Source organism: Streptomyces sp. NRRL S-118 (assembly GCF_000716335.1).
GTDB lineage: Bacteria > Actinomycetota > Actinomycetes > Streptomycetales > Streptomycetaceae > Streptomyces.
Window position 1 is genome coordinate 55,090 of the sequence record NZ_KL591008.1, and the last position, 53,283, is coordinate 108,372.

Below are 53,283 nucleotides of genomic sequence, written 5' to 3' on the forward strand. Positions count from 1 at the left end.
GACAACCGCCCGTACCGCTCCAGGAAGCTGAACGTCGACACCGGCTCGAAGATCGACGTCCAGACGGAGTTGTAGTTGACCGAGGACGCCATGACGGCCACCAGCGCCTCGCCCGGGCCGAGCTCCGGCAGGGGCACGTCGTCGAGGTGCAGGGACTTGCGCGGGTCCTTCTCGCGCGTGGTCAGACCGGAGAACATCTCGGTCTCGTCCTTGTGCACGGTCACCGCGCGGTACGACTCGGGGAGCTGCAGGGCGGCGAAGTCGGCGGACGTGGTGTCCGGGGACTGGATCGCGTCCAGGATTTCCTTCACGGTGTTGCCTCCGGCGAAGAAGCGTCTTGAGGGGAGACGCTGGGTTGAACGTCGGGGAAGTGCTGCTGTGGAGGTGTGCCGTCGGTTCGGCGGGGTGGTGCTGGCAGCGCTGGGTGGAGCGCGAAAGGGCCTGTGACGCAGGCGTCCGGGCGCGCGAGCCGGGACGGGCTTGCGGGGACAGCCGGCGTACGAGTGGTCTCTGCACGCCGGCCGCCCGGACAACATCAACGTATGACACCGCGTGCCAGGCCGCAAGACACTGAGTGCCAACAATTTCACTCACCTGCCATCTCCCCGTCACACATGAGCGATGATCGATCGAAGGGGGCTTCCGCGGGCAGGGAAAAGCCCGCCGAGCTCGACGAATGCCGTCAAGCCGGGCGGGCGTGCGTGCGGCGCGCGAGGCGCGTCAGCGGTGTTCCTTGAGGGTCTTCTCGATGCTGCGCATGATCTCCTCCAGCGGGGCGTCCGTGCGGGCCACCGTCACCAGCACGTCGCCGGTGGCGGACGCCGTCGCGGCCGGGGACGGGGTGGACGACCCGCCGGCGGCGCGGCCGGCGCCTATGCCCGTACCGAAGGTGTCCCGGACGATCGCGAAGGCGTGGTCCAGCTGCGCCTCCACGTCGCCCTGGCCGCCCGCCCGCAGCCAGCGGCGCAGCACGTGGTTGTGCGCCGTGACGACGGCCGACGCGGCCACCTCGGCCAGCAGCGGGTCGTCATTGCCGTCGTGGTGGTCCCGCTCGTCGAAGTGGCCCAGCAGGTAGCGGGTGAACAGCCGCTCGTAGCGGGCCACCGAGGCGATCTCGCGCTCCCGCAGGGTGGGCACCTCGCGAGTGAGGCGGTAGCGCTCGACCGAGACCGCCGGGGACGCCGCGTACATCTTCATGACTTCCTTGATGCCGCGGCAGACCGTGTCCAGCGGGTGCTCGTGCGGCGGGGCCGCGTTCAGCACCGCCTCCGCCCGCACCAGGGTGTCGTCGTGGTCCGGGAAGATCGCCTCTTCCTTGGAGCGGAAGTGGCGGAAGAAGGTCCGGCGGGCGACTCCCGCCGCGGCGGCGATCTCGTCGACCGTCGTCGCTTCGTACCCCTTGGTCGCGAACAGCTCCATGGCGGCGGCCGCGAGCTCACGGCGCATCTTGAGCCGCTGGGCGGCGGCTCGGCTGCCCGCGGCGCTCTCGGGGGCGTCGGGCGTCGCGGTGGAACGGGAGGGCCGGCGGGCGGAGTCAGCGGGCTGGGACATGACCTGAACGTACTGCATCGGTGCAGGAGACCGCGCCTGTGGGCCCGTGGAGGGGGCCGGGCCGCCCGCCCTGTCGAGCAGCCCGCCCCACTCCCCGTACGGCTCAGCGCCGGGCATGTTCGCGGAAGCCACGCCCCGTCTTCCGGCCGAGGCAGCCCGCCGCCACCAGGTGCTCCAGCAGCGGGGCGGGCGCGAGGCCCGGGTCGCGGAACTCGCGGTGCAGCACCTGCTCGATGGCGAGCGAGACGTCCAGGCCCACCACGTCGAGCAACTCGAACGGCCCCATCGGGTAGCCGCCGCCCAGCTTCATCGCGGCGTCGATGTCGTCGAGCGAGGCGTAGTGCTCCTGGACCATCTTGATCGCGTTGTTCAGGTACGGGAAGAGCAGCGCGTTCACGATGAAGCCGGCGCGGTCGCCGCAGTCCACCGGGTGCTTGCGGATCCGGGTGGTGACCTCGCGGACGGTGGCGTGGACGTCGTCGGCGGTCAGGACCGTCCGGACGATCTCCACCAGCTTCATCGCCGGGGCCGGGTTGAAGAAGTGCATCCCGATCACGTCCTGCGGGCGCGAGGTGGCGCGGGCGCAGGCGACGACGGGCAGGGACGAGGTCGTGGTGGCGAGCACCGCGCCCGGCTTGCAGACCTTGTCGAGCGTCCCGAAGAGCTGCCGCTTGACCTCCAGGTCCTCGGCGACCGCCTCCACCGCCAGGTCGACCTCGGCGAAGGCGTCGAGGGACCCGGCCGGGGTGATGCGCGCCAGCGTCTCGTCCCGGGCCTCCGGGGTCATGCGCCCCTTGTCGACGGAACGGGCCAGCGACTTCGCGATCCGGGCCTTGGCCGTCTCCGCCTTCTCCAGGGAGCGGGCGGCGAGGACCACCTCGTACCCGGCCTTCGCGAAGACCTCCGCGATGCCGCTCGCCATGGTGCCGGAACCCGCGACGCCGACCGAGCGGACCTCACGGGACTCGCCCGTCGCGGCCGCCTCCAGCGGGGTCAGGGCGTCCCGCACCACGACACCGCTGTCCGGCGCCTCGTACGTGTAGAACCCGCGGCCCGACTTGCGGCCCGTCAGCCCCGCCTCGGCCAGGTGCTTCAGGACGGGCGCGGGTGCGTGCAGCCGGTCGCCCGACTCGGCGTACATGGCCTCCAGGACGGTACGGGCGGTGTCGATCCCGATCAGGTCCAGCAGGGCGAGCGGCCCCATCGGCAGGCCGCAGCCCAGCCGCATCGCCGCGTCGATGTCCTCGCGGGAGGCGTACTTCGACTCGTACATCGCGGCGGCCTGGTTCAGGTAGCCGAAGAGCAGCCCGTCGGCGACGAAACCGGGCCGGTCGCCGACCGCGACGGGCTCCTTGCCCAGCGCGTGGGCGAGGTCGGTGACGGCGGCGACGGCCTGAGGGGACGTCAGCACCGAGGAGACCACCTCGACCAGCTTCATCGCCGGGGCCGGGTTGAAGAAGTGCAGGCCCAGCACCCGCTCGGGCCGCGCGGAGTCGGCCGCGAGCCGCGTCACGGACAGGGCGTTGGTTCCGGTGGCGAGGATCGCGTCCGGGCGGACGATGCCGTCCAGGGCCCGGAAGACCTGCTGCTTGACCTCGTACGACTCCGGCACGACCTCGATCACGAGATCGGCGTCGGCCGCGGCCTGGAGGTCGGAGAAGGTGCGGAAACGGGCGAGGATGCCGCGGCGCTGCTCCTCGGTGATCCGCTCGCGGGCCACCGAACGGGCGGTGGCCGCCTCCAGGGAGGCGACGGCGCGGCGCGCGGCGGCCTCGCTGATGTCGATGCCGATGACTTCGCGGCCGGCGCGGACCAGGACCTCGGCGATACCGGCGCCCATCGTGCCGAGGCCGACGACGGCAATGGTGGAGAGAGGGGTGTCCATCACGGGACTCCAGGGATGAGTGACGACTGATGAGGGGCGCGCGGGGATGCGTGCAGGGCATCGCATCCCGTCGCGGGTGCCGCGCGCGAAGTCGCGGTGGAGAACCGACGGACCCTGTCCCGGAGTCACGTCGTACGAAATGCCGAACCGACCGGCTCTCCGTGGCCTCGCGGCCGCGGAGGTCCACACAGGCGGCTGCGTCACCAGGCCGCCATGAGTGCGTGTGCGGGTGTGTCCCGCTCACCTGAGGTTAACCGGCGAGTAACGAGCGCGCCAGTCCTGCGAACTCCCCGCGCGGTGTGACGCTCGCTACGCTGGCGGGCATGACGGCCATGGACGAGGAGCTGCGGTCGCTCGCGGACCGGTTACGTGACGAGGCGGACGGATCCGGGGCCTGCGAGCGGCTGATCGCCGTCGAGGACCCGGAGGAGCTCGCCGCCGTCCTGACGCGGCCAGGGCAGCCGCTGTGGGCCCGCGAGATCGCCGCGTTCCGGCTCGGGCTGGCGGGGGACCGGCGCGCCTTCGAAGCGCTGGTGCTGCTGCTGAACCACCGCGACCCCGAGCGCTGCGTCTCCGCCGCGTACGCGCTGTCGCGGCTGGGCGACCCCCGCACCCCGCGGGCGGCGGCCGCGCTCGCCACCAACGAACTGCGCGTCGCCTACGCGCTCACCCCCGTGCGGCTGCTGACCGCCCTCCGCGCGCCGGAGACCGTCCCTGCGCTGGTCACCGTGTTGCAGCGCCGGCTCGCCGACCCGGCCGACCCGCACTGGCGCGTCGCCCTCGCCTGCGTGGAGGGCCTCGGCGTCCTGGCCGACCCCCGGGCCCGCCCGGTTCTGGAGGCGGCCCTCCGCCGCCACCGGCTGGCCGCCGCCGCCGCGGCCGCCCTGTCCCGGCTGCCCGCCGTCCCGGCCTGAGCGCGACTCAGAGCGAGAGGGGCCGTGTGTAACGGAGCTCGGGCAGCACCGCGCCGGCCACGTGCCATGGTTCCTCCGCCCCGTCGGGAGCGAAGCCGGCGGCTTCGTAGAAACGGCGGGCCCGGGTGTTGGCCTCCAGGACCCACAGGCGCATCGCGGCGCGCCCGGTGGTGGCGCAGCGGGCGAGCGCCTCGGTGACCAGCGCGCGGCCCACCCCCGTGGACAGGTGCGCGGGATCGGCGTACAGGGCGTACAGCTCGGCGTCGGCCGTCACCGCACCGCCGTCGCGGTACGGCCCGTGGCACGCCCAGCCGACGACGGCGCCGGAGCGCTCCGCCACCAGGTTCACCACGTCCGGTCCGGCCGCGGCGAGGTGCTCCCGGCGCAGGGCGGTCTCCGCCGCGACGTCCATCGCGTCCAGGTACGCCTGGGGAACCAGGCCGCGGTAGGTGGCCTGCCATCCCCGTACGCGGATACCGGCGACCGCGGCGCAGTCCGCCACCGTCATCTCCCGGACGATCATCGCGAGCCGCCCGGAACTCCTCGGTTCCGGTGAGGGGTTCCGGGCGGGACCGGCCCGCCGGGGGCGGGCGCATGCGTGAGGTGTGCGGTGCTCATGCGCCTCATCCTGGCGCAGGGTCCTCAGAAGCGGCGGGTGAATTTCCGCGGGGGTGCCTCCACCGCCCGGGCCGTCCTGGCCGGCAGCGGATCCGCCGCCGTCGCGCAGACCGCGTCCGGCGCGCCGGCGCCGGCGCCGCGCGGCACCTCTCCCGTCTCCAGGTACCGCACCAGGTGCCGGTCCAGACAGGCGTTGCCGGCGAGCGTGATCGCGTGGTTGCCGCCGCCCTGCTCGACGACCAGGCTGGAGCCGCGCAGCTTGTGGTGGACGGAGACGCCGCCGCCGTACGGAGTGGCCGCGTCCTCCGTCGCCTGGAACAGCAGCACCGGCGGCAGCGCGTCGTTCGACACGTCCGGCGGGGTCAGGGACTCGACCGGCCAGAAGGCGCACGGCGCGTTGTACCAGGCGTTGTTCCAGGTGGAGAACGGCGCCTTGGCGTACACGTCCCAGTTGTCGCGGTGCCACACGCCCCAGTCACCGGGCCAGGCGGCGTCCCGGCACTGCACGGCGGTGTAGACCGAGTACCCGTTGTCGTCCGACGGCTCGGACGCCGCCAGCGAGGTGTACGCCGCGACCAGCGGTTCGGTGTCCTTCTCGTTGGCGTACGCCGAGAACGCCTCCGCCAGCATGGGCCAGAAGCCGTTGAAGTAGCCGCCGGGCAGGAAGGTGTCCTCCAGCTCGGCCGCGCCGACCTTCTTCCCCGCCGGCGCCTTCTTCAGCGCCTCCCGCATCGCGTACCAGCGCGCCTCGACCTTCGCCGGGTCGGTGCCCAGCCGGTAGGTCCCGTCGTGCTCGGCCACCCACGCCAGGAACGCCTTGTGGCGGGCGTCGAAGGCGAGGTCCTGCGCGAGGTTCGCGTCGTACCAGACGCCCTGCGGGTCGACGACGGAGTCCAGGACCACCCGCCGCACGCGCTGCGGGAAGAGCTTGGCGTACACGGCACCGAGGTAGGTCCCGTACGAGTACCCGAAGTAGTTGATCCGCTCGGCGCCCAGGGCCCGCCGGATCACGTCCAGGTCCCTGGCCGAGCTGACCGTGCCCATGTGCCGCAGCAGACCGCCGTACTTGTCGCCGCACGCCCTCGCGAACGACGCGGCGCGCGTCAGGTTGGTCCGTTCGGCGTCGAGGGTGCGCGGTACGGAGTCGGGCCGCACGGGCGCGAAGTAGCCGGGCTTGCAGTCGAGTGCCGGAGTGCTCTTGCCCACGCCCCGGGGGTCGAAGCCGATGATGTCGTACTGCGCCGCCACCTTCGCCGGGAGCGAGGCCGCGACGAACCCGGCCATCGTGAGGCCGCTCGCGCCCGGGCCGCCCGGGTTGACGAGCAGTGGGCCCTGCGAGGTCTTCGCGGTGTGCGCGATCCGGGACAGCGCCAGCGTGATCCGCTCACCGCCCGGCGCGCCGTGGTCCAGCGGGACCTGGACCGTCGCGCACTGGAGCTTCGGGTACTCCTTGGTGGCGCATGCCTTCCACGTGAGGCCGGCGGCTCGCGGTTCGGCCGTGGAGGGGACGGCGGTGACGGCGCTCGCCATCAGCGCCCCGGCGGCGATCAGCACTCCTGCGCGTTTCTGCATGTGGCCTCCCGAGCTGGACGGAACGTCCCTCGGCGGATCGTCCCCGCATTCCGGCCCGGAAGGGTGGGTTCGGGTCAGACTTGACCCGATCAGAGGATGTGATCAGAGGACTCAGAGGAGCGTGAGCTGGGTGGGGCCCGTGGTGCCGGCCTCGGACGGCTCCACGGGGATGCGGCGCGCCGCTCCCCGGCGGGCGGGGCCTATCCCGAACTCGTCCGCCAGCTCGTGCACCTGACGGGTGATCCGGCGCTGGTACCACTTCGGGGCGTAGGCGCCCTCCGCGTACAGCCGCTCGTAGCGCCGTACCAGGTGCGGATGGTGCCGGGCCAGCCACGTCATGAACCACTCACGGGCGCCCGGGCGCAGGTGCAGCACGAGCGGGGTCACCGACGTGGCCCCGGAGGCGGCGATCGCGCGCACGGTGGCGCGCAGCTGGTCGGGGTGGTCGCCCAGGAACGGGACGACCGGCGCCATCAGCACCCCGCAGCCGATCCCGTGGCCGGTCAGCGTCCGGACGACGTCGAGGCGGCGCTCCGGGGCGGGGGTGCCGGGCTCGACGGTCCGCCACAGTTCGCGGTCGGTGAAGCCGACGGAGACGGAGATGCCGACCTCGGTGACCTCGGCCGCCTGGCGGAGCAGGTCGAGGTCGCGCAGGATCAGCGTTCCCTTGGTGAGGATCGAGAACGGGTTCGCGTGGTCGCGCAGCGCGGCGATGATGCCGGGCATCAGCCGGTAGCGGCCCTCGGCGCGCTGGTAGCAGTCGACGTTCGTACCCATCGCGATGTGCGCGCCCTGCCACCGGGGCGAGGCGAGCTGGCGGCGCAGCAGCTCCGGGGCGTTGGTCTTCACCACGATCTGGGAGTCGAAGCCGAGACCGGTGTCGAGGTCGAGGTAGCTGTGCGTCCTGCGGGCGAAGCAGTACACGCAGGCGTGCGAGCAGCCGCGGTACGGGTTGACGGTCCATTCGAACGGCATGCGCGACGCGCCGGGCACCCGGTTCAGGATCGAACGTGCCCGCACCTCGTGGAACGTCATGCCGCGGAACTCGGGCGTGTCGAAGGTGCGGGTGGTGACGGCGTCCGTGCCGAACAGCACGGGCTCCCCGCCCCGGGCGGGGTCGTCGCTCAGATGGTCCCAGCGCATGGACGCCTCCTCGGTCGGCACTGCCCCAGACAATAGAACAGATGTTCCCATGATCGCTTGCCCCCGGATTTGGGCGCGCCCCGCCCAGGTGGTTGGCTTGTGCTCCCCTTAGGAACGAGTGCTGGAGGACAGGCATGGCGCAGGTCGAGGCCACGACGGAACGGGTCATCGCGGCGGACGCGGAGACGGTGTTCGACGCGCTGGCCGACTACAAGGACACCCGCGCGAAGCTGCTGCCCGAGCACTTCAGCGAGTACCAGGTGCGGGAGGGCGGCGACGGCGAGGGCACTCTCGTCCACTGGAAGCTCCAGGCCACGAGCAAGCGCATCCGCGACTGCCTGCTCGAGGTCACGGAGCCGAGCGACGGGCGGCTGGTGGAGAAGGACCGCAACTCCTCCATGGTCACCACCTGGACCGTGACCCCGGCCGGCGAGGGCCGCTCCAAGGTCGTCGTCACGACCGTCTGGAACGGCGCCGGCGGCATCGGCGGCTTCTTCGAGAGGACCTTCGCCCCCAAGGGCCTCGGCCGCATCTACGACCAGGTGCTGGCCAGGCTCGCCGCCGAGGTCGAGAAGTAGCAGGCGGGAGCGGCGCTCACCGGTTCGGGTGATCTTCCCGCGGACTCCGGGGCGCACGCCGCACCCGGCGGTGCGGGAAACCGCCTGATGACGTGGTGCCGCCCGGCCCCGCCCGCCCACCCGGTACCCCGATCGACCGACTTGCTCCCCCTCGACGCGTAATGCGATGAATGGCGCCGCGCAGGCGTCATCGCGGCGGACGCGACGGAGGGGAGCAGGTTCGTGGGTGGGATCACGCTGACGGATGACGAGCAGGCGGCAGCTCCCGAGGACGCGCCGCCACCCGGGCCGTACCCCGCGGACGCCGTCGAGCGCCGCCCCCGCCGCGCCCGCGTCCTCCTCGCCGCGCTCCTCCTCGCGCTGCTTCTGGCCACGCTCCAGCAGACCGCTGTCGCCGCCGTCCTCCCCGCCGTCACCGCCGAGCTCGGCGGCCGCGACCGGACGGCCTGGGTGATCACCGCCCATCTCCTCGCCGTCGCCGCCGGACTGCCGGTGTTCGGCAAGCTGGGCGACCTGCGCGGCCACAAGGGCGTCTTCCAGTCCGCGCTCGTCGCCTTCCTCGCGGGCTCGGCACTCGCCGGCTGGACGCACACCGTGGACCAGCTCATCGCCTGCCGCGTCCTTCAGGGCATCGGCGCCGGGGGCCTCCTCGCCGGCGCGCACGCCCTCACCGCCGACATCGTCCCGGCGCGCGCCCGCGCCCGGTCCCTGGGCGCCCTCGGCGCCGCGCTCGGACTCGCCGCCGTCACCGGGCCGCTCCTCGGCGCCGTCCTGACCGAGCACACCTCCTGGCGCTGGGCGTTCTACGCCAACGTGCCGCCGGGTCTCCTCGTCCTCGTCGTCGTCGGGGCGGCGCTCCGGCTCCCCGAGCCGCCCGGCCGCGAGGCGCGCGGCCGGTTCGACCTCCTCGGCGCCCTGCTCCTCGCCGCCGCCTCCACCTGCCTGGTCCTGCTCGCCTCATGGGGCGGTACGCGGTACGCCTGGGACTCGCGCGTCGTCCTCGGGCTGCTCTGCGGCGCGGCCGGCACCCTCCTTCTGTTCTTCGCCGTCGAGAGCTGCGTGGCCGAACCCCTGGTCCCGCTGCGGCTCCTCACCGACCGCACACTCGTCGTCACCGCTGCCGTCGGCGCCCTGACGGGTGTCGCGCTCGCCGCCGTCGCGACCTGCCTGCCGGCCCACTTCCGTGCGGTCGAGGGCACCGGTCCGACCGCGACCGTCATGCTCATGCTTCCGCTGCCCGCCGGCCTCGTCGTCGCCTGCGCCGTGGCCGGACGGCTCATCGGCCGCACCGGGCACCACCGCGCCTTCCCCATCCTCGGCAGCGCGGTCGCGGCCGTCGGCCTGTGGCTGCTCTCCCGCCTGGAGAGCGGCACCCCGCGCCTGGACCACAGCATGTGGCAGGCGGTCCTCGGTGCCGGGATCGGCCTGGTGCTGCCGGTCCTGGTGCTCGCCGTCCAGCACGCGGCCCCGCCCGGCGACCTCGGCGCCGCCACCGGCACGCACCTGCACCTGCGGCTGACCCTCGGCTGGCTCGGCGCGGCCGCCCTCGCCGCCTTCGGTACCGACCGGCCCGCCGGCCCGTTCACGATCCCCTTCACCGGCCCGTTCACCGAGTGGCCGGCCGACGCCGGCACGATGCCGCGGACCTTCCTCCTCCTGGTGCCCGTGCTCGCCCTCGCGCTGTTCCTGGCCTGCTTCCTCAAGGAGAAACCGCCGGTGTCCCACCTCGCCCCCGCCGCCTCCACCGCCTCCGTCCCCCCGGCCCGCACCCCGGAGAGCGCCGCGGCGGCGGCCGGACCCGGCAGCGCGGCCGCGCCCTCCCCGTACGGCTCAGGAGTCCCCGTCCTCGGTGCCGTCCGGCACCACGACGGCTCAGGTGTGCCGCACGCCGTCCTCACCCTCGTGGACGGGCACGGGCGGCAGATCGGGCGCGGCGCGAGCGGCGACGACGGACGGTACGCGCTCAGCGCGCCAGGGGCCGGCGCGTACGTGCTCATCGCGTCGGCAGCGGGGCACCAGCCCCAGGCCGTCACCGTCACCGTCGGGGACCGGCCCGTCGAAGCGGACGTGATCCTCGGCGGCGCCGGACGGCTCGCCGGGAACGTCGTCACCGCCGACGGCACGCCCGTGCGCGACGCGGCCGTCACCCTCACCGACGTACGCGGCGAGGTCGTCGCCGTCAGCCGCACCGGGCGCGACGGCGGCTATGTGATGACCGAGCTGGTGGCGGGGGAGTACACCCTGGCCGCCAGCGCCCCCGCCTTCCGCCCCGCCGCCCTGCCGGTGAGCGTCCAGGCCTCCCGCGAGACCCGGCAGACCATCGAGCTGGCCGGCGGCGCGATGCTGCGCGGGACCGTACGGGCCACCGGCGGCGGGCCCGTGGAGGACGCGCGCGTGACCCTCCTCGACACCGCGGGCCACGTGGTCGACACCCTCACCACGGGCCCCGACGGCCTCTTCCGCTTCGCCGACCTCTCCTCCGGCGCGTACACCGTCATCGCCTCGGGCTACCCGCCGGTGGCCACGGTGCTCCAGGTCGCGGGCGGGGGCCGCACCGAGCGGGACCTCCAGCTGGGCCACGGGGACTGACGGACCGGCAGGCGCGCCGCGCGGGCCGGTACGACGGCGCCGGGCCCCCACGGGGGGAGCCCGGCGCCGGTGGCGGGGAGGTCACATCTCCTTGCCGCGGCCCGACATCGCGTCGCGGAGGCGGTCGACCAGACCAGCGCCCGGAGCGAGCAGCTTGTTGGCCGGGGGCTTGTCCGGAGCCGCCGGGTGCGGACGGGTCGGAGCCGTCTTCTTGGCCTGGCGGACCTTGTCGCCCAGCTCCATGAGGACCTCCTCCGAGCACGCCTCGCGCAGCCTCGGGAAGAGGTTGTTCTCCTCGTCGACGACGTGTGCCCGGATCTCCGTCATCAGCTTGCTCATCAGCATGTCGAAGCGCGGGTCGTCCGCCTCGCAGCTCTCCAGGTCCTTCATCGTGCGCTCGGCCGCCGCGTGGTCGTTCAGCTCCTTGTCGGCGAGCGCGTCACCCCCGTCGACGTGCTGCCGCACCGCCGGGTACAGGTACTCCTCCTCCGCCACCGCATGCCGGACGAGTTCCATGGTGGCCTGGTCCGCGTAGTGCTTGCGCCGCTCGTCACCCGGGGGGAGCTCCTCGATGTTCGTGAAGATCTCCTCCACTTCCTCGTGGTCGTTGGTCAGCTCGGTGATCACGTCTCCGCCATGTCCCATGGCGCCACTCCTCTGTACGGGTGCGGGGGATCCGGTAGCGCCCATGATGTGGGGAAAACCACTGCACCCCGGTGAGCCACGCCATTTGTTGTGATGAATTGCGGCGGTAGCTTGCGGGCGTGCTCGCAGACCTCTCCCCGCTCATCGCGGCGACCGCTCAGTGGCTGACCCGCTCCTACCCGTCCGCCGGCGGTGCGCTGGAATCCGCTCTCGCCGGCGTGCAGGCGCGGCAGGCCGTCACGGTCGCGGCATGGCTGCGCTACCCCACGGACATGGACGCCGGGCTCGTCGCGGTCGCGGGGCCCGGCGGCTCGGCCCGGCTCGACTGGATCACCGGCGCCGACGGCCCCGCGGCGGACTCCCACGACGGGGGCGGCACCGGTGAGCCCGAGCCGTGGCGGACCTGGGTCGACGAGGTCGTCGCCAGCTGGGCAGCCGCCCTGCTGTGCACCCCGGGCCTGGCCGCGACCGCCATGGCGGCGCTCGCCGCGGCCGGCCGGCTGGACACCACCGCGCCGGTCGACTTCCGCCGGCTGGTCACCCCCGACGAGCACGACCGCCGCGCTGCCGCGCTCCTGCGCCACCCCGATCTGCTCGCGCCGATAGCCGACCTGCACCGCGCCGAGCTCCTGGACCGCCTGGCGACCGCGGCCTGAAACCCGCCTGCCGGCCCGAAACCCGCCCGGACCCGGTGGCCGGGGAGACAACGCACCGCCGCGGCGTGATCCTGAGCGGGTGAAGAACCAGGATCCGGGCCCTCCACCGACGATCGGCGTGGAAGAGGAGTTCCTCCTGATCGACCCCGCCACCCGCAGCGCGGCGGCGGCCGGCACACGCGTGGTCGCCCGCGTCCCGCCGGCCCTCGCCGAACGTGTCTCGGGGGAGTTCACCGAGTACCAGGTCGAGGGGAAGACACCGCCCTGCTCCCGCCTGGACGACCTGCGCGGGGAACTGCTCCGCGTCCGCGCCGGCCTCGCCGCCGCCGCACGGGCCGAGGGCCTGCGTCTGTGCGCCTCCGGCACCCCGGTCATCGGCGGTGACGGCGGACGCACCGACATCGGCCGCCACCCCCGCTACCGGGCCGGGGCGGAGCAGTACCGCGCCATGCTCGACGACTTCGCCGTCTGCGCCTTCCACGCCCACGTCCACCTGCCCGACCGCGAAACGGCCGTCCTCACCGGCAATCACCTGCGGCCCTGGCTGCCGCTGCTGGTCGCGATGACCGCGAACTCGCCCTTCCACCAGGGCAGGGACACCGGTTACGCCAGCTGGCGCTCGGTGATCCGCGGCCGCTTCCCGTGCCTTGGACCGCCCCCGTACGCGGAGTCCCTGGAGGACCACGACCGGCTCGCCACCGCCATGGCGGCCGCGGAAGCGATGCTGGAGCCCGGCATGCCCTTCTGGGACGTCCGCCCCAATCCCCGCCTGCCGACGCTGGAGGTCCGCGCCATGGACGTGCTGTCCGGCGTGGACGACACCGTGGCCGTCACCGCGCTGATCAGGGCGCTCGTCGCGACCGCGGTCCAGCGGGTGGCCGACGGCGACCCCGGGCCGCGCACCGGTGCCGAACTGCTGCGGGCGGCTTGCTGGCGGGCCGCCCGCGACGGCTGGTCCGGCCACGGCGTCGACGCCCTCACCGGACGGGTGCTGCCCTCCTCCGCCCAGGCGGCCCGCCTGGTGGAGCACGTCCGCCCGGCGCTGCGCGCCTACGGCGACGAGGACGAGGTCACGGCCTTCCTGCGGCGGCTCTCGCTGCGCGGGTCGGGGGCGGAGCGGCAGCGCGCCCGCCTGGCCGCCGGTCCGGGCCTGGGCGCGGTGGTCGACGGCCTCGTGGAGGAGACGTGCCCCGTCGGGGAGGAGTGACCCCGGCCGCGGGGACGCGGGGCCGCCCGCACGGACGCCGGGGCGGCCTCACGGGCGGCCCGCCTTCCGGGCACGCGCCCGGAGGACGGGGCACGCGCTTGCCTCGCGGGGCCGGCTCGGTCCGGCTGCGGCGCGGGCTCAGGCCGGTGGCAGCAGCGTGGTCACCAGCACGTCCCGGCGTGCCGGCCTGGCCGGGTCGAGCGGGCGGATCGGCGACACCTCGTGCAGGGTGCGCCGGTCGTCGCCCAGCAGCAGGCTGCCCGGTTCGCTGAGCGTCGTCGTGAGCAGGTGCGCGCCGTCCGCCCCGTACACCGAGCTCTCGCCGCCGGTGGCGTTCTCCCGGTCGATCAGCAGCGACGAGACGAGCGTGACGCCGTCACGGTGCCGGCCCTCCGGGGTGGGCCGCCCCGCCCGGCCGGCGGAGGCGAGCACCCGGAAGGGGTGGACCTTCACCCACCACTCGTCCCGGTCGTCCAGACACCCGGCCACCCGCCCGAGCAGCCCGATGACGGACGCCAGCAGGGGATCCGCGGCGAACGCGTCGGTCAGCGGCTCGAAGTGCCGGTCGACGCCGACGTACATCGGATTGCTGGCGCCGGGCTGGACGAACGCGTCGTGCGGCAGGGGAGTGAGCCGACCCTCGCGGGTGAGGGCGAAGCTCCCGTAGCGGCGCAGGCGGCGCGTGCCGTTCTCGGCCGCGTACGGATCCGCCACGAGGTCGTCCCAGTGGGCCGCGAACCGCGCCCAGCCTTCCCTGCCCGTGCCCACGCAGGCCGACACCTCGGCCGGCGGCATCGGGTACGCCCCGGTCGAGACGAGGGCCTGCCGGGCCGCTTCCGCAGCCGCGTACGCGGTGCTCGCTGTCGTGTCGCCAGCCATGTCAACCATGGTCCGACGGGCCGCCGCCCGTCGCATCCGCGCCGGCGGCCCGTGCGGCCGTCAGGGTCCTGATCACCTCGTCGTCGCCCACCTGCTCGAAGTCGAGGTACCACTGGCCCACCGACGAGAACGGCCGCGGCTGGTGCAGGTACACCAGACGGTCCGACTCCGCCGCGACCAGCTCCGCCGCCTCCCGCGAGCACACCGGCACGGCCATGACCACGTCGGCGGGCTCCAGGCCCCGCACGGCCCGCAGCGCCGCACGGGCGGTCACCCCGGTCGCCAGCCCGTCGTCGACCAGCACGACCGTACGGCCGTGCACCTCCGGCATCGGACGGCCACCGCGGTACAGCGCCTCCCTGCGGCGCAGCTCGGTCCGCTCGCGCGCCACCGCCGGCCCGAGGCGCTCCTCCGTCAGGTCGAGCATCGCCAGGGTCCGCCGGTCGTACAGCGGAGGTGCCTCGCCGGCCACCGCGCCGACGCCCAGCTCCGGATTGAACGGCGCGCCGATCTTGCGGACGACGAGCACGTCCAGCGGCGCGCCCAGCGCCGTGGCGATCTCGACGGCCACCGGCACCCCGCCGCGGGGCAGCGCCAGCACCACCGGATCCTTCAGGCTCCCCTCGTGCTCCAGGTCGAGGAGCCGGGCGGCGAGCTCACGCCCGGCCTCCGTGCGGTTGCGGAGAAGCACGGCTGCTCACTCCCATCGGAAGCTCATGTGGCGGAACCAGTCCCGCGCCACCGCCGCGACCTCCTCCAGGGCCCCCGGCTCCTCGAAGAGGTGTGTGGCGCCCGGGACGACGTGGATGCGGTACGGGGCGGTCAGCCGTGCGGCGGCCTCCTCGTTCAGCCGCAGCACATGGTGGTCCTCGCCGCCGACGACCAGCAGCACCGGTGCGCGCACGGCGGTCAGCACCTCGTCGCCCGCGAGGTCCGGGCGGCCGCCGCGCGACACCACGGCCCGCACCGGGCCGGGCCGCTCGGCCGCCGCCACCAGCGCGGCCGCGGCCCCGGTGCTGGCGCCGAACAGCCCGATCGGCAGGCCGGCCGCCGGCGGGTGCTCATCGAGCCAGTCCACAGCGGCGGTCATGCGCCGCCCCAGCAGCGGGATGTCGAAGCGCAGCCCGGCCGTCTCCCTGTCCACGCGCTCCTCCTGCGGCGTGAGGAGGTCCAGGAGCAGCGTGCCCAGGCCCGACTCCTGCAGGTCCCCGGCCACCGCCCGGTTGCGGGGGCTGTGCCGCGAGCTGCCGCTGCCGTGGGCGAAGCCCACCACGCCCTGGGCGGTCTCCGGCAGCACCAGATCACCCACGAGGGTCGCGCCACCGGCGTCGATACGGGCGGTCCGCGATGCCGTCGTCATGGCCCACACCTCCGCGCAGCTGTGTCCGTCCCGGGCGGCGCTCCCGCCCGCCGGGGTACCCACCGACGCCCGTGACATGCGGTGCGCGGGGTCTGTTTCCCTGCCCGACACGGTCGGTAGGGTCGGGTTCCTCCCCGGTGACGACGGAGCGGAACGGAGCGGCCTTGAAGATCCTCATCAGCGCCGACATGGAAGGCGCCACCGGCGTCACCTGGCCCGCCGACGTGCTGCCCGGCACGCCCCAGTGGGAGCGGTGCAGAGCGATGTTCACCTCCGACGTGAACGCCGCCGTCCTCGGGTTCTTCGACGGCGGCGCCGACGAGGTGCTCGTCAACGAGGCCCACTGGACCATGCGCAACCTGCTGCTGGAGCGCCTCGACGAACGCGCCGGGATGCTCACGGGCCGCCACAAGTCGCTGTCCATGGTGGAGGGCGTCCAGCACGGGGACGTCGACGGCATCGCCTTCGTCGGCTACCACACGGGCGCCGGCACCGAGGGCGTCCTCGCCCACACCTACCTCGCCAACACCATCACCGGCGTCTGGCTCAACGGCGTGCGGGCGAGCGAGGGACTGCTCAACGCCCATGTCGTCGCCGAGTACGGCGTTCCCGTCGTGCTCGTCACCGGCGACGATCTGACCTGCGACGACGCCCTCGGATACGCCCCCGAGGCCCGCAAGGTCGCCGTCAAGGACCACGTGTCGCGGTACGCCGCCGTGTGCCGGCCCCCCACCCGTACGGCCGCCGACATCCGCGCCGCGGCCAAGGACGCGGCCGCTCTCGCCGTACGGTACGAACCGGTGCGCGGCGGGCCGTTCACCGTGGAGCTGGAGTTCGACGCCGCGCACCCGGCCGCGGCCGCCACCGTCGTACCGGGCGTGGCGGTGAGCGGCGAACGGCGCGTCGCGTACACCAGCGAGACGATGTACGAGGGCATCCGCACCTTCAAGGCGGTCACCACGATCGTCTCGGCCGCGGTGGAGGAGCAGTATGGCTGACGTGACACCCATGAACACCCCGGACAACGGGCCCTTCGACACGGACTCGCAGGCCCTCGACGAGGTGGTCGCCTTCACCTCCGAGCTGATCCGGATCGACACGACCAACCGCGGCAGCGGCGACTGCCGGGAACGGCCGGCCGCCGAGTACGTGGCCGGGAAACTCGCCGAGGCCGGGCTGGAACCGGCCATGCTGGAGCGCACGCCCGGCCGCACCAACGTCGTGGCGCGGATCGAGGGCACCGACCCGTCCGCCGAGGCTCTCCTCGTCCACGGCCACCTCGACGTCGTGCCGGCCGACGCCGACGACTGGGACGTGCACCCCTTCTCCGGCGAGGTGCGCGACGGGCTGGTGTGGGGCCGGGGCGCCGTCGACATGAAGAACACCGACGCGATGATCCTGGCGGTCGTGCGCGAGTGGGCCCGGCACGGCATCCGCCCGCGCCGCGACATCGTCATCGCGTACACCGCCGACGAGGAGGCCAGCGCCGCCGACGGCGCCGCCTACCTCGTACGCCACCACCGGGACCTCTTCGAGGGCTGCACGGAGGGCATCGGCGAGTCCGGCGCCTACACCTTCCACGCCGGACCCGACCTCGCCCTGTACCCGATCGGCGCCGGCGAGCGAGGTACCGCGTGGCTCAAGCTCACCGCCGAGGGCCGGGCCGGCCACGGCTCCAAGGTCAACCGGCAGAACGCGGTCAGCCGGATCGCCGCGGCCGTCGCCCGCATCGGCGACCACCGCTGGCCGGTACGGCTCACCCCGACCGTACGCGCCGCCCTCACCGAGCTCGCCGCGCTGTACGGCATCGAGACGGACCTCGACGCGGACGACTTCGACGCGGACGCGCTGCTGGGCAAGCTCGGCCACGCCGCCGCCCTCGTCGAGCCCACCATCCGCAACAGCAGCAACCCGACCATGCTGCACGCCGGCTACAAGATCAACGTGATCCCGGGGATCGCCACCGCCCACGTCGACGGGCGGGTGCTGCCCGGCTCCGACCTGGAGTTCGCGGAGACCATGGACCGGCTCACCGGGCCGGACGTCGACTGGGAGTTCCAGCACCAGGAGATCGCCCTCCAGGCGCCCGTCGACTCACCCACGTACGCGAAGCTGCGCGCCGCGCTGGAGCACTTCGAGCCGGACGCGCACGTCGTGCCGTTCTGCATGTCCGGCGGCACCGACGCCAAGCACTTCGCCCGGCTCGGCATCACCGGCTACGGCTTCGCACCGCTGCGGCTGCCCATCGGCTTCGACTACCAGGCGCTCTTCCACGGCGTCGACGAGCGCGTCCCGGTCGAGGCCCTGCACTTCGGCATCCGCGTCCTCGACCACTACCTGCAGACCGCATAGACCAACAGGACCACATGAGGGGGAGCACCCGGAATGGTACCCACGGGGGCTTACGGAACCTGGCCGTCGCCCATCGACGCCTCGCTCGCCGCCACGCACGACGGCCGTCCCGAACACGTCGGGTTCGTCGGCGACGAGGTGTGGTGGACCGAGCCGCGCCCCGCCGAGGGCGGCAGGCGCACCCTGGTGCGGCGGCACGCGGACGGCACCGAGGAACCGGTGCTCCCCGCGCCGTGGAACGTGCGCAGCAGGGTCGTCGAGTACGGCGGCCGGCCGTGGGACGGCGCGGTGCGGGACACCGGGCCGATCGTGGTCTTCAGCCACTTCGCCGACCAGCGCCTGTACGCGTACGAGCCCGACGGCGACGCTCAGCCCGTACCGCTGACGCCCGTGTCCGGGGTGGGCGGCGGACTGCGCTGGGTGGACCCGGTCGTCCACCCCGAACGCGGCGAAGTGTGGTGCGTGCTGGAGGAGTTCACCGGCGAGCGCCCCGGTGACGTGCGGCGCGTCGTCGCCGCCGTGCCGCTCGACGGCTCGGCCGCCGGGGACCGGGCCGCCGTGCGCGAGCTGACCGACGGCCGCCACCGGTTCGTCACCGGGCCGCGGCTCTCGCCGGACGGGCGGCACGCCGTGTGGCTCGCCTGGGACCATCCCCACATGCCGTGGGACGGCACGGTCGTGATGACCGGTGAGGTGGCGAAGGACGGTCCGTTCACCGGTGTGCGGGCCGTGGCGGGCGGCTCCGGCGAGGCGGTCTGCCAGGCCGACTGGGCGGCGGACGGCTCGCTGCTGTACGTGTCCGACACGGGCGGCTGGTGGGAGCCGTACCGCATCCGGCCCGGCTCCGCCACCGCCGCCTGCCTGTGCACGGGCAGGGCGGAGGAGTTCGGCGGCCCGCTGTGGAAGATCGGGCAGCGGTGGTTCCACCCCCTCGGCAACGGCCTGATCGCCGTCATCCACGGCAAGGGCGCCACCGCCCTCGGCATACTCGACCCCGACACCGGGGAACTCGTCGACGCCGCCGGACCCTGGACCGAATGGGCGCCCACCCTGGCCGTGCACGGCAGCCGCGTCGTCGGCGTCGCCGCCAGCCCGCGCAGCGCGTACGAGGTCGTCGAGCTGGACACCGGAACGGGCCGCGCCCGGGTCATCGGCTCGGCCCACGACGACCCCGTGGACCCGGCGTACTACCCCGAGCCGCAGATCCGCACCTTCACCGGCCCCGACAACCGCGAGATCCACGCCCACATCTACCCGCCGCACAACCCGGACCGCACGCCCCCCGACGCCGAACTGCCGCCCTACGTGGTGTGGGCGCACGGCGGCCCCACCGGCCACGCCCCGCTCGTCCTCGACCTGGAGATCGCCTACTTCACCTCGCGCGGCATCGGCGTCGCCGAGGTCAACTACGGCGGCTCCACCGGGTACGGGCGCGCGTACCGCGAGCGGCTGCGCGAGCAGTGGGGCGTGGTGGACGTCGAGGACTGCGCCGCCGTCGCCGAAGCGCTCGCCGCCGAGGGCACCGCCGATCCGGCCCGGCTCGCGATCCGCGGCGCGAGTGCGGGAGGCTGGACCGCCGCCGTGTCGCTGGCCACCACGGAGCTCTACTCCTGCGGCACGATCGTCTACCCGGTGCTCGACCTGGACGGCTGGAGCGAGGAGACCCACGACTTCGAGTCGCGGTACCTGGAGTCGCTGATCGGGCCGCCGGGGGAGGTGCCGGCACGGTACCGGGAGCGCTCGCCGCTCACCCTCGCCGAGCACATCACCGCGCCGTTCCTGCTGATGCAGGGGCTGGACGACGTGGTGTGCCCGCCCGCGCAGACCGAGCGTTTCCTGGCCCGGATGGCGGGCCGCGGCGTACCGCACGCGTACATCGCCTTCGCGGGCGAGGGCCACGGCTTCCGGCGGGCCGAGAGCACCGTCCGGGCCCAGGAGGCCGAACTCGCCCTGTACGCCGAGGTGTTCGGCGTCGACCGCGGGGACGTCCCGCCGCTGGAGCTGAGGACATGACGACGCTCGCGCCCCTGCGGCGGCCCCGGCGCCTCCGGCCCGGCGACCGGGTCGCGGTCGTGGCGCCCAGCGGTCCCGTGCCCGAGGAGCGCCTCCGGGCCGGGCTGGACGTCCTGCGCGGCTGGGGCCTCGACCCCGTGGTCGCCCCGCACGTCCTCGACCGGCACCTGGGACACCTCGCGGGTGACGACGCGGCGCGCGCCCGCGACCTGACGGAGGCGTGGTGCGACCCGGACGTCGCGGGGGTGATCTGCGCGCGCGGTGGTTTCGGCGCCCAGCGCATGGCGGACCTCGCCGACTGGGCTGCGATGCGCGCGGCCGGCCCCAAGGTGTTCGTCGGCTACAGCGACGTGACCGCGCTGCACGAGGCGTTCGCCGTACGGATGGGGCTGGCCACACTGCACGGCCCGATGGCCGCCGCCGTGACGTTCCTGAAGGACGCCCGCACCCAGGAGTCCCTGCGGGCCACGCTGTTCACGCCCGAGTCGGTCCGCACCGTGGGGGAGCCGACCGCACGGCCCCTGGTGCCCGGCCGGGCGCGGGGCGTCACCTTCGGCGGCTGCCTCAGTCTGCTCGCCGCGGAGCTCGGAACGCCGCACGCGCGCCCCTCCTCCCGCGGCGGGCTGCTGCTGCTGGAGGACGTGGGCGAGGAGCCGTACCGCCTGGACCGCGCCCTCACCCAGCTCCTGCGGGCCGGCCGGCTGGACGGCGTGGCCGGGGTCGCGCTCGGCTCGTGGGCGGAGTGCGGCCCGTACGAGGAGGTGCGGGCGACGCTCCTGGACCGGCTGGGCGGCCTCGGTGTCCCGGTGGTCGAGGAGCTGGGCTTCGGCCACGGCCCCACGAACCTGACCGTGCCGCTCGGTGTGCCCGCCGTGCTGGACGCGGACGCCGGCACGCTCGCGTTCGACGTGCCCGCACTGGCCTGAGGCCGTCACGCCGTCCGTGTGGCGTTCGGGCGCGCCCCGGCATGACCGGCGCACCGGCCGGACACCCTGTCACCATGAGCGAATCCGCACACCACTCCGCCACGCCGCCGCAGGACGAACAGGTCGCCGAGCGGCTCGTACCGGTATGGCTGGAGGAAGCGGCCCGCCACGACGAGCGGGCGGCAGGGGAAGCCCGCCGCGGCTGGGAGCAGGGCCGCCTGTCGCCGGACGCCGCCCGGGAGCTGGCCGACTGGGTCACCGCGCGCGTCACCGACACGGCGTTCAACGCGGACGAGGGCCCCGTTCCCGAGGGCCGCGTCCGCGTCAGCGTCGCCGACAAGGCGGCCGTGCACCGGTGGCTGGCCGCCCAGGGGTACGACGTCTGACGCCCGGCCGCGCGACGGACGCGGCCGGGCGCCGCACCGGTGTTCCGGGACGCCCGTCGGTCAGCGTGCGGTGAGCGCCGCGTACCCGGGGCGGATGACCTCGTCGATCAGGCGGCGGCGCTCCGGCAGCGGCAGGAACGCGGCCTCGACGGCGGCGACCGTGAACTCCTCGAAGACCTCCGGGCCGTACCCGAAGGCGTCCGCCATGTGCTGGAACTCCTGGCTCATGGTGGTGCCGGAGACCAGGCGGTTGTCGGTGTTCAGCGTGATGCGGAAGCCGAGGCGGCGCAGCTGGTCGATCGGGTGCGACGCGTAGTCCTTCGCGGCGCCCGTCTGGAGGTTGGAGGTGGGGCAGACCTCCAGCGCGATGCGGCTGTCGCGGACGTAGGCGGCGAGGTGGCCGAGCGTTCCGTCCTCGGCGATGTCGTCGGTGATCCGCACGCCGTGCCCGATCCGCTCGGCGCCGCAGACCTGCACCGCCTCGTGGATGGACTCGGCGCCGACGGCCTCGCCCGCGTGGATGGTGAAGTGGCAGTTGTGCCGCTTGAGGTGCTGGAAGGCCGGCAGGTGGCGGGCCGGCGGGTTGCCGATCTCGCCGCCCGCGATGTCGAAGCCCGCCACCCCGCGCTCGCGGTGCGCGACGGTCAGCTCGGCTATCTCCAGCGAACGGTCGGTGTGGCGCATACCGGTCAGCAGCGTGCCGACCGTGATCCGCCCGCCGGCGCGGCGCTCGCCCTCGCGGAAGCCCTCGTTCACCGCCTCGACGACCTCGTCCAGGGTCAGCCCGCCCTCCAGGTGCTGCTCGGGGGCGTAGCGCACCTCCGCGTAGACGACGCCGTCGGCCGCCAGGTCCTCGGCGCACTCGGCCGCGACGCGGAACAGCGCCTCACGGGTCTGCATCACCGCACAGGTGTGGGCGAACGTCTCCAGGTAGCGCTCCAGCGATCCGGAGTCGGCGGCGTCCCGGAACCAGACGGCGAGCTCGGCCGGGTCCTCGGTCGGCAGGCCGGTGTAGCCGCAGGCGCGGGCCAGCTCGATGATCGTGGCGGGGCGCAGGCCGCCGTCCAGGTGGTCGTGGAGGACGGCCTTGGGGGCGCGGCGGATCCAGTCGGCAGCGGCGGGAGTGTCGGCGGAGACGTTGTCAGACAAGTGCATGGGGCGGGAGTGTACGCCACGGACCGGCCCGGCGCCGTGACCCGGACGACAGGGCTCAGTTCGACTGCAGGACGGGCAGGGCGGCGGCGCCGGTCGGGAGCATGTGCTTGGCCGCCATCACCGGGGTCTCGCCGACCCGTACGACCTGGGTGACCAGCACGGCGGGGGTGTCGGCGGGCCGGCCCAGCTGCTCACCGCGCCGCAGCCCGACGAGCGTGGCCGTCACGGTGCTGTGCGCGGACAGGGGCACGCCGCGGGAGGCCCCGGTCAGCACGGCGAGCATGGAGGTCCGGTCGGCGTCCGGCGCGCCGGCGCCCCGGGGCCCGGCGGCGTCCGCCCGGCCCGGAGCGAGCTGTCGCAGCGCGGCGGCGAAGCCGGGGTGCGCGCGCTCCAGGACGTCCTCGGCGGCGGCCCACTCCTGGCTGAGCGCGGCCGCCGTCCCGTCGGCGGCCAGCAGCGACTCCCAGAACCGCAGCTCCGCCCGGGCCGGCGCGAGCAGGTGCTGGGTGGTGAAGTCGGTCGGCTCCTCCACGGTGCGCAGCAGCGCCCGGACGCGGACGGGAGCGCCCGCGCCGATGAGTTCCTCCAGCGGCTGGATGTGTTCGAAGCCGCGCCGGGGCGGACCGTCGTTCACCGTGCGGCCGACCCCGCGGCGCACCGAGAGCAGGCCGTCCTCCTGGAGCAGCAGCAGGGCTTCGCGCAGGGCGGGGCGGCTGACGCCCAGCTCGGCGGCGAGCTTGGGCTCGGACGGCAGGGTCGAGCCGGGCGGGTAGGTGCCCGCGTGGATCGCGTCCACGATCCGCTCGTACAGCACCACCACCGGTCTCCGCTGCTGTGCGCTGACCACCATTGCCCTCCTCGGCCTCCAGTTGTCAGCAAGTTATGCCGTCGGTGCGGGGCGGGCAATGCTCCCAGGTCTCTTTTGAGCTGCGGAAACAGCAAAAGTTCACTGCGGGGGCTTGACGTTGACGCGCGTAGATCTCAGGCTGTGACGCGGCACTTGTCTGACAAGGCAGGCTGCGCTGTGCGTTTTTCGTTCTTCGCTCGACATGACATCCAAGGCAAAGGGGCCGACATGTCCATCACGCTCGGCCGGACGCGTTCCGGAGCCGAATCCGATCTGGCGGGGCGCGGCCCCATGCTGCTGGCCATGGTGCTCGCCGTGCTCGGCTACCAGATCAACGCGACCATGCTCAGCCCCGCCCTGCCCGACGTCATCGAGCGCCTCGGCACCACCACCGCGGCGGCCGGCCTGTCCCAGACGCTCTTCTTCCTGATGGCGGCGATCGGCCAGGTGACCCTGGCCCGCCTGAGCGACCAGCGCGGGCGCAAGCCGATGATGATCATTTGCGCGGTCGTCCTGATCGTCGGCAACCTGCTCTGCGTCGTCGCGCCCACCATTGAGGTCTTCATCGCCGGCCGCATCCTGCAGGGCGTCTCCGCGGCGATGTTCACCCTCGCGTTCCTCACGCTGAACCAGCTGCTCAGCCCCGCCGGCTTCGGCAAGGCAGCCGGCATCATCACCGCCGTCAACGGCGGTCTCGCGGGCGTCGACGCCATCGCGGGCGGCCAGATCGCCGACACCATCGGCTTCCGCGGCATCTTCGTCTGCTCCGCCCTGATCGCCGTCGCCGGCCTGATCGGCGTGCGCCGGTACGTCCCCGACGTGCCGCCCACCATCGACGCCGATGCCCGCTTCGACTCGCGCGGCATCGCCGCCCTGGCCCTCGGCCTCACCGGTGTCCTCGTCGGCCTCGCCCAGGGCGCCGCCTGGGGCTGGACCTCCGCGCTGACCCTCGGCTTCCTCCTCGGCGGCGTCGCCTCCCTGGTCTTCTTCGTCGTCTCCCAGAAGTCCGCGGCCAACCCGGTCATCGACCTGGACGTACTGGCCTCGCGCCGTGCCTGGCCGCTGCTGATCACCACCATCTGCACCCTCGGGGGTGCCTTCGGAGCGATCGCGCTCACCATCCCGCTGTTCTCTCAGGACGCCCGGGTCGGCCTCGGTCTGTCCGCCGTCACCGCCGCGGTCCTCTTCCTCACCCCCATCCAGCTGATCGGCGTGATCTCCGCCCCGCTCACCGGTCGCCTCGGCCCCCGGATCGGCTGGCGCACCATCGTGGTCACCGGCGCCCTCGCCAACCTCGCGATCTTCGTCTTCGCCACGCTGTTCCTCCACAACGAGTGGATCCTGGTCGCCTCGCTCGCCGCGCTCGGTATCACGTACGGCGGTTTCATGCTCACCGGCCTCAACGGGCTCGCCGTCACCACCGCCCCCAAGGACAAGCCCGGTTCGCTCTCCGGCCTCAACGGCGCCTGCTTCGGCATCGGGGCCTCGCTCGGCATCGCGCTGGCCTCGGCCATGATCACGGCTGGCAGCGACGCCGAGGGCGTCACCGAGGCCGGCTACCAGCACGCCATGTACGCGGCGCTCGCGCTGCTCGCCGTCGGCGTCGTCACCGCGCTGCTCATCCAGCGCCCCGACCCGGCGGAGACGGCGGATGCCGAGGAGCAGCCGCAGCTGGTCGTCAGCCACCACTGACCCGGCCGCCCTTCCCGCCTCCTCACCCGTACGGCCCGTTCCACCGCCCCCGCGCGCCCAGGATCCCTCCATCCTGGTCCCGGGGGCGGCAGCCGTATCCCGGGACGGCGTCCCCCCGGGAAACCGGAACGTTCTTCCACAGGAGGCGACAGTGAAGCGTGCGATAGGTGCGGTACGTGCGGCCACGGTGACGGCGGTCCTGGCCCTGGCGACGGCCGCCGCGAGCGGGACGGCGACCGCAGCGGCGGCGAAGCCGGTCCCGGACTTCAGCGGCAAGGGTCTGATGAGTGTCTTCTCCACGATGGACTACCGCACGCGGATCGACGTCCACGACGCCAGCGGCTACGGCCGCACGGTGCTGTGGCCGTCCAGCTGGAAGGTGTGCTCGCAGCATCCCGCCCCCGGCACGGAGATCGGCGACCGGACCCTCACCGTCGAGGTCATGAAGACGACGGAGAAGTGCCCGTCCGGGACCGCGCGCTGACGGCCCGGCTACCCTGACCGGATGCACGGAACCCGCACGTCCCCGCGCTCTTACCTGGCGGAGGGCCCGCGCGTCGCTCTCCGGCACTTCACCTACGAGGACGCCGCGGAGTTCACCGCACGGGCCCGGGAGAGCAGGGAGCTGCACCGGCCCTGGCTGTTCCCGCCCGACACGCACGAGGCGTACGCCGTCTACGTCCGCGCCCTCATCGAGGACCGCGACCGGGAGGGGTTCCTGGTGTGCGAGCACGAGGCGGGCGGGGCCGTCGCCGGGTTCATCAACATCAACAACATCGTCCGCGGAGGCTTCCTCAACGGCACCCTGGGGTACGGGGCCTTCGCGCACGCGGCCGGGCGCGGCCTGATGAGCGAGGCCCTCGGTCTGGTCCTGGGGTACGCCTTCGGGCCGCTGGGCCTGCACCGGCTGGAGGCCAACATCCAGCCGCTGAACGCCGCCTCCCTCGCGCTCGTGCGCCGCGCCGGGTTCCGGCTGGAGGGCTTCTCGCCCGCGATGATCCACATCGACGGTGCCTGGCGCGACCACGAGCGCTGGGCGATCACCGCGGACATGGTCACCCCTGACACGGTCACCGGAACCGCCGGCTGATCCGGACGGCACCGGAACCGGCCCGCCCGCAGGCGCGGCGCACGCGGCGGCCGGCGGTGGGGCGTCCCCTCGCCCCGCCGCCGGCCGTGGACCGGAGTGCGCGCCCCGAGCCGGGGATCCGGGTCAGTGCTTGAAGGTGTCCTTGCCCTTCTCCACCGCCTGCTTGGCGTCCCCCTTCATCTGCTCCGCCCTGCCCTTCGCTTCCAGGCTCTCGTTCCCCAAGACCCTTCCGGTGACCTCCTTCGCCTTCCCCTTGGCGCTTCGGCCGACGTTCTTCGCCTTCTTGCCGCTGCCCATGTCCGTCACCTCCAGTCCGTTTCTGCCCCGTGCGCCGTCGATCATGCGGGCATAAAGGTATAAATCGGACTAATTGCTTCACCGGTGTCGTCAGGAACCGTACGGATCATCCGGCGGCGGGAGCAGGGTACCGAGGGGGCCGAGGTCCAGGTTCAGGTCCGCCATGGTCAGCCCGTAACGGGAGCAGAGGTCCGCCATCCGGTCGTGGAGGATCATGAGCGTCGTCCCGAGGCGCTCCTCCTCGTCCTCGGTCAGGTCGCCGGCGTCCACCCGGTGCAGCGCCTGCCGCTCCATGAGCTGCCGCAGCAGTTCCACCAGGGTGAGGACCAGCTTCATCAGATCCCGCTCCACCGTGTCGGGGTCGGAGTTGATCCGGTGCGCGGGCACGGACGGCCGCCCGCCGCCGGGCGGCGGGAACTCGCGCGGTGGGGCCGGGAGCAGCCGGAAGGCACGGGCCGCCGCATCGGCCAGCTCCTGGTACCGGTCGACGGGCGGGCGGCGGTCAGGGGGCATGGCGCGTCGCAGGGGGCAGGGGGCCGCCGCGCCGGTCGTCCCACGGGGAGGGGTTCTCCGCGCTGACGGACACGATCAGCGCGCGCAGCGAGACGCGGACCAGGTCGATGTCGGCGATGGACAGGGTGATGTCACCGGTGACCACGACACCGCTGGTGAGCAGCCGGTCCAACAGGTCGATCAGGGCGATCTGCCGGCCGGTCGGCGCGGCTCGCTCCGCGGCCGTCACGGCTGCCGGACGCCCTGCGGCGGGGGGCCGCGCACCGGTGCCCGTCATCCCGCGGTCGCCTCCCGCCCCGTCCCGCCGGCCCCGTCGGCGGTGCCGGCGGGATCCGCGGGCTCGGCGGCCGCGAAGGAGTACGGGGCCCAGGGGCCGGTGACCTCCGCGTGGACCACGCCGGTGCCCGCGGCCGCCTCCGCGACGGCGGCGCGGAAGGCGTCGGAACCGTCGGCGGGCACCAGATAGGCGTCGTTGGCGATGTTCTCGAACGGACCCTGGGCCAGCGGACCCTGCTGCACCCGGTGCCGGGTGTGTTCGACCGCGCAGGAGAGGGCGGCCTCGTGGATGCGCTCCGCCGCCGCCATGGCCGTGCCGTACGCGCTGTCCCGGGCGTGCCGCTCGTGCCTGCGCGTGCGCAGGTAGGCGCGGCCCGGGCTGAGCTCCGGATCGGGCGGCGCGCCACCTTCCGCCGGACCGTCCCCGGGCACGGCGCCGGCCGACGGATCCGCGGCCGGCGGCACGAAGAACACCTTCACCCCCCACTCCACGTGACCGGCGAGCCGGGCGAGACGGGGCGCGAACTCCTGCCGGCCCGCGGTCAGCATGGCGCGGACCCCCGCGTCGTCCCGGTAGATCGTGGCCAGCCGCAGCGGCAGCACGGCGGTGCGCGCCGCCACCGCGTCGACGACCCCGTGGTGAGCCCGGGCGACGGCCTCCAGCCAGTCCAGGTGCTCCAGGTGGGCGGCGAGGGCCTCCTCGTCGAAGTCGTCCGAGGGCACGTCGCTGACCACCGCCGCCACCTCGCCGCCGGCGACCACGCGGACCGGCGCGTCATCGACGCCGCGCAGGTCCGCCACGTCGTCGGACAGCTCGGGCAGCGCCGGGACGACCCCGTACAGGTAGCGGACCGTGCCGCTCATCGCCCGCCCCCGGGCCTCCGGCGCTCGCGCTCAGGGTCGTCCGGGCGGTGGCGCGGGCGGTCCGGCGGATCCCGACGGGCCGGGTCCCGACGGGCCGGATCCGGGCGCGCCGAGCCCGGGCGTTCCGGGTCGGCGGGCCGGCCGACCGGGGCCTCCGGCTCGGTGCGCCCGGTGCGGCGGCGGCGCACGGGCGCCGGTTCCTCGTCCCGGTCACCGGCCGCCGGAAGCTCCTGCGCGCTGCGCAGCGCGGCGATCTCCTCACGCAGGCGCCGGTTCTCGTCGGCGAGCCCGGGCCGCTCGGTCGCGCGGGACGACAGCGACGGATCGTGCTCCCACCAGTCGATGCCCATCTCCTTGGCCTTGTCCACCGACGCCACCAGCAGGCGCAGCTTGATGGTCAGCAGCTCGATGTCGAGGAGGTCGATCCTGATGTCCCCGGCGATGACGATGCCCTTGTCCAGGACGCGCTCCAGGATGTCCGCCAGGTTGGACGACGTTCCCTGCCCGTACGGGGACCCGGCGCGGGAGGGGAAGGAACCGAGGTTGGGGGAGAGGGGTTCGTTCACGGTCGTCGTTCCTCACTTCAGCGGACTCGGCGGACCCGGCGGATTCGGGGGACCCGGCGGGCTCAGCGGCGGGCTGCGGTGCGGCGGCGGGACCGCTCGGCGTCCGCGTCGTCCTCGTCGTCGTACGCCTCGTCCTCCCCGTCCCGGTCGTCATCCTCCTCGTCCTCGTACCTGTCCTCGTCCTCGTACGGCTCCTCGTCCTCCGCGTCCGCGTCGTCCGCGTAGGGCTCGCGCCGGCGGTCGTCGCGAGGCGCGTCCTCGTCCTCGTCGTCCTCGTCCTCCTGGTCCTCGCCGGCCCAGTCCGCCTCCGCGTCCTCCTCGTCCTCCTCCGCGTGCCGGTCGGCCGTCCTCGGGCGCTCCTCGTCCTCGTCCTCCGGGCGCTCCTCGTCCTCCGGGCGCTCGTCGCTCGCTTCCGCCCGCTCCTCCTCGTCCTCCTCGTGGTCGCGCGTCACCTCGCCGTCGCGGATCTCCCCGCGCCAGCCCTCGGCGGGCTCGTCGCGGAGGGTGACGTACTTGCGGTAGAGCTTCAGGTCCAGGCGGGCCCGCCTGCCCTGGGCGCGCCAGATGTTGCCGGTCTTCTCGAACAACCCCTTCGGGAAGTACTCCAGGACCAGGAGCACCTTGGTCAGGTTGTCCCCCAGCGGGTGGAAGGTGACGGCTCCCTTGGTGGTGCCCTTGGCGCCCTCCGACGTCCACACGATCCGCTCGTCCGGGATCTGTTCGACGACGCTCGCCTTCCAGCTCCGGTTGGACTTGGCGACCTTCACCTGCCACTGGGAGGTGGTCTCGTCGGACTTCTCCACATTGACGACACCCTTGGTGAAGCGGCCGAACTCCTGGAACAGCGTCCACTGGTCGTACGCCTCGCGCACCGGGACACCCACGTCGACGTCCTCGATCACGACGACGCTCTTGGCCCTGGTCTCGCCCTTGCTGCCCCCCCTTGCCGATCTTCCCCAGCAGGCCGGACACCTTGTCCTTCACACTGCCCTTGACCTGCGACATGGCCGTCGTGGCGAGGGCGCGGCCCGGAGAGGCGCCCTGGCCGAGTGCCTGGCCTCCCTTGGCCAGCGAGCCGAGGGTGGTGCCCAGCGGGCTCCCCTCGCCCAGCTTCTTCGTCGCGTCGCCGAGGCGCTCCCCCATGCTGGAGACGGCGCGTTCGGCCCGGGCCTCGAGATAGTGCTGCAGTTCTTCCTTGAGCCGGCTGCCGGCATCGCCGGCCAGGCCCGTACCTCCGCTGCCGGTCATCCCTCGGACCTCCTCTTCATCCGTGTCCGGCCCGTCTCCCGGTCACTTTCGTCCTCGCTCCTGCGGCCCCGGTCCGCCGAGGAGCGCCGCGGCCCGTCGGATCCGGCGCCCGCGCCCCGTGTCACCGGGTGAGCGGCGGCGATGACGGCCTTCTCGCTGCGGGCCTGGGCACGCTGCCGCTTGGCGGCCGGTCGGGCGGGGCGGCGCTCGGGCCGCTTGTCGCCGTTCTCCTCGCGTTCGTCCCGCGGCTCCGGTTCCTTGTCGCCGTTCTCCTCGCGTTCGTCCCGCGGCTCCGGCTCCTCGTCGCCGTTCCCCTCGCGTTCCTCCCGTGGTTCCGTCTCCTGGTCACCGGCGGCACCGGGCACCTCCTGGCGGAGGCTGAGGGTGCGCTGGTGCAGGGTGTCGGCCAGCCGGTCCGCGCGGGCGGCGACGGCCGACGCCGCCGCTTCCTTGCCGGCCGTGAGCAGTTCTTCGCGCATCTGGTCGCGCAGGGTGCTCAAGGCGGGCGATCCGGTGATCTGGGACGTGACCTTCTTCGGGTCGATCTTCTTGCGGAGCACCCAGCTCGCGACCGCAATGGCGACCTTGGCCTTCTTGGTCCGCCCGAGCACGTAGCCGCTGAGCAGCGCCGCGCCGGTCATCGTGTTCGACATCGTCGGCAGTCCTCCTGACCCCTCATGGTTGTCGGCCCTCGCGGAACCGGCGGATCTCGTCGAGCCGGTCGAGCAGTTCGTCCTCGCGCCGGTCGAAGGCCTCCTGGTCGATCCGGCCCGCGAGCAGTTCCTGCTCCAGGGCGGCGAGTTCGCGGAGCACCGGGCCTTCGTCGTAGTACTCCTCCTCGGCCGCTTCCGTGACGCGCCGCACCACCCATCCGACCCCGCGCACGGGAGCGAGCGGAAGGGTGAGGAGTTGAGTCAGTACGCCCATGACCTGGGCCCTCTCGTCGGCGTCCTAGACGAAGCTGTACGGGGGGAGCGGGCCGTGGACACGGAAGGAGAAATCCTCGCCGTACTCCTCGGCCAGTGTGGACTCACGCGCCACGAACTCCTGCTGCCGGGGCCTCTCGAGGAGGAAGGAGACGTTGAGGAAGTCGTCCCCGACCGCCTCCGACGACTTGACCTCCCGGGCCAGCGGTCGCAGGGCCTCGACGATGCCGGACGCGAACGACTCGTGCCGGACCCTGACCTCCTGGGCGACCAGTTCGCCGAGCGCCAGTTTCAGCTCCTGGCCCCCGCGCCCGGCCCGGATGTCGTCGTTCAGGCGCCGTGCGTCCGCCGACTGCCGCAGCACCTCGCGGAGCAGGGCGTCCTCGTCGCACGAAACCTTCAGGTGGAACTCGGTGCAGCCCTCCAGGGCCCGCAGCCGCTCCTGGTACGCCTCCGCACGCTCCTCCAGGGTGTCGCGGACGGTGTCGTCGTCCGGCGCGACGGCGCCGAAGCGCAGCGGGAGCACGGTCGACTGGCCCATCAGGTTCTCGAGGACCGTCTCGTGGGCCAGCACGTCCCGGCGCTTGGCGCGCAGGCCGTCCGGTGCGTCGCTGACCACCGCGGCGAGCTCCGACGCCGACGCCTCCACCACGCGCAGGGGCCGCGGTGGGTCACCCACCCCGGTCACACCGTCGAGGCGCAGGGGATGGCTCCCCGCCGTGATCGCGTAGACGTAGACCGACATGGGAGCTCACTCCTCCCGGTGCCTGGGAGGCCGGCGGGAGGGCCGCGACCGCTCCCGTTCGACCGCTTCGGGCTCCTCGTCGGCCTGCTCGTCCCGGCCCTTGCGGAAGGAATCGGAGAACGCCTCCACCGCTCCGGTCAGCGCCCCCTTGCTCTTCCCCCGGGCGCCGCCCTCGGTGACTTCGCCGACCAGCTCGGTCAGCTGCGTCGGCTGCTTGCGGCCGGACTCCAGGTCGAGGCGGTTGCACGCCTCGGCGAAGCGCAGGTACGTGTCCACGCTCGCCACCACGACCCGGACGTCGACCTTGAGGATCTCGATGCCCACCAGGGACACACGGGCGAACACATCGATGACGAGGCCGCGGTCGAGTATGAGTTCCAGTACGTCGTACAGCGACGAGGAACTCCCGCCGCCGCCCCGTGCGACGGCGCCTCCGCCGCCCTGTGGCACCACCGTCATGGTGCCTCCTCTCGCGGGACCCGCCTCGGAGGTGCGGTCCCGGTCGGCCCGCTCGGTGCGGGGTGTCACGTCCGCGGGTCGATCTGCCCCCGCGTGTAGCGACGGATCCGCTCGTACGCCATCAGCTCGCCCTCAGCGTCGAGAGTCACTCGGTAGCTGGCCAGCACGCTGGTGGTCTCGGGGATCCGCTCGACCTCCAGGACCTCGACCTCGGCCTCCCACCCGTCCTCGGTGGGCCGGAGCGCCGAGATGGACTCCGGAGTTCTTCCCAGCAGCTCCGTCAGTTGCTCGGCGGCGAAACGCATCGCCTTGGGAGCCGACAGCCGCCGCCGGGGCGCGTGGCTCTCGTCGCGGCGCCCGTCGTTGCGGGGCTCGCCGCGCGCGTCGTCGGGGTGGGGTCCGCGGGCCTGTCGCTCGGAAGGCATCGCACTGCTCACCCACTGCCAAAGCTGCACAAAAGCATCAAATGCAGCATATAGGACTCAAGGCGTCGGAGCAGGACGGCGGAGAGGGGGCGCCGGTCCCCGGCCGCCCGCTCCGGGCCGCGCTCGTCGAGGTAGACCACGCGCTTGTCACGGGACCGGGTGCCCATCATCGCGCCAAACTGCGGCAGATACCGCTTGAGGAGATCGTGCTTGAACACACTGGGCAGCGCCTTGTCCGCCCAGTAGCCCCCGCCCGTACCCGATGACATCGCCACCCCCAGGGTCTCGGAAGCGGCGCACCGGCACGGTTCTGCAGCGGGTCGGCCGCGAGCCGCTCGGGCTCGGCGCGGCGATCACGATGATGATGACCGAGCGCGGCATGATCGCCCCGGCCGCCAGCGGCAGCGTCCTCGCCGAGTTCGACGCCATCCTCGTCGCCGTCGCGCCCGAGCTCGCCGGGCACGTCCAAGCCGTGAAGTTCGACTCGGACACCGGCCGCCTGGACGTCGCCCCCGACGCCCCCGCGTTCGGCACGAAGCTGCGCTGGACTCGACGGCGGTGGGCATCCACTCGGGCAACTCGGCCCTGCACCAACCGGTGCACGAGGCACTGAGCGCGTACGGGGTCGCGGTCTACTGACCCGGTTCCGTCACAGCCCGGGCGTGTCCGGACGCTCACGGTCCTCGCGCATCTGCGGGGCTGGGCCGGCCTCCCCTGTGCGGCGGAGGTCCGAGCCCAATCCACCGGATCTCAGCCCTTGGCGTACCAGTCGGTGTCGGCGCTCGCGGCGACCGAGGTGTACGTCTGGTGGATGCCCACCAGAGCCGCCACCAGCCGCGGGTCCCAGGCGCCGGCTGCCGCCCGGTACTCGTCGAGAATCCCCCGGTACACCAGCGGAGCCCGGCCCGACCCGTCCCGCAGGGTCAGCCGGCGCGGGCAGGTCACCGGGTCCTCGGCGAGGCCGGTGAAGGAACCGATGATCACGACGATGTTCCAGGGCATGAACACCGTCCACCACATCGCCCACCAGAACAACCGCCCGGCCGCCCCCTGCGCGGGGCGGCCGTTCGCGGGCTCGACGGTCCAGCGGGTGCGGCGGAACGCGAGGAGCGATCCGCGCCGCATCCGTATGCGGCCGACGGCGGTGCCGGCCGGGGCGTCGATGCGGTAGACCGTCCGGGAGCCGGTGACGGATTCGGTGGTCACCCTGGCAAGCAGCTGGCCCCGCTCGTCTCCGGACCAGAGGACGAACTCGCGTGCCGAGCCGTGAGCGGGGAACGCGCCCGCTCCGTGGTCGCGCTGCAGCACGGCGACCGGACGCAGTGGCGCCCCGCCTTCCTCCTTCGCCACGATCATGATGGGCAGTCCGCCGTCGCGCGGCAGGTCCTTGTACGCGCCGCGCAGGCCGCCACGCGCGGTGTTGACCAGTGAGTACGTCGTCGTCGCCATGTGCTCCCCCTGAAGGCCGCCGACCATCCTAGATCGCCGCCCGGGGGCCGACGCCGTCGGTCAGTCGTGGTCGTAGACCGTGACGTCGATGCCCCGTGCCGTGAGCCGAGCGGCTGTCAGCGGCTCGATCCGCGACCACTTGCCGCCCGCCAGACCGCAGCCGATGCGCGGCATGTGGACCGAGGCGCCCAGCTCCAGCGCCTGCCCGGCGACGGCGGCGAGCGCCGTGTCGATGGCCTCGTAGCGCACAAGGACGCCTTTCGGCGACTTCGATCCGGTATCGGCGGTGTAGGAGACGGCGATCTGCCCGCTGCTGGTGGCTGTCGACGACGCGGCGCACAGGTCGCCGGTGAGCGGCACGGTCCATCTCACCGCGCCGGAAGCCGGGTCATACCCCGTCACGCCGTGCATGACCCCGGTGACGTACGTCCCGTTGACGTACCACGCCCCATGAGCGGAGACCGGTCGCTCGTCCGGAGCGGGTTCAGGCACAGGCACCTCCCACGCCGACGCGGCACGGACAGGTCCTGCCGGGACCCTGGGGGAGGGGCTGGCCCCCGCAGGCTTGTCGGAGGAGGCGTCGGCGTCCGACCGCCCGTGGTCACGGACAGCCCACACCACACCGCGACGACGAGAAGCGCCCCGGCGACGACAGCCGCCACAACTGCCGGTGTCCGCCGCCGCGGCGGCTCGGGCGGCGGCACCGGACGGGGAGGACCGGACGGAGGGGGCGGGAAGCCCCCGTATTGGGGCGTGTGCTCAAAGGGGCTGCGACACGGGCGAGCTCCAGGACGCTGTCGACGAGCTCGAACATCCTGCCTATAGCGGCGCGTTCTGCCAAACGAGCCTCCTCTCGCAGAGGTGTGTTCTTGGTGTTGGCCGAACGGGCCGGCGGAGGAGTCGGGGGCGAATCTCCCGGGAGCGGATCAGGCGGATGACGGCGGCGCGGATCGCGTCGTACGTGCTGTCCGCGACCGTGTAGTACGGATCGTGCGGTGAGCGCGTCGGCCTTCGCCGTCGGCACCGTCGTGCCCAGCGCCGTGCGGTCGCGGTCGCCGAGACGCCGCTATGCCCGGCACCTCCGAGAGCGAGCGCCGTGCGGCCGTCGAGCAGCGGCTGCACCAGGACATGACCGCCGAAGCGTGGGCCAAGGCCCGCCGGTGGGAGCAGATCCGGGAGCAGCAGGCCGCCGCTGCCAAGGCCCGCGCCGAAGCCGCGGCCGCGCAGCCGGCCGACGTCGTCGTGGACGAACCGGTGGCTCCGGTCGTGCTGCCCGCACCGCGCCGGCCACCGCCATCGTCGCGGCTTCGCAGCCGGAGCCCGCCGATGTCGACGACAACCAGGAGCTGGTCCTCGAGGAGCTCACCCGCGAGCAGGTCCTGGACTGGCGCAACCGCGCCGCCGCCGACCACCAGCTGGTGTTCGACCACATCGACCGGTACGGCGAGACGTCGGCACAGCGCCTGTTCACCCGGGCGTTCGTCGCCCAGGTACAGCGCCTGGCCGGCCTCGGGCACCTGGACCTCGGCTACACCACCTGGGGGCAGGCATGAGCGGCGGTGAGAAGTCCGGCGTCGACCTGGCCCGGGTCGCGCTGCGGGCCGCGATGGAGGCGGCCCGAAAGAACGGCGACGGCCAGAAAGCGACGAAGCCGGGGGCCGTCACGACAGTGCGGCGCGACGGGCGCGAGCCGATGAGCCTCGGAGCGGCGATCGGCGCGCTGATCACCGAACGGACCTGGGAGCTCCCGGCCGCCGGCGCGACGCTGCGGGAGTGGTGGGCGGCCATCGCCCACGAATTCGCCGGGCACGTCGCCGCCGTGTCGTACGACACGGACTCCGGCCGGCTCACCGTGTGCCCGGAGTCGTCGGCCTGGGCAACGAAGCCCGCCTGGAGCAGACCCGCCTCATCGCGGCCGCCAACAAGGCGGCAGGCCGCACCGTCATACGCGCCCTGCGGATCCTGCCGCCCGGCGCCGCGCCCGTCCCCAGATGCTCGCGCGGCCCCCCTCCCCACCGCGCCTAAAGGTGAGACAGGGCGAAGGCCGACAGGAATCCGACCACCGTGACCAGTCCCGTCAGCAGGTGCACCTTGCTGTATGCCTCGGGGATCATGGTGTCGGCGATCATCGCCAGGATCGCTCCGCCCGCCACGGCCGTGATCGTCGCCATCACCGTCGCGGACGCCCCGCCCAGCAGAGCATATCCCGCCAGCGCGGCCAGACCGCTGATGGTGGCGATGCTTCCCCACAGGGTGAACACGTACCGGCGGCTGCGCCCGGCGCTGCGCATGCCGGCGGCGCTCGCGAGGCCCTCGGGGAGGTTGCTGATGAACACCGCCCCCACCGTCGCCACCCCCAGTTGTCCGCCGCCCAGCAGGCTGGTGCCGATGACCACGGACTCCGGGACCCCGTCAAGCAGGGCCCCCAGGGCGATGGCGTTGCCCGACCCCGGCGCCTCGGCCTCGGACGGCTGCTGCTCCCCCGAGCGTTTCCGGTGCTGGGCGCCGCGCCGCGCCAGCAGGGCGTTGGCTCCCGAGTACACGGCCGCACCACCGACCGCACCGGCCACCACCGGCCATATCCCGGAGCGTTCGTACGCCTCGGCGATCAGCTCGAACGACACCGCGGCCATCAGCACACCGCTGCCGAAGGCCATGACCAGGGCGATCAGCCGTGGCGGGACCCGCACCAGCGAGCCGACAGCCGCCCCCACCAGCAGAGCCGCACCCGCGAACAGCCCCCACCCGCCCGCAACCAACGCTCCACCCACAACCGCCCCTTTCCACACCGCCGACAGATGTACCCCCGCCTACCCGCCAGGCCAGAGACCAACGAGGGTTCGGCCGCGCGGCAAAGGCGCGGCAGCGGCGTCCGAACAGGCCGCCCGGCGGGCCCTGGCTGACCAGGTCAGTTGGGTGTCACCTTCGGCCTTCTCGCCGGCCTGTGGGTGTGGAGCGTACGGCGGTTTGCCCCGGAGCCCTGGGCACCGGGTTTCGAGGAGCGCCTGACCCAGCTCAGTGTCCTGCTGCGACGTGGCTTCATGTTCGTCGCCTCTGCCGCATTCATCCTTGGCCTGAGCTGGTTGCAGATGTGGGCCTCCCGATTTGCCTGGTGGCTCTTTGAGTGAGGCGCCCAACCCATTCCGCCGCCCTTCAGGCCGGTGCTTCTCGCGACGAGTGGCCGCGCGGAGCGCGGCGGCTTCTTCGGTTCGCCTGGAGATGTTCGCCAGGTACGTGCGCAGGAACGGCTCAGGGGCCGCCCCGCCGACGGGGGACCTCGAGATGGAAGTCGGCCGCCTGGCGACGAAGGACTCCTGCCTCATCGTCGGCGGCCCCGACCGCCGCCTGGCCGACCAGCTCCACGACTTCACCCGCCGCTGACCACACCCGTCACACAGCGAAGGAGGAGGCGATCAGCCTCCTCACCGTCTGGATCCAGCACCGCCAGTGGTAGTCGAGCGGACTGCCGGGGTAGCCGCACAGGCACTGCCATCCCGCCGCGTCCACTGATTTGCAGGGCAGTCGGCCCGTGCGCTGAGGCTCACGGCGTTTTCTCCCTTCAACGGATATCCCGCATTCAACTACTGATAGGGATTCAGCCATTGGTACAGCGCGCTCCGCCGTTTCGGTGGCTGATTTGCCGACGTAGGACATCTGAAACCTCAGGAGTTGCTCAAGGAGCGTCGTGTGCACGCCATTTCGCGTTTTGCTTGCCGCGCTGCTCGACCAAACGGGTCAGCGGCAAAACGGGAGGGAAACCACTATGTTGTCTACGCGGAAGAGTGCTCTGGCGGGGTCGTTAGTTCTGGGGGCGGGGCTGCTGCTGGCTCCGACGGTTCCGACCGCTGCGGCCGACACACGCGACGCCCAGGCCTGTCCGGGCGACCCGTACTACACGGTGGAGCGGATCAAGACTACCTACGAGCCGATCGGCAGCACCGCCGGCAAGCGGAACGCGGCCTCGTCCACCTCGAGACTTACCTACGCCCTGGCCACGACAGTGTCCAAGGCTACGGCCTGGAGCGTCGAGCTGGGCGGCAGTATGGAGTTCGCCGTCGCCACGGTCGAGGCCAAAGCCGGCGTGGAGGTGACAAAGTCGGTCGAACGAGGCAGGACCGTCACCAACTGGATGGATGTGCCCGGGGGGAAGTACGGGTACACCACCCCGAAGATTCAGCGTTCCACTTATGTCATCGAGAAGTGGATGGACAAGCCGAATTGTTCGCCTAAGTTCATGGGCAACATGGGCACGCTGAAAGCGATCACAGCGTACCCATTCTTCTCCGAGTGCGTCAGCACCGGCCCCTGCACGCCAAAGCCGTAAGCGCCGCTGCGGGGACGGCATCGGTCGCGCCGTCCCCGCCCAGCTTCCGCCACCACCCATCACAGGGGGAAACCAAGATGAGCTCGACACCCCGCACCGTCCCAGCAGGTATTACACGGCGCCGCCTTCTGACCGCCACGACGGTCGTCGGCGCGCTGGTGCTCGTCTCCGGGTGCGGCCAGGGAGATGGGGGGAGCACGACGGCCGGGGGCATCGTGCTGAATCTGGGAGGTCGCATCGCCGTCCTTGACTCCATCGACGCGAAACCCAAGATCGTCGTCGAGCGGCCGGAGGGCACCGAGAAGCTCGACGTCTACCGCCTGGCGGCCCCCCGCCAGCTGGCGAACGGGCGTATCGCGGGCGTCCAGGACGGCAGTCTCGTCACCGTCTCGCCGGACACCCCGGAAAAAACGCGGCTGCTGGGACCGGCGGCCGCCTGGTTCCCCGCGGCCGACAACGAGAAGAGCTGGGCGGTCACTGAGGAGCCGGCCGCCACCGCCTGCGGTGGAAAGCTTCCCCCGTCCGTGCAGTCCCGCTTCACGATCACCGAGCACGACACGAGCGGCAGGCCGTCCCGCACGAAGCTCAGCCTGCCCTGCGGCATGGCACCCGTAGCGCAGACGCCTCAGGGACTGCTCGCCCACCGGACCACCGAGGACGCGGCAGGAACGGGTAACGGGAAGATCGCCCTCACCGACATCGTCCTGCTGGACAAGAAAGCCCAGTCCGTCACCCAGGTGATCGCCAAGAACGCCACCGTGCTGAGCACCGCCGGCCCGCGCGTGGTGTGGAAGCAGAACGACTGCAAGGGCGCCTCGTGCGTCAACGTGTACTCCATCGACGACAGGAAATCGAAGCCGGCACCGCGTTGCGAGGCAGGCGACGCGGCAGGCCGCGGGGCCATCGACGGCAGCGGCCGCTGGTACGCCACCGCCGTAGGGTCGGGCGAGGCGTACCAGGTCGCCATCCTCGACCTCGAGACGGGCAAGTGCCAGGAGGCCGGCACCTACCCGACAGCGGCCGGTACCGAGATCGACCTCGAGGGAGCCCTGAGCGCCACTTGGTCCCAGTCCAGGCTGCTGGTTCTTGACACAGAATCCGGTGCCCTCACCTCATTCGATGCCGCCACCGGCAAGCAGGAGAAGCGCAAGGACGGCCTCGACGTTTCCAAGGGTGCCCAGGTGTGGGGAGCCCGCCACGGGTGACGACGGACACCACCCAAGCCGTTACGTCTCCCCCCCGGTTCCAAACGATCGACGCGGGCCAGGCGGCTCACGGCCGCCTGGCCCAAACTTATGCCCGAGTCCTGAGCCCGAACCCGCGGGGTGATGCAGCAATGTCGCCCGGGCACGGGCGACGGTGTCGCCCCGCCAACCCGGCAGACGGCACTTGGTGATGTCGACGGGCGCCTCCCGCCGCCGCACCACGCTGACACCGAGTCACAGGCAAAACACGCGGGGGTCCGCACGCAGCCGCCACCGTGCTCGCAGACCCTGACGGCCGATCGAGCCCAGACTGGCGGCCACCGGCGGTACGGCGCTCGGCTAGCCGGAGATCCCGGCCGCCGTCTCGCCGCGGTTGACCGCCCACCTCCAAGCCGTCGGTCTCCGCGGGAGGTTCGCAGCAAGGAGGGCCGCGTCCAGACCGTCCTGTCCGGGCGCTCCCTTATCGCCCTGCGTCACCTACGTACCGGCGTTCCGGCAGGCCAATCTGCGGTTATCGACGAACGGTGACCGTTACCTGAATGCCACCGGTCACAGCAGCCCCACAGCGGCATCGGGGTGCCCGAGGAGTGCCAGTACGGTCACCGCACGCGCCGCATCCGTCGATCGTCCACGCCCCGACCCCCGCGCTCTGGCTCCGGGGAGCGGCTGGACGGCCAGCGCCTGGTCAGCTTCCGCCCGCTCACCGAGGAGAACTGCGGCCCGCTCGTGCCCGCGCCGGTATCCGTGGCTGTGGGAGCCGGGCGGCCGGTGGCTGGCGGGCTGGGCGGCTGGGAGGTGGCTGCGGTCTTGGCGCCGGGGGTGGCGGCCGCGCACCGGGAGCAGCACTCCAGGGCCTGCCACCAGCGTCCTTCCCGGTCCGTGATCACGGCCAGGACGACCGGGCCGCCGCACCGCCAGGGTTCGGCACGCGTATGCCGGCCGGTGTCGGGGAGGTGGGTGTGGCAGCCCTCCAGCTTGCATGCGCAGTACGCCTCGGGTCTGGGGGCGGGGGCGGCGCGTAGGTGGGCCTTGAGGTGGGCGATGGCGGCCGCACGGCCGGCGGCCGCGGACGGCAGGCGCTGCTCGGCACAGGCAGGACGGCTGCACGAGATGCGCACGGGACCTGAGCCGCGTCACCTCGGAAACGGTGGACGCCGGTGCCCGACTGGACGTCCCGGACTACATCCGCGAGCTGGGACTGGAACTGGGGGAGACCTCCTTCCGGGATAAGGAAATCCTCGTGAAGTTCTCCCTGCAAGGTGATGCGATCGTCAAGTACTGGCCCGCTGGCACCAGCCTCGAGCAGATCACGCGGGACCTCGGACGAACGCTCTAGGAGGACGCATGCCAACAGGCACCGAGAACAACGCAGAGATTGTGTGGTGGGTCAGGTGCGGTGACGACCTTGTCGGTTCGCTGTCCTCACCGACCGCTGATCAACCATGGACGATCGCCCATTTCCAGCCCGCGGCCGCCTGGGAACGGGTCCGTGCCCTGTTCGAGGCACAGACTGAGGCCCGGCGACAGGGCTTCCCCAGGGAACAGGTAGGCGCCCTCAAAGCGGTCAAGGAACTGCACGTCGAGCTGCAACCGGTAGGTGAAGGAGAAACGATCAAGCCCGTCCTCATCTACATTGAGGCGCACGAAGCGAGGTTCCGCTCCTGACGGGCAGCAGGACACCTCAACCTGTCAATGACTCTGTCGTCGGCACGCCCCACGTGTGGTTAGGCCTCCGTTCGCTACTCGAGCGGAGGCCTAGGTGTATTGCCCAGTGAACCGTTCCGGGTTCGGTAGGGACTCGATCATTTGAGAGGATCGAGTCATGGCACGTCCTTCCCAGTACCCGCTTGAGCTGCGCCGTCGTGGAGATCTTCGTTCCGCTTCGTCAGTCTGCTGGGAGTACATGTTGCCGCGAACTGACCAGGCGCCGCCGCAGGACATCGCAAATATCAGGATGCGCGGAGAGGGGCGAACCCGGCCCGACCCCCCTGCAGCGCGGGGCGGTCAAAGGAGCGCGCGGTTATCCCCAGTCGCGTAGGTCCCGCTTCAGCTCGTTGAACCGTGCGGCCCTGCGAGGAGTCTGACTCGCGTCGGGTGTGCTGCCGAGCGCGAGGACGGGATCGGTGACCTGGTAGGTCACCCGGTAGGACAGAACGTCCAGGGCGGTCTCCAGCCACTCCTCCGCCCGGCGTGGGGGAGCCATGGGTCGCCTTCCACTCCCAGCGGGTCAGGTCAGGGTCGACGACCAGGTCCACGGTGAGGCCGAAGGTGTCGAAGCCGACCTCGGTCGGCAGGTGGGGTGCTCGAAGTTCACGTACCAGTTCTGCAGCTCCTCCGGCCGGGCCCCGCCGTACGCCGTCCCCGTTCCTTCCCGTCCGCGCCCGTTCCTTCCCGTCCGTGTTCGGCTGCGCCGACCGCCGGCGCCCCGGTGTTACGGGCGCCGGCGGTCGACGTACTCGAAGACCGACCCGTCCGGGTGGACGGCGATCAGGTTGCGCCCCACCGGCGTCGGCACCGGTCCCGCCAGGACCTGCGCGCCGACCTCGGTGAGCGTGGCGTGCGCGGTGTCCACGTCCTCCACCGCGATCGTCGCCGACACCTTGCGCAGCACCGCCAGCTCCGACTCGGGGCCGCTCATCAGCAGGAAGCAGCCCACGGCCGCCACCGACACACCGCCCCGCTCGAAGCGGAGCGCCCGGCTGCCGGTGAGCCGTTCGTAGAAGACCACGGACCGGTCCAGGGTCTCCAGGTCGTCGAGGCAGATGCGCAGGGTGGTCCCGAGGATCTCCATACGGGTGAGGGTAGTTGGCGGCGCCGGGCCGTGAGATCCGTTCGGCGGGTCCGGTGGATCACACCCGGCACAGCACCTCGCCGTGCGGCACCAGGAACCACCCGTCCTCCTCGCGGCCCCACGTGCGCCACCCCTCGGCGGCTGCGGCCAACTGCTCCGCGGAGGCGTACCCGCCCTCGACCGCGAGCCGCGCGTACACGGATTCGGTCGTACGCTCCGCCCAGAGGCCGCTCCACCACGCCCGCTCCTCCGGTGTGGTGAAGCACCAGGCCGCGGCGGTGGCGGTGATGTCGGTGAAGCCCGCCCGCCGGGCCCACGACACCAGCCTGCGGCCCGCGTCGGGCTCTCCGCCGTTGCCGCGCGCCACGCGGCGGTAGAGGCTCTGCCACGCGTCGAGGGCGGGGACGTCCGGGAACCAGGTGAACGCCCCGTAGTCGCTGTCCCTGGCCGCGACCACGCCGCCGGGGCGGCACACCCGCCGCATCTCGCGCAGGGCCCGCACCGGATCGCCCACGTGCTGGAGCACCTGGTGGGCGTGGACGACGTCGAAGGAGTCGTCGGGGAAGTCCAGCGCGTGGACGTCCGCGACCGCGAAGTCCACGTTCTCCAGACCGCGCCCGGCGGTCAGCGTCCGGGCCTGCTCCAGGACGTCGCCGGCGGTGTCCACCGCCGTCACGCGGCCGCCCGGGGCGACGAGCGCGGCCAGGTCCGCGGTGATGGTGCCGGGGCCGCACCCCACGTCCAACACGTCGAGGCCCGGCCGGAGTTCACCCAGCAGGTATCCCGCCGAGTTCGCGGCCGTACGCCAGCGGTGCGAGCGCAGGACCGACTCATGGTGCCCATGTGTGTACACAGCGTCCGTCATGCCGCCACGGTACGCCGGTGTATCGAGTGATGAGACCTGCGTCTTGGTATGTGGACCAGTCCGGTGGGGGTCGTGCTCAGGAGCGGCCGTCGCGCACCGCCGCCGGTGCCGTCCCCGGATGCGGCCGCGCGGGAGCCGCCGCCTGGACCGCCTTCACCGCCTTCGCCAGGTTCTCCAGCTGGGCACGCCCGGCGGCCACCCGCAGATGGGTGAACTCGTACCGCTCCTCGGCCTCGGCATGCGCCAGCACGTCCTGCCGCAGCCGTGCGAGCCGCTCCAGGAACGCGGGGGTACCGGTGTCCAGGTCCTCCAGCGCCCCTACCGCGCGCCGGGCGGCCTGCTCCTCCTCCAGTCGCTGCTCGACGACCGGCTCCCCGCCGTCGATGCGGCCGCGGGCGAAGGGATGGACGATCTCCTCCTCCGCCGCCTCGTGCGCAGCCAGGAGCCGGACGAGTTCACCGAAGCGCTCCGCGCGCTCAGGCCCCCGGCTCCCGGCCACATCGTCGAAGAGCCGGCGGATCCTGGCGTGTTGTTCCGTCAGGAACGCGACCACGTCCTGCGGGTCTCCCTCTCCGGGCATGCCTGGCTCCTCCCTCGGCGCTCCGGCGGCCCCGGGCGTTATCCGGCGGGCGGCCCGGGTACCCGCGGCCCATGAACGCGAACCTCCCGGACGCGGCGCGCACGGTCGTGATCACCGGTGCCGGCAGCGGGGTCGGGCGCGCCACCGCCCGCGCCTTCGCCGTGCGCGGTGACCGCGTGGCCCTGCTCGGGCGCGGCGAGCGGGGCCTGGCGGGCGCGGCCGAGGACGTGCGGGCGGCCGGCGGCACACCACTGGCCGTGCCCGTCGACGTCTCCGACCCGCGGGCGGTCGACGAGGCCGCCGAACGGATCGAGACGGAGCTCGGCCCGATCGACGTCTGGGTGAACAACGCGGCCGTCGGTCTCTTCGCACCGTTCACCGAGATCCGCGCCGACGAGTTCCGCCGCGTCACCGAGGTCACCTACCTCGGGTGCGTCAACGGCACCCGTGCCGCCCTGCGCCGCATGGTGCCGCGCGACCACGGCACCGTCGTCCAGGTCGGCTCGGCCCTCGCCTACCGGGGCGTGCCGCTGCAGTCCGCGTACAGCGGTGCGGTCCACGCCGTCCAGGGCTGGAACGAGTCCCTGCGCTGCGAGTTGCTGCACGCCGGCAGCAGGGTGCGCACCACCATGGTGCAGCTGCCGGCCGTCAACACCCCGCAGTTCGACTGGGCGCTCTCCCGCCTGCCGGGCCGCGCCCGCCCCCTCGGGCCTGTCTACCAGCCCGAGGTCGCCGCCCGTGCCGTCGTGCACGCCGCCGACCACCCGGGCCGCCGCGAGTACCGGGTCGGCGCCGCCACGGCCGCCGCGCTCGTCGTCAACGCGCTCGCGCCCGGCCTGTTCGACCGCTACCTCGCCCGCACCGGATTCCGCCGGCAGCAGGAGCCGGCGGAGATCGCCCCCGGCGGGGACGCTGCCGCGCCGCACGCCGACGAGCCCGCCCCCAGCAACCTGTGGGCGCCGGTGGACGGCGCCCTGGGCCGGGACTTCGGTGCCCACGGCCGGTTCGACGGCGAGTCCCGCGACCTGTACGCCGACACCGTGCTGCTGCGCCACCCGGCCGTGCTGGCCGCCGCCGTCGCCGGAGCGGCCGCAGCGGTGGCCGCCGTCACCCGCGCGGGCCGGCGGACGCCGACCGCCACCGGTACGGGCGGCGCCGGGGCCGGCGCCCGGGCGGGCGCGCGCGGGGGAGCGGTGTCGCGCGGCGGGCCCCGCCGCGTTTGGCCGGCGGGCACCAGGGCACCGGGAAGGTTCGTCCGATCCATCCGTTCTGCCCGCCTCACCCGGATATGACGCTGGAGGCCTTTGTGACCCCGTCCGTCAACCCGACGCCCACCGGCCCGCCCGCCGGAGCGGCCCTCCGCCGCCGGCCGCGCATCGTGATCGTCGGCGCCGGATTCGCCGGCTACCAGACGGCCCGCGGCCTGAGCCGGACCCTGCGCGGCCGCGCCGAGATCGTGCTGCTCAACCCCACCGACTACTTCCTGTACCTGCCGCTGCTGCCCCAGGTCGCCGCCGGCATCCTGGAGCCCCGCAGGGTCACCGTCTCCCTGCCCGGCACCCTGCGCCACGTTCGGCTCGTGCTGGGCGAGGCCGACCACGTCGACCTCGACGGGCGCAAGGTCCACTACACCGACCCCGAGGGCACCACCGGGGAGCTCGGGTACGACCGGCTCGTCCTCGCCGTCGGCAGCGTCAGCAAGCTCCTGCCGATCCCCGGCGTGGCCGAGCACGCCACCGGCTTCCGCGGCCTGCCCGAGGCGCTCTACCTGCGCGACCACATCACCCGGCAGATCGAGCTCGCCGCCGGCGCCAAGGACCCGGCCGAATGCACCTCGCGCTGCACCTTCGTGGTCGTCGGCGCAGGCTACACCGGGACGGAGGTCGCCGCCCACGGCAAGATGTTCACCGACGCGCTCGTCCGCAAGCACCCCGCCTGGCCCAGGGGCGCACGCCCCCGCTGGATGCTGCTCGACGTCGCCGACCGGGTCCTGCCCGGGCTGGACGAGCGGCTCTCCGGCACGGCCGACCAGGTGCTGCGCGGCCGCGGCGTCGAGGTGCGCATGGGCACCTCCGTGAAGGAGTCCACGCGGGACGGGGTCCTCCTCGACAACGGGGAGTTCGTCGAGACCCGCTCCCTCATCTGGTGCGTCGGCGTACGGCCCGACCCGCTCGTCTCCCAGCTGGGCCTGCCCGTGGAACGCGGCCGTCTGGTCGTCACGCCGGAGCTCGGTGTCCCCGGCCACCCCGACGTCTTCGCCTGCGGCGACGCCGCCGCCGTACCGGACCTGACCCGCCCCGGCGAGTACACCCCGATGACGGCGCAGCACGCGTCGAGGCAGGGAAAGACCGCCGCGCGGAACGTCGCCGCGTCCCTCGGCGTCGGCGAGGCCGCGCCATACCGGCACAGCGACATGGGCTTCGCCGTGGACCTCGGAGGGGTGAAGGCGGCCGCCAACCCGATGGGCGTCCCACTGTCCGGGCCCGTCGCCGGGGCCGTCACCCGCGGCTACCACCTGGCCGCCATGCCCGGCAACCGCGTACGGGTCGCGGCGGACTGGCTGCTGGACGCGGCGCTGCCCCGGCAGGCCGTGCAACTGGGCCTGGTCCGCTCCTGGCAGGTGCCGCTGGACACGGCCTCGCCCGAACTCGCCAAGAGCGCAGCCCGCGCGGGCGGCGGCCCGAACGATGACGGCGGCGCGAGCGGCACGAGCGGCAAGGAGTGACATGCACCACGAAGAACTGGCTTCGCTGGCCCAGCAGTTGAGGGTCGACGCGGTCCGCGCCTCCGCGGCTGCGGGCTCCGGCCACCCCACGTCCTCGATGTCCGCCGCGGAACTGGGGGCCGTCCTCCTCGCCCACCACCTCCGGTACGACTTCGACCGGCCCGAGCACCCCGCCAACGACCGGTTCGTGCTGTCCAAGGGGCACGCGACACCGCTGCTGTACGCCATGTACCGGGCGGCCGGCGCCATCGGCGACGACGAGCTCGCCGCCTACCGCACCCTCGACAGCCGCCTCGAGGGGCACCCCACGCCCCGGCTGCCCTGGGTCGACGTCGCCACCGGCTCGCTCGGGCAGGGGCTGCCCGTCGGCGTCGGCATGGCGCTCGCCGGCAAGCGGCTCGACCGGCTCCCGTACCGCGTGTACGTCCTGTCGGGCGACAGCGAGATGGCGGAGGGCTCGGTGTGGGAGGCCGTCGAGCACGCCGCGTACAACCACCTCGACAACCTCACCCTGATCGTGGACGTCAACCGGCTCGGGCAGCGCGGACCGACGCGTCACGAGCACGACCTGGGCGCCTACGCCCGGCGGCTGCACGCCTTCGGCTGGCACGTCGTCGAGGCCGACGGGCACGACGTCGAGGCCGTCGACCGCGCCTACGCCGAAGCGCGGTCGACCGTCCGGCAGCCCACCGCGATCCTCGCCGCCACCCGCAAAGGCCGCGGGGTCGCCGCAGTCGAGGACCTCGAAGGCTTCCACGGCAAGCCCCTGAAGGACGCCGAGGCCGCCGTCGCCGAGCTGGGCGGCCCCCGCTCCGGCCACGTGTCCGTGCAGCGTCCGCCGGACGTGGCGGCCCCCCGGCCCGCCCGGGGCGCCGCGGTCGAGCTGCCGCGCTACGACATCGGCGACGCGGTCGCCACCCGCACCGCCTACGGGCACGCCCTGGAAGCGCTCGGCTCGGCGCGCGGCGATGTGGTCGCCCTGGACGCCGAGGTCAGCGACTCGACCCGCACCGAGTTCTTCGCCAAGGCCCACCCCGACCGGTACTTCGAGTGCTACATCGCCGAGCAGCAGCTCGTGGCGGCGGCCGTCGGCATGCAGACCCGCGGCTACGTGCCGTACGCCTCGACGTTCGCCGCCTTCCTCACCCGCGCGCACGACTTCATCCGCATGGCCGCGGTGAGCCGCGCCGGGATCAACCTCATCGGGTCGCACGCCGGCGTCGCCATCGGCCAGGACGGCCCGTCGCAGATGGCGCTGGAGGACCTGGCCATGCTGCGCGCGGTCCACGGCAGCACCGTGCTGTACCCGTGCGACGCCAACCAGACGGCGAAGCTGGTGGCCGCCATGGCCGACCTGCCGGGGATCCGCTACCTGCGCACCTCGCGCGGCGACCTGCCCGTGATCTACGGGCCCGACGAGGAGTTCCCGGTCGGCGGCAGCAAGATCCTGCGCGGGGGCGGCGACGACGACAGGGTCACCCTCGTCGCGGCCGGCGTCACGGTCCACGAGGCGGTCGAGGCGGCCGACCTGCTCGCCGAGCACGGCATCCCGGTCCGGGTCGTCGACCTGTACTCGGTCAAGCCGGTCGACACCACCGCCCTGGAGGCCGCGGCGGCCGCGACCGGCTGCCTGGTCACGGTGGAGGACCACCACCCGGAGGGCGGCCTGGGCGACGCGGTCGCCGAGGCCTTCGCCGACGGCCGCCCCACCCCGCGGCTGGTCCGCCTCGGCGTGCGGAACATGCCGGGTTCGGCGAGCCCCGAGGAGCAGCTGCACGCCGCGGGCATCGACGCCGAGTCGATCGCCGCCGCGGTGAAGCTGATGGTCGAGGAGGGCGTGACCACTCCCTGACGCATGTGCGGACGGGCCGGGGGAGGGGTCAGTGGGCCCACTGCTCCCGGGTGAGCGCGTACTCCACGTCGCCCTCCTCCGAGCCCTCGATCACCTCAGGCCACTCCTCGAAGAAGGTGCGGACGAAGGTGAGCCCGCACTTGACCAGCACGCGGCGCGACGCCGTGTTGACCGTCATCGTCTGCGCCGTCACCCGCCGCACGCCCAGGGTGGTGAAGCCCTCGGCGATCAGGGCCCGCGCGCCCTCGGTCACGTAGCCCCGGCCCCAGGCGCGGCGGTGCAGGCGGTACCCCAGCTCCACGGTGTCCCAGCCGTCCGACAGCGGAGCGAGGCAGAACCAGCCGAGCCACTCGCCCGTGGCGCGGGACTCCGCCGCCCGGAAGCCCCGGCCCAGCAGGCGGGGCAGGGACACCGTACGGATCTCGTCGCGCGAGGCCGGCCGGCCGCCGTTGATGTACCGCATCACGTCGGGGTCGTCGTCGAGCGCCACCACCTCGTCCAGGTCCTGCTCGGTGAACGGGCGGAGCCTCAGCCGCGGCGTGTCCAGGACGTGGTTCATGGTCCCCATGGTCGTCTGCGCGCCCCGGCGGCGGGTAGTCGTTTCCGATGACCAGGAGCAGCACGCACAGTACCGGTACCCGCACCGTCCGCGCCGGGCGCAGGAGCGTGGAGATCCACCGCCCCGGCAAGGTCCTCTTCCCCGGTGACGGTCTCACCAAGGCCGACCTCGTCACGTACTACCGCTCGGTCGCGCCGTTCATGCTGCCGCACCTGCGCGGTCGGCCGCTGATGCTGGAGCGGCATCCCGACGGCATCGACGGGCCCCGCTTCATGCAGAAGGACACCCCGGACGACTTTCCCGGCTGGGTCCGCCGCGTGGAGGTGCCCAAGGAGGGCGGCACCGTCACCCACACCGTGTGCGACGACACCGCCACCCTCCTCCACCTCGCCGACCGGGCCGCCCTCACCCTGCACCGCTGGCAGTCCAGGGCCGACCGGCTCCACCTGCCCGACCGCATGGTCTTCGACCTCGACCCCGCCCCCGGGGACGGAACCCCCGAGGACGGCTTCCGCGCGGTACGCCGCGCCGCGCAGGCGCTGCGGGAGCTCCTCGACGCCGTCGGGCTGCCCTGCGTGGTGATGACCACCGGCTCCAGGGGCGTCCACGTCGTCGTCCCGCTCGCCGGGCGCGCCACCCACGACGACGTCCGTGCCTTCGCCCGCGACCTCGCCGAGACCCTCGCCGCGGCCCACCCGGACGAACTCACCACCGCCGCGCGGAAGCAGGCCCGCGGCGACCGCCTGTACCTCGACGTCCAGCGCAACGGCTACGCCCAGACCGCCGTCGCGCCCTGGTCCGTACGGGCCAGGCCGGGAGCACCGGTCGCCGCGCCGCTGACCTGGGAGCAGCTCGACGAGCCGGGCACGCACGCCCGCCGCTGGACCGTCCGCGACGCCCTCGAACAGGCCGGGACCCGGCCCTGGCAGGCCGACGCGGTGCGGCCCCGCTCCCTCGGCCCCGCCCGCCGGCGCCTGGACGCCCTGCGCTGAACGGGTGGGTGGGGGAACGGTTCCGGGCGCCCGGGTTTGCGGGCTCCAGGGGCGGCAACCCGCATGCAGTCATGGCCAATACATCCGAGACCCTGCGCCGCGCAAGCGAGCAACTCACCGAACTCACCGGCATGGAAGCGGAATCCGTGTCGTCATTCCAACGCACCGAGGACGGCTGGACGTTGACCGTCGAAGTCCTCGAACTGGCTCGTGTCCCCGACACGATGAGCCTGCTCGCCTCGTACGAGGTCCAAGTGGACCAGGAGGGCGAACTCGTCGGCTACCGGCGCGTACGCCGCTACGAGCGCGGCAGGGCCGACCGGTCCCGGTAGGGACCGGCACCACGTCCCGGAAACGGACCGCGGACGGTCCGGCCGGGACCACGACAGACCCCCTCAGGGAGGCACCAGACAATGACTGTTGCGGCACAGCAAGGCGGCGCCGTCGGCACCGGCGGCAGTGGTGGTACCAGCGGCCTGTACGACGTCCTCGAACTCGTCCTGGACCGCGGACTCGTCATCGACGCGTTCGTCCGCGTGTCCCTCGTCGGCATCGAGATCCTCAAGATCGACGTCCGTGTCGTCGTCGCCAGCGTCGACACCTACCTGCGCTTCGCCGAGGCGTGCAACCGCCTCGACCTGGAGGCCGGACCGCGCAAGAACCCCGGACTGCCCGACCTGGTCGGTGAGATGACCGAGTCCGGCGCGCGGGGCAAGACCAAGGGCGCCATCAGCGGCGCGGCCCAGTCGATATCCGACAGCCTCGGTGGCAGCCGCTCGTCGTCGTCGTCGCGCAAGAAGCAGGAGCAGGAGGAGGAGAAGTGAGCACGTACGTCTACGGGATCGTCCGCAGCTCACATCCCGATCTGCCGGAGAAGATGGGCGGCATCGGCGACCCCGCCCGCACGGTCCGCGTCCTCACCCACGGCGAACTCGCCGCGCTGGTGAGCGAGGCGCCCGAGGACCTCAAGCCCAAGCGGCGCGACCTGCTCGCGCACCAGAGCGTGCTCGCCGAGGCGGGCGCCGGCGGCCCGGTCCTGCCCATGCGGTTCGGCGGCGTCTCGCCCGACGACGACACGGTCGTCGCGGTGCTGCGCGAACGCGAGGACCACTACCTGGAGCGGCTCAAGGCCCTCGACAACAAGGTCGAGTACAACGTCAAGGCCACCCACGACGAAGAGTCCGTCCTGCACCAGGTGCTGGCCGACGACCCCGACCTGCGGGCGCTCAGCGAGGCCAACCGGGCCGCCGGCGGCGGCTCGTACGAGCAGAAGCTGGCCCTCGGCGAACGCGTCGTGGCGGCGGTCAAGCAGCGCGAGGCACGCGACGCCGTGACGGTGCAGCAGGCGCTGGAGGGCGCGGCGGTGGACGTCCGCCCCGGCCCGGAGAACAGCGGCTGGCTGGCGAACATCTCGTTCCTGGTGGACCGGGACGAGGCCGACGCCTTCGTCGCCGCCGTCGACAGGCTCGGCAAGGAGCACGGCCACCTCGTCCTCCAGGTCAACGGCCCGCTGCCGCCGTACAGCTTCGTGGAGTAAGGATCGGTGGAGTAGCCCATGGGCCTGCTGGGAGAACTGCTCCTGCTTCCCGCCGCCCCCTTGCGCGGCACCGCATGGGTGCTGCGCCAGGTGGTGCAGGAGGCCGAGCGGCAGTACTACGACCCGGCCGCCGTACAGCGCGAACTCGCCCGCCTCGCCGAACGGCTCGAGGCGGGCGAGATCGACGAGGCGGAATTCGACCGCCAGGAGGACGAGCTCCTCGCCCGCCTGGAGAAGGGCACGAGACAGACATGACCATCCCCGCCCCCGGCTCCGGCCGTCTGCCCTCCCCGTACGCGTCCGAGGGAAGCAGCGCCAACCTCGCGGACATCCTGGAGCGCGTCCTGGACAAGGGTGTCGTCATCGCCGGCGACATCAAGATCAACCTGCTCGACATCGAGCTGCTGACCATCAAGCTGCGGCTCGTCGTCGCGTCCGTGGACCGCGCCAAGGAGATGGGCATCGACTGGTGGGAGAGCGACCCGGCCCTCTCCTCGCGCGCCCGCCAGGGCCAGCTGGCCCGGGAGAACGAGGAACTGCAGCGCCGTATCGCCGAACTGGAGGAGCGGACGACATGACCATCCGTACACCGCAGCTGCGGTACGTCTACGCCGTGTGCCGGCCCTTCGACGGGATCCTGCCCGAGGGCGCGCACGGCATCGGCGGCGAACCGCCTCGGCTGCTGCGCCACGGCGACCTCGTCGCGGTCGTCGGCGCCGTCCCTGCCGGGGAGTTCGACGAAGCCCCGCTGCGGGCACGGCTGGAGGACCTCGACTGGCTGGCCGGCACCGCCCGCGCCCATGACGCCGTGATCGCGGCGCTCACCACGGTCACGTGCCCGCTGCCGCTGCGGCTGGCCACGGTCTGCCGGGACGACAGCGGGGTGCGACGGCTGCTGGAGGAGGGGCACGACCGGTTCGTACAGGCGCTGGAGCGGCTGGACGGCCGGGTGGAGTGGGGGGTGAAGGTGTACGCCGACCCCGAGCCGCAGCAGGCCCGGGAGCCCGCGGGCGCCGCCGCCCGGGCCTCGTCGGGGGGCGGTGGCCGCGACTACCTGCGCCGCCGACTCCAGGAGCGCCGCGGCCGCGAGGAGGGCCTCCAGCGCGCGGAGGACGTCTGCCGCAGGCTCCACGGCGCGCTCGCCGGGTACGCCGAGGCCGGCACGGTCCACCCGCCGCAGGACGCCCGGCTGTCCGGGGCCACCGGCGTCAACGTCCTCAACGCCGCCTACCTGGTGGACCGGGAACGCAGCGAGGGCTTCGTCGAACTCGTCGGCAGCCTCTCCGGGGAGCAGGAAGGCGTCCGCGTCGAACTCACCGGGCCCTGGGCGCCGTACTCCTTCGCCGGGAGCACGGAAGGAGGCGCATGACCGTCGAGCACCGCCGGGTCGCCCTGGTGGACCTGCTGGACCGGTTGCTGGCGGGCGGCGTCGTCATCAGCGGGGACCTCACGCTCAGCATCGCCGACGTCGACCTCGTGCGGGTCGACCTGAAGGCGCTCATCAGCTCGGTGAGCGCGGACGTGCCCTCGCCGTGGGGCCTCGGGGAGGTGGAACGCGTATGAGCGGCCCGTACCGCGGCGCACCGCATCCGGACGGGTCGCTCTTCGGCGGGACACCTCCGGGCGGGACGCATTCCGGCGGGACCCTCGCGGGTGAAGCGCTTCCGGACGGCGCGGGCCCGGACCCGGCCGGCACGGACACCGCGCACACCGGCGCGGTGTCCCCGGGCGCCGCCGCCCCCGGCGGGACGGATGCCGGCGGCGACGCCGACGGCCGTCCGCGGCGCCGGGTGGAACTCGATCCCGACACGGTGGAGCGCGACCTGGCCCGCCTGGTCCTGACCGTCATCGAGCTGCTGCGCCAGCTCATGGAGCGGCAGGCGCTGCGCCGCGTGGAGGGCGGCGACCTGTCCGAGGAGCAGGAGGAGCGCATCGGGACGACCCTGATGCTGCTGGAGGACCGCATGGAGATCCTCCGGACGCGGTTCGGACTGGAGCCGGAGGACCTCAACATCGACCTGGGGCCG

General features: G+C 73.1%; 64 protein-coding genes and 1 pseudogene (1 of these 65 only partly in view). 33 read left to right on the forward strand and 32 right to left on the reverse strand.

The window, feature by feature from the left end; genetic code table 11:
• From IH00_RS0115675 to IH00_RS0115685, 3 genes and pseudogenes are all read right to left on the reverse strand, one after another.
• A pseudogene (locus IH00_RS0115675) lies at positions 1-311 on the reverse strand (crotonyl-CoA carboxylase/reductase); the annotation flags it as partial.
• A 409-nt stretch (positions 312-720) separates the two neighbouring features.
• Complete coding sequence (locus IH00_RS0115680; protein WP_031073928.1) at positions 721-1,569, reverse strand: TetR family transcriptional regulator; 849 nt, start codon at positions 1,567-1,569, stop codon at positions 721-723.
• An 85-nt stretch (positions 1,570-1,654) separates the two neighbouring features.
• Positions 1,655-3,436, reverse strand: coding sequence for a 3-hydroxyacyl-CoA dehydrogenase family protein (locus IH00_RS0115685; protein WP_031073931.1), 1,782 nt, complete (start codon positions 3,434-3,436; stop codon positions 1,655-1,657).
• 332 nt (positions 3,437-3,768) lie between these two features.
• Between IH00_RS0115685 and IH00_RS0115690 the strand changes: the two genes are divergently transcribed.
• Positions 3,769-4,350: an adenylosuccinate lyase gene (locus tag IH00_RS0115690; RefSeq protein ID WP_031073932.1), complete on the forward strand. Its 582-nt coding sequence runs from the start codon at positions 3,769-3,771 to the stop codon at positions 4,348-4,350.
• Between the two features lie 7 nt (positions 4,351-4,357).
• On the opposite strand, the gene IH00_RS0115695 is transcribed toward IH00_RS0115690, so the two are convergent.
• The 3 genes from IH00_RS0115695 to IH00_RS0115705 form a co-directional block, all read right to left on the reverse strand.
• A complete protein-coding gene (locus IH00_RS0115695) occupies positions 4,358-4,858 on the reverse strand; it encodes a GNAT family N-acetyltransferase (protein WP_234334857.1) in 501 nt (166 codons plus the stop codon).
• A 134-nt stretch (positions 4,859-4,992) separates the two neighbouring features.
• Entirely contained in the window at positions 4,993-6,540 is a 1,548-nt protein-coding gene (locus IH00_RS0115700) for an alpha/beta hydrolase (protein WP_039947001.1), read from the reverse strand.
• 111 nt (positions 6,541-6,651) lie between these two features.
• Positions 6,652-7,683, reverse strand: coding sequence for an Rv2578c family radical SAM protein (locus IH00_RS0115705; protein WP_031073937.1), 1,032 nt, complete (start codon positions 7,681-7,683; stop codon positions 6,652-6,654).
• A gap of 134 nt (positions 7,684-7,817) precedes the next feature.
• Here IH00_RS0115705 and IH00_RS0115710 point away from each other — a divergent pair, with 134 nt between their 5' ends.
• Both IH00_RS0115710 and IH00_RS0115715 read left to right on the forward strand, forming a co-directional pair.
• Positions 7,818-8,261 (forward strand): SRPBCC family protein, encoded by a 444-nt coding sequence (locus IH00_RS0115710; protein WP_031073940.1) that lies wholly within the window; start codon positions 7,818-7,820, stop codon positions 8,259-8,261.
• A 222-nt stretch (positions 8,262-8,483) separates the two neighbouring features.
• On the forward strand, positions 8,484-10,850 hold the full coding sequence (locus IH00_RS0115715; RefSeq protein ID WP_031073943.1) for an MFS transporter: 2,367 nt from the start codon (positions 8,484-8,486) through the stop codon (positions 10,848-10,850).
• A gap of 81 nt (positions 10,851-10,931) precedes the next feature.
• Here IH00_RS0115715 and IH00_RS0115720 read toward each other — a convergent pair whose 3' ends face one another.
• Positions 10,932-11,495: a hemerythrin domain-containing protein gene (locus tag IH00_RS0115720; protein WP_031073944.1), complete on the reverse strand. Its 564-nt coding sequence runs from the start codon at positions 11,493-11,495 to the stop codon at positions 10,932-10,934.
• A 119-nt stretch (positions 11,496-11,614) separates the two neighbouring features.
• Between IH00_RS0115720 and IH00_RS0115725 the strand changes: the two genes are divergently transcribed.
• Both IH00_RS0115725 and IH00_RS0115730 read left to right on the forward strand, forming a co-directional pair.
• On the forward strand, positions 11,615-12,151 hold the full coding sequence (locus tag IH00_RS0115725; protein ID WP_031073946.1) for a hypothetical protein: 537 nt from the start codon (positions 11,615-11,617) through the stop codon (positions 12,149-12,151).
• Between the two features lie 79 nt (positions 12,152-12,230).
• Positions 12,231-13,358, forward strand: a complete 1,128-nt coding sequence (locus IH00_RS0115730) for a carboxylate-amine ligase (protein ID WP_031073947.1) — start codon at positions 12,231-12,233, stop codon at positions 13,356-13,358.
• A 138-nt stretch (positions 13,359-13,496) separates the two neighbouring features.
• Here the strand turns inward: IH00_RS0115730 and IH00_RS0115735 are convergent, their stop codons facing one another.
• Genes IH00_RS0115735 through IH00_RS0115745 form a run of 3 tightly spaced genes read right to left on the reverse strand, consistent with a single transcriptional unit; the run spans position 13,497 to position 15,597 of the window.
• Positions 13,497-14,237, reverse strand: a complete 741-nt coding sequence (locus IH00_RS0115735) for a 2OG-Fe dioxygenase family protein (protein ID WP_052411407.1) — start codon at positions 14,235-14,237, stop codon at positions 13,497-13,499.
• 1 nt (position 14,238) lies between these two features.
• On the reverse strand, positions 14,239-14,928 hold the full coding sequence (locus IH00_RS0115740; RefSeq protein ID WP_031073951.1) for a phosphoribosyltransferase: 690 nt from the start codon (positions 14,926-14,928) through the stop codon (positions 14,239-14,241).
• A gap of 6 nt (positions 14,929-14,934) precedes the next feature.
• On the reverse strand, positions 14,935-15,597 hold the full coding sequence (locus tag IH00_RS0115745) for a dienelactone hydrolase family protein (protein WP_031073954.1): 663 nt from the start codon (positions 15,595-15,597) through the stop codon (positions 14,935-14,937).
• A gap of 164 nt (positions 15,598-15,761) precedes the next feature.
• On the opposite strand from IH00_RS0115745, the gene IH00_RS0115750 reads away from it, so the two are divergent.
• The 5 genes from IH00_RS0115750 (at position 15,762) to IH00_RS0115770 (ending at position 21,274) form a co-directional block, all read left to right on the forward strand.
• On the forward strand, positions 15,762-16,595 hold the full coding sequence (locus IH00_RS0115750; RefSeq protein WP_031073956.1) for a M55 family metallopeptidase: 834 nt from the start codon (positions 15,762-15,764) through the stop codon (positions 16,593-16,595).
• Positions 16,588-17,949, forward strand: coding sequence for a M20/M25/M40 family metallo-hydrolase (locus tag IH00_RS0115755; RefSeq protein WP_031073957.1), 1,362 nt, complete (start codon positions 16,588-16,590; stop codon positions 17,947-17,949). The genes IH00_RS0115750 and IH00_RS0115755 overlap by 8 nt, the downstream gene beginning before the upstream one ends.
• A 33-nt stretch (positions 17,950-17,982) precedes the next feature.
• The gene (locus tag IH00_RS0115760) at positions 17,983-19,962 is read left to right on the forward strand and encodes a S9 family peptidase (RefSeq protein ID WP_031073959.1); all 1,980 of its coding nucleotides are present in this window, start codon (positions 17,983-17,985) and stop codon (positions 19,960-19,962) included.
• The gene (locus IH00_RS0115765) at positions 19,959-20,888 is read left to right on the forward strand and encodes a S66 peptidase family protein (protein WP_031073961.1); all 930 of its coding nucleotides are present in this window, start codon (positions 19,959-19,961) and stop codon (positions 20,886-20,888) included. The genes IH00_RS0115760 and IH00_RS0115765 overlap by 4 nt, the downstream gene beginning before the upstream one ends.
• Positions 20,889-20,962: 74 nt before the next feature.
• A complete protein-coding gene (locus IH00_RS0115770; protein ID WP_031073963.1) occupies positions 20,963-21,274 on the forward strand; it encodes a hypothetical protein in 312 nt (103 codons plus the stop codon).
• 60 nt (positions 21,275-21,334) lie between these two features.
• Here IH00_RS0115770 and IH00_RS0115775 read toward each other — a convergent pair whose 3' ends face one another.
• Both IH00_RS0115775 and IH00_RS0115780 read right to left on the reverse strand, forming a co-directional pair.
• Positions 21,335-22,429: an adenosine deaminase gene (locus IH00_RS0115775; RefSeq protein WP_031073965.1), complete on the reverse strand. Its 1,095-nt coding sequence runs from the start codon at positions 22,427-22,429 to the stop codon at positions 21,335-21,337.
• Between the two features lie 55 nt (positions 22,430-22,484).
• On the reverse strand, positions 22,485-23,279 hold the full coding sequence (locus tag IH00_RS0115780) for a GntR family transcriptional regulator (protein ID WP_031073967.1): 795 nt from the start codon (positions 23,277-23,279) through the stop codon (positions 22,485-22,487).
• A gap of 225 nt (positions 23,280-23,504) precedes the next feature.
• Between IH00_RS0115780 and IH00_RS0115785 the strand changes: the two genes are divergently transcribed.
• The 3 genes from IH00_RS0115785 (at position 23,505) to IH00_RS0115795 (ending at position 26,058) form a co-directional block, all read left to right on the forward strand.
• Positions 23,505-24,968 carry an MFS transporter gene (locus IH00_RS0115785; RefSeq protein WP_031073969.1) on the forward strand — a complete coding sequence of 488 codons (1,464 nt, stop codon included), beginning with the start codon at positions 23,505-23,507 and terminating at the stop codon, positions 24,966-24,968.
• 151 nt (positions 24,969-25,119) lie between these two features.
• A complete protein-coding gene (locus tag IH00_RS0115790) occupies positions 25,120-25,452 on the forward strand; it encodes a hypothetical protein (protein ID WP_052411408.1) in 333 nt (110 codons plus the stop codon).
• 21 nt (positions 25,453-25,473) lie between these two features.
• Entirely contained in the window at positions 25,474-26,058 is a 585-nt protein-coding gene (locus tag IH00_RS0115795) for a GNAT family N-acetyltransferase (RefSeq protein WP_031073973.1), read from the forward strand.
• A gap of 123 nt (positions 26,059-26,181) precedes the next feature.
• Here the strand turns inward: IH00_RS0115795 and IH00_RS0115800 are convergent, their stop codons facing one another.
• From IH00_RS0115800 to IH00_RS0115855, 12 genes are all read right to left on the reverse strand, one after another.
• Entirely contained in the window at positions 26,182-26,355 is a 174-nt protein-coding gene (locus IH00_RS0115800; protein ID WP_031073975.1) for a CsbD family protein, read from the reverse strand.
• A 90-nt stretch (positions 26,356-26,445) separates the two neighbouring features.
• Positions 26,446-26,868 (reverse strand): gas vesicle protein K, encoded by a 423-nt coding sequence (locus tag IH00_RS0115805; protein ID WP_031073976.1) that lies wholly within the window; start codon positions 26,866-26,868, stop codon positions 26,446-26,448.
• Positions 26,858-27,145, reverse strand: a complete 288-nt coding sequence (locus tag IH00_RS0115810; RefSeq protein ID WP_052411409.1) for a gas vesicle protein — start codon at positions 27,143-27,145, stop codon at positions 26,858-26,860. The genes IH00_RS0115805 and IH00_RS0115810 overlap by 11 nt, the downstream gene beginning before the upstream one ends.
• Positions 27,142-28,008, reverse strand: coding sequence for a GvpL/GvpF family gas vesicle protein (locus IH00_RS0115815; RefSeq protein WP_052411410.1), 867 nt, complete (start codon positions 28,006-28,008; stop codon positions 27,142-27,144). Before IH00_RS0115815 ends, IH00_RS0115810 begins: the two co-directional genes overlap by 4 nt.
• Positions 28,005-28,574, reverse strand: a complete 570-nt coding sequence (gvpJ, locus tag IH00_RS40265; RefSeq protein WP_078887775.1) for a gas vesicle protein — start codon at positions 28,572-28,574, stop codon at positions 28,005-28,007. The genes IH00_RS0115815 and gvpJ (IH00_RS40265) overlap by 4 nt, the downstream gene beginning before the upstream one ends.
• A 62-nt stretch (positions 28,575-28,636) precedes the next feature.
• Positions 28,637-29,476, reverse strand: coding sequence for an SRPBCC family protein (locus tag IH00_RS37320; RefSeq protein ID WP_234334858.1), 840 nt, complete (start codon positions 29,474-29,476; stop codon positions 28,637-28,639).
• 342 nt (positions 29,477-29,818) lie between these two features.
• A complete protein-coding gene (locus tag IH00_RS0115830) occupies positions 29,819-30,475 on the reverse strand; it encodes a hypothetical protein (protein ID WP_052411411.1) in 657 nt (218 codons plus the stop codon).
• Between the two features lie 22 nt (positions 30,476-30,497).
• Complete coding sequence (locus IH00_RS0115835; protein ID WP_031073987.1) at positions 30,498-30,749, reverse strand: gas vesicle protein GvpG; 252 nt, start codon at positions 30,747-30,749, stop codon at positions 30,498-30,500.
• Positions 30,750-30,773: 24 nt separating this feature from the next.
• Positions 30,774-31,493 (reverse strand): GvpL/GvpF family gas vesicle protein, encoded by a 720-nt coding sequence (locus IH00_RS0115840; RefSeq protein WP_031073990.1) that lies wholly within the window; start codon positions 31,491-31,493, stop codon positions 30,774-30,776.
• Between the two features lie 6 nt (positions 31,494-31,499).
• Positions 31,500-31,952, reverse strand: a complete 453-nt coding sequence (gvpJ, locus tag IH00_RS0115845; protein WP_031073992.1) for a gas vesicle protein GvpJ — start codon at positions 31,950-31,952, stop codon at positions 31,500-31,502.
• A 65-nt stretch (positions 31,953-32,017) separates the two neighbouring features.
• Positions 32,018-32,377, reverse strand: a complete 360-nt coding sequence (locus tag IH00_RS37325; RefSeq protein ID WP_078887776.1) for a gas vesicle protein GvpO — start codon at positions 32,375-32,377, stop codon at positions 32,018-32,020.
• A gap of 8 nt (positions 32,378-32,385) precedes the next feature.
• Positions 32,386-32,595 carry a hypothetical protein gene (locus IH00_RS0115855; RefSeq protein ID WP_052411412.1) on the reverse strand — a complete coding sequence of 70 codons (210 nt, stop codon included), beginning with the start codon at positions 32,593-32,595 and terminating at the stop codon, positions 32,386-32,388.
• Positions 32,596-32,639: 44 nt separating this feature from the next.
• On the opposite strand from IH00_RS0115855, the gene IH00_RS37330 reads away from it, so the two are divergent.
• Positions 32,640-32,990, forward strand: coding sequence for a DciA family protein (locus IH00_RS37330; protein WP_234334859.1), 351 nt, complete (start codon positions 32,640-32,642; stop codon positions 32,988-32,990).
• Positions 32,991-33,127: 137 nt separating this feature from the next.
• Here the strand turns inward: IH00_RS37330 and IH00_RS0115865 are convergent, their stop codons facing one another.
• On the reverse strand, positions 33,128-33,826 hold the full coding sequence (locus IH00_RS0115865) for a hypothetical protein (protein ID WP_158827826.1): 699 nt from the start codon (positions 33,824-33,826) through the stop codon (positions 33,128-33,130).
• Positions 33,827-33,886: 60 nt separating this feature from the next.
• A complete protein-coding gene (locus tag IH00_RS44065) occupies positions 33,887-34,318 on the reverse strand; it encodes a macro domain-containing protein (protein WP_234334860.1) in 432 nt (143 codons plus the stop codon).
• Positions 34,319-34,986: 668 nt separating this feature from the next.
• Here IH00_RS44065 and IH00_RS42750 point away from each other — a divergent pair.
• Both IH00_RS42750 and IH00_RS44075 read left to right on the forward strand, forming a co-directional pair.
• Entirely contained in the window at positions 34,987-35,379 is a 393-nt protein-coding gene (locus IH00_RS42750; protein ID WP_031074001.1) for a hypothetical protein, read from the forward strand.
• A 301-nt stretch (positions 35,380-35,680) separates the two neighbouring features.
• Positions 35,681-35,851: a hypothetical protein gene (locus IH00_RS44075; RefSeq protein ID WP_234334878.1), complete on the forward strand. Its 171-nt coding sequence runs from the start codon at positions 35,681-35,683 to the stop codon at positions 35,849-35,851.
• Here the strand turns inward: IH00_RS44075 and IH00_RS0115885 are convergent.
• The gene (locus IH00_RS0115885) at positions 35,848-36,597 is read right to left on the reverse strand and encodes a ZIP family metal transporter (RefSeq protein WP_031074002.1); all 750 of its coding nucleotides are present in this window, start codon (positions 36,595-36,597) and stop codon (positions 35,848-35,850) included. The genes IH00_RS44075 and IH00_RS0115885 overlap by 4 nt on opposite strands.
• A gap of 141 nt (positions 36,598-36,738) precedes the next feature.
• On the opposite strand from IH00_RS0115885, the gene IH00_RS0115890 reads away from it, so the two are divergent.
• The 5 genes from IH00_RS0115890 (at position 36,739) to IH00_RS42755 (ending at position 41,020) form a co-directional block, all read left to right on the forward strand.
• Positions 36,739-36,954 (forward strand): hypothetical protein, encoded by a 216-nt coding sequence (locus tag IH00_RS0115890; RefSeq protein ID WP_031074003.1) that lies wholly within the window; start codon positions 36,739-36,741, stop codon positions 36,952-36,954.
• Between the two features lie 557 nt (positions 36,955-37,511).
• Positions 37,512-38,150 carry a hypothetical protein gene (locus IH00_RS0115900; protein ID WP_158827828.1) on the forward strand — a complete coding sequence of 213 codons (639 nt, stop codon included), beginning with the start codon at positions 37,512-37,514 and terminating at the stop codon, positions 38,148-38,150.
• A gap of 77 nt (positions 38,151-38,227) precedes the next feature.
• Positions 38,228-39,355, forward strand: coding sequence for a hypothetical protein (locus IH00_RS0115905; protein ID WP_158827830.1), 1,128 nt, complete (start codon positions 38,228-38,230; stop codon positions 39,353-39,355).
• A gap of 1,147 nt (positions 39,356-40,502) precedes the next feature.
• Positions 40,503-40,691 carry a hypothetical protein gene (locus tag IH00_RS0115910; RefSeq protein WP_031074006.1) on the forward strand — a complete coding sequence of 63 codons (189 nt, stop codon included), beginning with the start codon at positions 40,503-40,505 and terminating at the stop codon, positions 40,689-40,691.
• An 8-nt stretch (positions 40,692-40,699) separates the two neighbouring features.
• The gene (locus tag IH00_RS42755) at positions 40,700-41,020 is read left to right on the forward strand and encodes a hypothetical protein (RefSeq protein WP_158827832.1); all 321 of its coding nucleotides are present in this window, start codon (positions 40,700-40,702) and stop codon (positions 41,018-41,020) included.
• A gap of 355 nt (positions 41,021-41,375) precedes the next feature.
• Here IH00_RS42755 and IH00_RS0115920 read toward each other — a convergent pair whose 3' ends face one another.
• The 4 genes from IH00_RS0115920 to IH00_RS0115935 form a co-directional block, all read right to left on the reverse strand.
• Complete coding sequence (locus tag IH00_RS0115920) at positions 41,376-41,558, reverse strand: hypothetical protein (protein WP_052411413.1); 183 nt, start codon at positions 41,556-41,558, stop codon at positions 41,376-41,378.
• Between the two features lie 228 nt (positions 41,559-41,786).
• Entirely contained in the window at positions 41,787-42,146 is a 360-nt protein-coding gene (locus IH00_RS0115925) for a VOC family protein (protein ID WP_031074010.1), read from the reverse strand.
• Positions 42,147-42,204: 58 nt separating this feature from the next.
• On the reverse strand, positions 42,205-43,011 hold the full coding sequence (locus IH00_RS0115930) for a methyltransferase domain-containing protein (protein WP_031074012.1): 807 nt from the start codon (positions 43,009-43,011) through the stop codon (positions 42,205-42,207).
• 76 nt (positions 43,012-43,087) lie between these two features.
• The gene (locus IH00_RS0115935) at positions 43,088-43,591 is read right to left on the reverse strand and encodes a hemerythrin domain-containing protein (RefSeq protein ID WP_052411414.1); all 504 of its coding nucleotides are present in this window, start codon (positions 43,589-43,591) and stop codon (positions 43,088-43,090) included.
• A gap of 71 nt (positions 43,592-43,662) precedes the next feature.
• Between IH00_RS0115935 and IH00_RS0115940 the strand changes: the two genes are divergently transcribed.
• From IH00_RS0115940 to IH00_RS0115950, 3 genes are read left to right on the forward strand one after another with little or no spacing between them, the layout of a single operon-like run.
• Complete coding sequence (locus IH00_RS0115940; RefSeq protein ID WP_063835379.1) at positions 43,663-44,883, forward strand: SDR family oxidoreductase; 1,221 nt, start codon at positions 43,663-43,665, stop codon at positions 44,881-44,883.
• Between the two features lie 14 nt (positions 44,884-44,897).
• On the forward strand, positions 44,898-46,316 hold the full coding sequence (locus IH00_RS0115945; RefSeq protein WP_052411415.1) for an NAD(P)/FAD-dependent oxidoreductase: 1,419 nt from the start codon (positions 44,898-44,900) through the stop codon (positions 46,314-46,316).
• Between the two features lies 1 nt (position 46,317).
• Entirely contained in the window at positions 46,318-48,168 is a 1,851-nt protein-coding gene (locus IH00_RS0115950) for a transketolase (protein ID WP_031074023.1), read from the forward strand.
• A gap of 28 nt (positions 48,169-48,196) precedes the next feature.
• Here the strand turns inward: IH00_RS0115950 and IH00_RS0115955 are convergent, their stop codons facing one another.
• On the reverse strand, positions 48,197-48,727 hold the full coding sequence (locus IH00_RS0115955; protein WP_031074025.1) for a GNAT family N-acetyltransferase: 531 nt from the start codon (positions 48,725-48,727) through the stop codon (positions 48,197-48,199).
• Positions 48,728-48,774: 47 nt separating this feature from the next.
• On the opposite strand from IH00_RS0115955, the gene ligD reads away from it, so the two are divergent.
• The 9 genes from ligD to IH00_RS0116000 form a co-directional block, all read left to right on the forward strand.
• Positions 48,775-49,719 carry a non-homologous end-joining DNA ligase gene (gene ligD, locus IH00_RS0115960; protein WP_031074027.1) on the forward strand — a complete coding sequence of 315 codons (945 nt, stop codon included), beginning with the start codon at positions 48,775-48,777 and terminating at the stop codon, positions 49,717-49,719.
• The gene (locus IH00_RS0115965) at positions 49,716-50,051 is read left to right on the forward strand and encodes a gas vesicle protein GvpO (RefSeq protein ID WP_420710880.1); all 336 of its coding nucleotides are present in this window, start codon (positions 49,716-49,718) and stop codon (positions 50,049-50,051) included. Before ligD ends, IH00_RS0115965 begins: the two co-directional genes overlap by 4 nt.
• Before the next feature lie 81 nt (positions 50,052-50,132).
• A complete protein-coding gene (locus IH00_RS0115970; RefSeq protein ID WP_031074031.1) occupies positions 50,133-50,543 on the forward strand; it encodes a gas vesicle structural protein GvpA in 411 nt (136 codons plus the stop codon).
• Positions 50,540-51,256 carry a GvpL/GvpF family gas vesicle protein gene (locus IH00_RS0115975; protein ID WP_031074032.1) on the forward strand — a complete coding sequence of 239 codons (717 nt, stop codon included), beginning with the start codon at positions 50,540-50,542 and terminating at the stop codon, positions 51,254-51,256. Before IH00_RS0115970 ends, IH00_RS0115975 begins: the two co-directional genes overlap by 4 nt.
• An 18-nt stretch (positions 51,257-51,274) precedes the next feature.
• Positions 51,275-51,511: a gas vesicle protein GvpG gene (locus IH00_RS0115980; RefSeq protein ID WP_031074034.1), complete on the forward strand. Its 237-nt coding sequence runs from the start codon at positions 51,275-51,277 to the stop codon at positions 51,509-51,511.
• Positions 51,508-51,834: a gas vesicle protein gene (locus IH00_RS0115985; protein WP_031074036.1), complete on the forward strand. Its 327-nt coding sequence runs from the start codon at positions 51,508-51,510 to the stop codon at positions 51,832-51,834. The genes IH00_RS0115980 and IH00_RS0115985 overlap by 4 nt, the downstream gene beginning before the upstream one ends.
• Positions 51,831-52,625 carry a GvpL/GvpF family gas vesicle protein gene (locus IH00_RS0115990; protein WP_031074038.1) on the forward strand — a complete coding sequence of 265 codons (795 nt, stop codon included), beginning with the start codon at positions 51,831-51,833 and terminating at the stop codon, positions 52,623-52,625. Before IH00_RS0115985 ends, IH00_RS0115990 begins: the two co-directional genes overlap by 4 nt.
• Positions 52,622-52,819 (forward strand): gas vesicle protein, encoded by a 198-nt coding sequence (locus tag IH00_RS0115995; RefSeq protein ID WP_031074043.1) that lies wholly within the window; start codon positions 52,622-52,624, stop codon positions 52,817-52,819. Before IH00_RS0115990 ends, IH00_RS0115995 begins: the two co-directional genes overlap by 4 nt.
• 227 nt (positions 52,820-53,046) lie before the next feature.
• Positions 53,047-53,283, forward strand: partial view of a gas vesicle protein K gene (locus IH00_RS0116000; protein WP_031074044.1) — the 5' portion only. It continues 18 nt past the right edge of the window; 237 of the gene's 255 nt are visible here — the first part of the coding sequence; the start codon lies at positions 53,047-53,049; its stop codon lies off the right edge, out of view.

Excerpts from the sequence above, each read along its gene's own strand:
- IH00_RS0115925 (WP_031074010.1), bottom strand. The coding sequence starts at position 42,146 with ATGGAGATCCTCGGGACCACCCTGCGCATCTGCCTCGACGACCTGGAG.
- IH00_RS0115930 (WP_031074012.1), bottom strand. The coding sequence starts at position 43,011 with ATGACGGACGCTGTGTACACACATGGGCACCATGAGTCGGTCCTGCGC.
- gvpJ (WP_031073992.1), bottom strand. The coding sequence starts at position 31,952 with ATGACGGTGGTGCCACAGGGCGGCGGAGGCGCCGTCGCACGGGGCGGC.
- IH00_RS0115720 (WP_031073944.1), bottom strand. The coding sequence starts at position 11,495 with ATGGGACATGGCGGAGACGTGATCACCGAGCTGACCAACGACCACGAG.
- IH00_RS0115995 (WP_031074043.1), top strand. The coding sequence starts at position 52,622 with ATGACCGTCGAGCACCGCCGGGTCGCCCTGGTGGACCTGCTGGACCGG.
- IH00_RS0115770 (WP_031073963.1), top strand. The coding sequence starts at position 20,963 with ATGAGCGAATCCGCACACCACTCCGCCACGCCGCCGCAGGACGAACAG.
- IH00_RS0115695 (WP_234334857.1), bottom strand. The coding sequence starts at position 4,858 with ATGACGGTGGCGGACTGCGCCGCGGTCGCCGGTATCCGCGTACGGGGA.
- IH00_RS0115710 (WP_031073940.1), top strand. The coding sequence starts at position 7,818 with ATGGCGCAGGTCGAGGCCACGACGGAACGGGTCATCGCGGCGGACGCG.
- IH00_RS0115950 (WP_031074023.1), top strand. The coding sequence starts at position 46,318 with ATGCACCACGAAGAACTGGCTTCGCTGGCCCAGCAGTTGAGGGTCGAC.
- IH00_RS0115905 (WP_158827830.1), top strand. The coding sequence starts at position 38,228 with ATGAGCTCGACACCCCGCACCGTCCCAGCAGGTATTACACGGCGCCGC.
- IH00_RS0115810 (WP_052411409.1), bottom strand. The coding sequence starts at position 27,145 with ATGACGGGCACCGGTGCGCGGCCCCCCGCCGCAGGGCGTCCGGCAGCC.
- IH00_RS0115935 (WP_052411414.1), bottom strand. The coding sequence starts at position 43,591 with ATGCCCGGAGAGGGAGACCCGCAGGACGTGGTCGCGTTCCTGACGGAA.
- IH00_RS0115985 (WP_031074036.1), top strand. The coding sequence starts at position 51,508 with ATGACCATCCCCGCCCCCGGCTCCGGCCGTCTGCCCTCCCCGTACGCG.
- IH00_RS0115780 (WP_031073967.1), bottom strand. The coding sequence starts at position 23,279 with ATGGTGGTCAGCGCACAGCAGCGGAGACCGGTGGTGGTGCTGTACGAG.
- IH00_RS0115835 (WP_031073987.1), bottom strand. The coding sequence starts at position 30,749 with ATGGGCGTACTGACTCAACTCCTCACCCTTCCGCTCGCTCCCGTGCGC.
- IH00_RS42755 (WP_158827832.1), top strand. The coding sequence starts at position 40,700 with ATGCCAACAGGCACCGAGAACAACGCAGAGATTGTGTGGTGGGTCAGG.
- IH00_RS0115805 (WP_031073976.1), bottom strand. The coding sequence starts at position 26,868 with ATGCCCCCTGACCGCCGCCCGCCCGTCGACCGGTACCAGGAGCTGGCC.
- IH00_RS37325 (WP_078887776.1), bottom strand. The coding sequence starts at position 32,377 with ATGCCTTCCGAGCGACAGGCCCGCGGACCCCACCCCGACGACGCGCGC.
- IH00_RS0115865 (WP_158827826.1), bottom strand. The coding sequence starts at position 33,826 with ATGGCGACGACGACGTACTCACTGGTCAACACCGCGCGTGGCGGCCTG.
- IH00_RS0115685 (WP_031073931.1), bottom strand. The coding sequence starts at position 3,436 with ATGGACACCCCTCTCTCCACCATTGCCGTCGTCGGCCTCGGCACGATG.
- IH00_RS0115800 (WP_031073975.1), bottom strand. The coding sequence starts at position 26,355 with ATGGGCAGCGGCAAGAAGGCGAAGAACGTCGGCCGAAGCGCCAAGGGG.
- IH00_RS0115775 (WP_031073965.1), bottom strand. The coding sequence starts at position 22,429 with ATGCACTTGTCTGACAACGTCTCCGCCGACACTCCCGCCGCTGCCGAC.
- IH00_RS0115745 (WP_031073954.1), bottom strand. The coding sequence starts at position 15,597 with ATGACGACGGCATCGCGGACCGCCCGTATCGACGCCGGTGGCGCGACC.
- IH00_RS0115765 (WP_031073961.1), top strand. The coding sequence starts at position 19,959 with ATGACGACGCTCGCGCCCCTGCGGCGGCCCCGGCGCCTCCGGCCCGGC.
- IH00_RS0115705 (WP_031073937.1), bottom strand. The coding sequence starts at position 7,683 with ATGCGCTGGGACCATCTGAGCGACGACCCCGCCCGGGGCGGGGAGCCC.
- IH00_RS0115680 (WP_031073928.1), bottom strand. The coding sequence starts at position 1,569 with ATGCAGTACGTTCAGGTCATGTCCCAGCCCGCTGACTCCGCCCGCCGG.
- IH00_RS0115955 (WP_031074025.1), bottom strand. The coding sequence starts at position 48,727 with ATGAACCACGTCCTGGACACGCCGCGGCTGAGGCTCCGCCCGTTCACC.
- IH00_RS0115840 (WP_031073990.1), bottom strand. The coding sequence starts at position 31,493 with ATGTCGGTCTACGTCTACGCGATCACGGCGGGGAGCCATCCCCTGCGC.
- IH00_RS0115970 (WP_031074031.1), top strand. The coding sequence starts at position 50,133 with ATGACTGTTGCGGCACAGCAAGGCGGCGCCGTCGGCACCGGCGGCAGT.
- IH00_RS0115940 (WP_063835379.1), top strand. The coding sequence starts at position 43,663 with ATGAACGCGAACCTCCCGGACGCGGCGCGCACGGTCGTGATCACCGGT.
- IH00_RS0115830 (WP_052411411.1), bottom strand. The coding sequence starts at position 30,475 with ATGTCGAACACGATGACCGGCGCGGCGCTGCTCAGCGGCTACGTGCTC.
- IH00_RS0115760 (WP_031073959.1), top strand. The coding sequence starts at position 17,983 with ATGGTACCCACGGGGGCTTACGGAACCTGGCCGTCGCCCATCGACGCC.
- ligD (WP_031074027.1), top strand. The coding sequence starts at position 48,775 with ATGACCAGGAGCAGCACGCACAGTACCGGTACCCGCACCGTCCGCGCC.
- IH00_RS0115785 (WP_031073969.1), top strand. The coding sequence starts at position 23,505 with ATGTCCATCACGCTCGGCCGGACGCGTTCCGGAGCCGAATCCGATCTG.
- IH00_RS0115815 (WP_052411410.1), bottom strand. The coding sequence starts at position 28,008 with ATGAGCGGCACGGTCCGCTACCTGTACGGGGTCGTCCCGGCGCTGCCC.
- IH00_RS0115795 (WP_031073973.1), top strand. The coding sequence starts at position 25,474 with ATGCACGGAACCCGCACGTCCCCGCGCTCTTACCTGGCGGAGGGCCCG.
- IH00_RS0115690 (WP_031073932.1), top strand. The coding sequence starts at position 3,769 with ATGGACGAGGAGCTGCGGTCGCTCGCGGACCGGTTACGTGACGAGGCG.
- IH00_RS0115980 (WP_031074034.1), top strand. The coding sequence starts at position 51,275 with ATGGGCCTGCTGGGAGAACTGCTCCTGCTTCCCGCCGCCCCCTTGCGC.
- IH00_RS0115735 (WP_052411407.1), bottom strand. The coding sequence starts at position 14,237 with ATGGCTGGCGACACGACAGCGAGCACCGCGTACGCGGCTGCGGAAGCG.
- IH00_RS0115755 (WP_031073957.1), top strand. The coding sequence starts at position 16,588 with ATGGCTGACGTGACACCCATGAACACCCCGGACAACGGGCCCTTCGAC.
- IH00_RS0115920 (WP_052411413.1), bottom strand. The coding sequence starts at position 41,558 with ATGGCTCCCCCACGCCGGGCGGAGGAGTGGCTGGAGACCGCCCTGGAC.
- IH00_RS0115990 (WP_031074038.1), top strand. The coding sequence starts at position 51,831 with ATGACCATCCGTACACCGCAGCTGCGGTACGTCTACGCCGTGTGCCGG.
- IH00_RS0115700 (WP_039947001.1), bottom strand. The coding sequence starts at position 6,540 with ATGCAGAAACGCGCAGGAGTGCTGATCGCCGCCGGGGCGCTGATGGCG.
- IH00_RS37330 (WP_234334859.1), top strand. The coding sequence starts at position 32,640 with ATGACATCGCCACCCCCAGGGTCTCGGAAGCGGCGCACCGGCACGGTT.